This window comes from Stenotrophomonas sp. YJH_SMC_37, assembly GCF_059370035.1.
This window is the reverse complement of record NZ_JCAFTG010000001.1, coordinates 1-55,238: the sequence shown is the minus strand read 5'-3', so window position 1 is coordinate 55,238 and position 55,238 is coordinate 1. Positions and strand designations below refer to the sequence as shown.

Sequence of the window (55,238 nt, the reverse complement as noted above, 5' to 3'; positions counted from 1 at the left end):
TGCTCATCGCCGCTGCCACCGCGGCGGCCTTCACCGAACCAGCGGTAGCCGGGCAGGTGCCCTGACAGGTAGTCGGCCTGTTCCTTCACCAGTTCCTGGGTGCCGATCACTGCCGGGTGCGCGTCGAGGATCACCTTGACCATCGCATCACGGCGGTCGGGCCAGCGCTTGCCCGGCTCGGTGTCAGCCGGGGTACGGACGTTGAATGACATCACCTTCAACGGCGCCGGCGTGACGGCCCAGGCAACGGCAGGCAGAGCAAGCGCCAGCAGCGCACTCAGCGCCGGGCGACGGAAACGCGACAACATCGTGGAATCCCTCCATCCCATGAAAACGGTTTCATGGAGCATGCCATGGAAGGCGGGGGCAGTGGTATGCCGGGACGGGCGACTTGGAGACGCCGGGCGGGCGCTGGACGCTCCGCCCGGCAGATGCCCCTTGCCCGATCAGGGGTCGTAGATCATCCCGTTCTCGTCGCGGTTGTAGTGGTCGCTGGCCACGCGGGTGCCGTCGTCATGGACCACGTACAGCGTGCAACGCTGGTGGAACACGTTGCCGCTGATGCGGAAGGGCACGCACTCCTCCTGCAGGCCGACCTCTTCGGCTGCATTCGCCGGCGGCGAGGGCACCAGGGCCGCAAGTGCAACTACTGCAGCGAAAGAAAAAGCGGTCATTCGATTGTGCAGCGTCATTGATCACACTCCTTGTAGCCGTAGTCGGTGTCCGATGCAGATCAGTCTGCCGGGAGGTACCACTGACCGTTCTCGTCTATCCAGTACACCGACGTGAAAACGGTGCCGTCTGCCAGAGTGCGGGTGACGGTGCAGCGCTGATGCACGAGGTTGGGCCCAAGTCTTACGGGCACGCAATCGGTCGTCGATCCGGGGGACCCGGCCGCGTGGCCAGTCGCCGGTATCCCACTACCCAATGCCAACATCAATGCGGCCATCGCGGCCAGTTGCAGTTTCATAAGCATCATCCTTGCTTTCTGCAATCGCGCACATGCGCATGGCGTGTGTAACACGCGAACCAGAGCTCCGGAAGTGCCTCGCCGCGATCAGTCTTCGATCTCGCCGCGACGGCTGGCGGCACGCACTGCCTGCGCGGTGGTCGCCACACCCAGCCGTTGCCGCGCGTGGCGCAGGTGGTTCTCCACCGTGCGCGTGGAAAGCCCAAGCGTGGCCGCGATCTCAGCTTGCCGGCGCCCGGCGGCGACCCAGCGCAGCACTTCGCGCTCGCGGTTGCTCAGTGCGCTTCCCGAACGCTCGGCAGGTGATTCGGCCAGACGGCGCGCGGCCCGGAATGCTGCGGTTGCAGCAGCTTCCAGCCGCAGGCGCGCGTTGGCCGACGCGTCGATTGACGTACCGGCAACGCTGACCGCGCCTTCCAGGCCGGTGATGCCGAACACCGGCACCTGCAGCCCATGCAGGCCTTCGCCGCGAGGCTGCTTCACCACCTGGTAGCGCTCGCCGCGAACGCCCAGGCGCTTGCTCCAGAAGAACGGCGCGTTGCTGTCCAGCACGTGGCGATTGACGGGGCAGGCGTGGAGGTAGCGCGCAAGGTCGGTATCGCTGCCATCGCCGAACCAGCCGCCCTCGATCCAGTACACGCGTTGCGTACCCCGCTCCAGCCCGGTGCCGGTGGCAAACACCAGCACGCGGTCGAAGCCGAGCGGTGCCGCGATGCCTCGCAGGACTGCACCCACCGCGCTCAGCGAATTGGCGCGTTCCAGCTCCAGCAGCGCCTGCACCAGCTCGGTCATCCGGCTCAGCGCCCGGCCAAGGCGTCGAGCAGGGCGCGTGCAGCCAGTTTGCCCAGCGCATTGCCAGCCAACGGGCTGTCGCCGGTCAGCAGCAGGCGGTCCTGCAGCACGCTGCCATCGATGCCGTCATTGACGATCTGCACGCCCCGCTGTGCCAGGCGCTCACCGAAGAACCACGGCAACTGTCCAGGCATGTAGCCGATCTCCGGCGTCTGCCGGTCCATCGCATCGGGGAAGGCGCAGATGCGGTAGCCGCGGAACAGCGAACCGCCATCGGCCTCGTCCACGCCCGCAGCCAGCAGTGCGGCCGGACCGTGGCAAAGGGTGATGATGTGGCGTTGCTGGGACATCGCCCAATGCAGGACGGACTTCACCGCGCGGCTCTGCGGCAGTCCTATCAGGGCGCCATGGCCACCGGGGATGAACACTGCAGCATAGTCCGAATCCGCATCGAGCCCGGCAACCACCTCGTCCAGTGGCAGCGGCTGGCGGAAGCACGAGGCATAACGCTCGTACAGCCCGCCGATTTCCTTGTCCTCGTTCGGAAATGCCCACCATTCGAACTTGGCGGGGTTGCCCGACAGCGTGGCTACATCGATGCCGAAGCCGGCCTTGTCGAGGTGGTACATCGGCAGCAGGGTCTCCACCGGATGGTTGCCGGTGGAGAACAGGTGGCCATTGGCAGTTGGCAGATAGCGTTCGTCGGCAGCGATCATCAGCACTTTCCAGCGGCCATCGCGGCGCGCATCCGGGTAGTCGGCACCGGAAAGGTTGCTCTTGGGCGATGTGAACTGTGACAGCGAGTAGGGCGACGGGAAGAAGGCATCGCGCTCGGCCGGGTCGGGACTGGGCTGGCGGCTGGGCTCTTGCGTGTTCATGCAGATCTCCTGCGGGAAATGTGAGGCCAGCATAGGAGGGTGGGTGCGCACGCGCGATGAGGGATTTCCCTCAGCTGCCCACGGCTAATTGGCCTGGTTTCCGTGTTGCTGCATGTCCTCATGCAGGATCCGCCGCAGTTCGACGATGGCCGGCGTGGCTTCCTGCACGCTGTGCCCGGAGACGATCACCTTCTCCGAGTCCGCATGCGGCAGGTGCGAGCTCCAGTAGGGCACCAGCCCGTCGCTGGTCTTTCCTAGTGGACCATCGGCCTTTGCCCGCGCGATGATCGAGTGGTAGTGCACCTTCGGCGACATCGGCAGGTCTGCCACGGCGCGGACGAAGGGATCGTCCTTGTCCAGATTCTGGATGCTGTTCATCTGGTAGCCGTGCTTGCCGTCGGAGCGGTCGATCTGGCCGTCGTTGGCGATGGTGGCAACGTCTTCCAGCACGGTCAGCGGCAACCGCACCAGGCGACCGATCCAGCGGCCCAGGCGGGTGCCCGCCACATCGGTGCCGCGGTGTGGCGTGGCGATGAACACCACCCGCGACACTGCCGGTTCCGGCAGGAAGGTCAGCACCGGTGCGCCCTTGGTGCGCAGCAGTTCACGCTGTGCCGGCGTCATCTGCGCGGTTGCCAGCAGGGTATCGACCAGATGATCGCCGGAAGAGGAAACCATCAACCGCGCGATCACCCCACCCATGCTGTGCCCGACCAGGACCATGTCATGCGAAGCCTGCGCCTTGCCGCTGGGGTCGAAATGCTTGAACACCTCATCCAGCGTGTGGCGCATCGCATCGTGGCTCATCGCGATGGGCATGTTGGTGGGGTAGTAGAACTGCCAGACCTGGAAGTCCTGGCGGATCTCGTCGTCGCGCAGCAGTTCGTTGGCCACGTTGACCCAGGCTTCCGGACTGCTGGCCAGGCCATGGATCATCAGCAGTACGCGACGGTTGGGATCGTAGGGCTGCATCATGTACAGATGCGGCGTGTCGATGCCGCCCTTGCCCCCGAACAGCGAGCGCAGCGACTGCCGGCTGAAATTGGAACGGGCCAGCCACAACGCATAGCCGGCGGTGAAGTTGGCCGCCAATGGCACGTGCTGGCCGTGCAGGGTTACTTCCGAAACCTGGTAGGGATCGTGAATCTCCAGCTCCGGCTCGTCATCGTGCAGCACTTCCCACAGGTTCTTTCCCGAGAAGCGCAGCAGCACCGTCATCGATGGCGAAGGCATCTCGCTCCAGCTCTGCGTGGCGGAAGGGCTTGCCTGCACCGCTGCCGGCGTAGTGCTGGGCGTGGTTGCGGCCGGGTCATCCATCACGGCCACCAGTTCGGCACCGAAGCCATCGCGGCGGCGCACGCTGCGCAGCGTGCCGGTGAACGACAGCGAGGCGGCGGGTACCAGTTCGGTCGGTGTACGCTCGTCCAACGCCGATGCTTCCCCTGGAGGGGCCAGCACGAACGTCCAGCGGCCCAGCTGGAGATGGTTGGCATCGTTGTGCACGCGCCCGGTGGCGTAGGCGTCGTACAGCTGCACCGACGCCTCCTGCACGGCCAGGTTGTAATAGTCGCGCACCTGGGTCTGGCGGTCTTCGAAGCCGCGCTGGTTGGCGGTGCGCTCGGTGAAGAACAGGTAGGCGTAGGCCTGGCGCGCGACCTGCATCCATGCGTCCAGGCGCGGCTGGAAGTCGGCATCCAACTCGTTGATTGCGGTCTTGGCGCGACCCGAGGCGGAGTACTCGCGCTTCGGCGCCGGCAGGGTCATCGCATACTGCAGCCACAGCTCGGCCAGGCTGGAGCGCTTGTTCTCCTCGCGCACGACGATGCTGGCTTCCATCGCTTCGATGCAGGGCAGGCCGGTCTTGGCGCAGACACCTTCATCAAGGCCGGCCACGCGCAGCGTCTCCGTGGTCGCCGCACTGAGCTTGCCGGAGGTGAGGATGTCACCGCGCTTGAGCGCGATGTACTGGCCGGGCGTGACCGAGGCGACCTGCACCGAAGGCCCGAACTGCCGCAGCGTCGCGCAACCTCCCAGGCTGAGCAGCGCGGTGATGATGAGGGTCGTGCGGCCGATCAAGCCCAAGCCCGTGGTAGCCATGCGATCCTCCTGCGCGGAGGCGCCACTCTAGCGGTCGGTCTGTCAAAGTGGAATCCACTGGCCGGATTGGGCCTGGCCGATGCGTCCGCCGTGCGATCCGGGCATTCCCGTGTGACACTGTGGTGGAACGTGCTTGGTGATCGTGATGACCTGGCTGGAAACACGTGTTCCCCCGCCCGTGGTGATGCTGCTGTGTGCAGCTGTCGGCTATGCAGCGTGCAGGCTGTGGCCGGGTTCTGCCTTTCGGGCACCGGTGCCGGCGCTACTGGCGGGTCTGACGATGGCGCTCGGTGTGGTGCTCAACCTGCTGCCCAAGGTCTCCTTCCGGCGAGCAGGCACCACCGTCAATCCTCTGCGACCTTCGGCCTCGAGCGTGCTGGTTACCAGCGGGGTCTACCGCCGCACACGGAATCCGATGTATCTGGGCCAGGCGCTGGTTCTGCTGGGAGCCATGGTGTACCTGCAGCATCCGATCGCGCTGATCGTGGTCCCGCTGTTCCTGGCGTACATCATGCGGTTGCAGATCCTGCCGGAGGAGCGGGCACTGATGGCGCGCTTTCCCGCGGCGTACGCGCAGTACCGTCGTCGCGTGCCGCGCTGGCTGTAGCGTTGGCTACGCCATCAGCGGCTGATCTGGCATTTCACTGCGGCCGAATAGCCCTCGTAATCGTCGCCCCCGATCACGTGCAGGGTATGGCGCTTGTCGATGCGCTTCGCGTACGACGGTTCTTCGGTATTGGCGTGCTCGTTGACTTCGGTCACCGACCAGGCCTTGGCCAGGCGCTTGGCATCGACACCGTTCAAGTACACGAAGAGGCTCCTCTCGCCTTCGGCCACGTTCACATCGGCACTGGTGACCGTGCCGCCAAACAGCGCGACCGGCTTGTCCTCCGGTTCGAATGTACCGCCCGGCTTCTTGGCCAGGCCGGCTGCCTGCAGCGCATCGATGGCTTCGGCCTCGCTGAAGTTGGAGCCAGGTCTGCAGGACAGCAGGGCTTCCAACGTTGCGGTGCCTGGCGGCGCGATGGTGGGTGTGGAGGCGTGCGTGGCTGGGGCTGCGGCCAGGGCGGTGAGGAGCAGGGACATCGCGAGGGGGGCTTTCATGGCAGATCCTTCTGGCGATCGCGGGGTGAGGGGCTGTTGGAGGTGTCATCCCGATTATGCGCCACTCATCCTCCGCGACGTGCAGGCACAAAAAAGCCGGAACCCCGGTTGACGGGAGATCCGGCTTCTTGCGGCCTCGACAGGCCATACAGATGGTGGAGGTGGGCGGAATTGAACCGCCGTCCGAAGGCACTCCATCCCCAGCACTACATGCTTAGCTCACCGTTGGATCTCGTCCCCGAACAGCACGGTGCGCAAAGCGCATCCGGGAACCAGCCTGTTGTGTTCTAGTGCCGGGCTGACAGGCAGCCGCCCAGCGCGATTCCATGATAGTGACTCTACACCGCGAGCATGGACACAAGCGGTTTCGAGGCTTAGGCCTTAAGCGGCCAGAGCGTAGTTGTCGTCGTTGGCAACTAGAGTTTTGCAGCTGGATTTACGAGGAAAGCTACCCCCTCGGCATGCGCCAGGCGACTTCACAACCCCCGTCGAAACCAATGCACCCCCGGTTTCTACAGTGCTGCAATGTACAGGGCCAATGCCGTGTTGCCACGAGCGGGGCCTGCCCAACGCTGCCAATGCTACGCCAAAACAGCTGAACAGTCACCGTGGCAATCCACAACAAGTTGTAGAGCCTCCGTCATAGCGGATTGGTAACGTCATGGGCACGAATTTGCGACACACTGGCGACGACCATCCAAGCCAGGACAGACAGGGAGACTGTGGGTGACCGAGGCAAGCCAACAACGCAGCCTGCGACAGCTGGTTGGACCCGTCGGGGCCGACTACCAGCGGCGCGCGTTGCCGCCCGGCTGGGTCTGGGCGGTGCTGGCGGTGCTGCTGGCGGCCACCTGGCCGACCGAGCTGCCGGCGACGGCGGCAGCCGCGCTGGTCTCCAGTGCGGTGGTGGTGCACTGGCCGCAGCGTGGGCGCTTGCATTGGCTGGGCTGGCGGCTGCCGGCGCTGGCGGTGCTCGCCGCGCTGCTGTGGGGCCCGGATGTACTGTCACAGTGGTTCGAACATGGCCTGGCCCTGACCTTGATGTCGCTGGCCAGCCTCAGCATTGGCGTGCATGTGTGGGAGTCGCGGCAAGTTGCGCGACAGTTGCAGGCTTCCGCCGATGCGCTGGACGACGCCCAGTTGCTGGCCCTGCTGCCCGTCGACGCCGCGCGGCTGGCGCAGCAGTGGCGCGCCGGTGATGATCGCCACGCTCCGGAACTTTCGGTGGTGATGCACCTGGCGGTGATGCATGCGGCGCTGGCGCCGAGGATGCGCAGGCAGGGCGTTCTGGCCAGCTGAGCCGCATCGTGTTGTAGAGCCGAACCTATGCTCGGCTGCTTCACGGCAGTCGAGCACAGCTCGGCTCTACAGAAAGCCAAAGCAGCCGAGCGTGGCTCGGCTCTACAGAAAGCCAAAGCAGCCGAGCGTGGCTCGGCTCTACAGAAAGCCAAAGCAGCCGAGCGTGGCTCGGCTCTACAGAAAGCCAAAGCAGCCGAGCATGGCTCGGCTCTACAGGGTGCTGCGCAGCCGCCTTACGCGTCGCGGTTGCCGCGACGCATCACGCGTTGTTTCTCGATCGCCCAGTCGCGGTCCTTGGCGGCATCGCGCTTGTCGTGGTTCTGCTTGCCCTTGGCCAGTGCGATCTCAAGCTTGATCTTGTTCTTGCTCCAGTACATCGCGGTAGGCACGATCGTGTAGCCGTCGCGCTCGACCTTGCCGATCAGCTTGTCGATCTCGTTCCGGTGCAGCAGCAGCTTGCGCTCGCGCCGGTCATTGGCCACCACGTGGGTGGAGGCCTGGATCAACGGGGTGATCTGTGCGCCGATCAGGTAGATCTCGCCGCGCTTCACATAGGCGTAGGCGTCGATGATGTTGCCGCGGCCTGCGCGGATCGACTTGACCTCCCAGCCCTGCAGGGCGAGGCCGGCCTCGAAGCGCTCTTCGATGTGGTATTCGTGGCGGGCACGCTTGTTCAACGCGATGGTTTTGTTGGCCGTCGCGCTCTTTGCTTTATCCTTGCCGCTGTTCTTGCTCATTTCCGTATTGTCTCCGATTCGGGCCCGCCCGGTCGATTGCCGAAACGTCCTGCATTCATGCCTACTATCCGCCGCAGCGCCCTGGTCGAACATTCGGCTGCGCGCATGTTCGACCTGGTCAACGATGTCCAGGCCTATCCGCGCCGTTTCCGCTGGTGTTCGGCCGCCCAGATCCTGGAGCAGGGCGAGGACCGCCTGGTGGCACGCCTGGACCTGGGCCTGGGTTCGTTCAGCACCTGGTTCCAGACCGAAAACACCCTGCGGCGACCGCACAGCATCGATATGCAGCTGCGCGATGGCCCGTTCAAGCAGCTGCACGGCCGCTGGGAATTCCATGCGCTGGCCGAGGACGCCTGCAAGGTCACCCTCACCCTGGAGTTCGAGCCCAGCTCGCGCCTGCTCGGTCCGGCGCTGGCGATCGGCTTCCAGGGCCTGGCCGATCGGATGGTCAACGATTTCGTCCGCGTCGCCGACGAGGACTGAGCGGTGATCGAGGTCGAAGTGGTACTGGCTTGGCCGCAGCAGGTGCTGTCGCGCCGACTGAAACTGGAGGAGGGTGCCACCGTGGCCGATGCCATTGCCGCCGCCGCGCTGGAAGGCAGTGCCGATTGTCCGGCCGCTGCCGTGCACGGCGTCCTGGCGCGTCCGCAGCAGGTGCTGCTGGATGGCGACCGCGTCGAGCTGTTGCGCCCGCTGCTGGCCGATCCCAAGGACAACCGCCGGCGTCGCGCGCTCGGCGGTTGATCCCGGCAACCCGTCCCTGCGGACGGGGCTGGGCGCTTAACGGCCCTTCTTCTTCTTGTCCTTGGGCAGGTTGCGGCCGAACTGGCGCACGGTCTGCTGGGCCAGGGCCTTGTCGTTGCCCGGGAAGTAATCGCCCTCCCAGCGGGTCACGGTGTCATTCTCGAAGAACACCACGAAGTTCTTCACTTCGGTACGGCCCAGGCGGTTCACGCGCTGGCTGGACGTGTAGTCCCAGCGCTGGGCGTGGAACGGGTCGGGAATGGACGGGGTGCCCAGCAGCGCGGTGACCTGCTGCTTGCTCTGCCCGACCTGCAGCTTGGCCACGGCATCTTCCCGGATCAGGTTGCCCTGATAGATGGGTTGCTTGTAGATGATGCCGCACCCGGTGGTGGACAGGGCGACGGCGGCGACCAACAGGAGATTGCGCATCGGGACTGGCGGTTGGGGAAATCAAACCGATGATACACTCCCGGCGTGCCACCGCGACCCAATCCGAGGCAGCTGGCGCTAAATCGCCAATGAACGGAGACCTATGGAAACCCACGACCTGCGTAAAGTCGGCCTGAAGGTGACCCATCCGCGGATGCGGATCCTGGCGCTGCTCGAGCAGCGCAATGCCCAGCACCACCAGCATCACATGACCGCCGAGGACATCTACCGCCAGCTGCTCGAGCATGGCGACGAGATCGGCCTGGCGACCGTCTACCGGGTGCTGACCCAGTTCGAGGCTGCCGGCCTCGTGCTCAAGCACAATTTCGAGGGCGGCCAGGCCGTTTACGAACTGGACCGTGGTGGCCACCACGACCACATGGTCGACGTGGACAGCGGCAAGATCATCGAGTTCGAGAGCCATGAGATCGAGGAGCTGCAGCGCAAGATCGCGGCCGACCATGGCTACGAGCTGGAAGAGCACTCGCTGGTGCTGTACGTGCGCAAGAAGCGGAAGTAGGCCGTTCAGGCCCGCTGGATGCGACGAAACCCCGGGCCTGCCCGGGGTTTTTCGTTGCTTACGGTAGATTCCCGCCACGCCTGGATGATCCCATCAGGAGGTCCAGGTCCACCGCCTCGGCCATCGCCCGGTTCCCTGCATCACCCGGATGCAGGTGATCGCCGGAGTCGTAGGCGGCGGCCATCCGTAACGGCTCGGCCGGGTCGCGCAGCGCCGCGTCCAGGTCGATCACCGCGTCGAACGGGCTGTCCGTACGCAGCCAGGCATTGAGTTGCCGCCGCAGGGCGTCCTTGTCCGGGTGGTAGTAGTCGTCCAGCGGCGTGCCGGGCAGGGCACCAGCGAACGGTGGCAGGGTGGCGCCGATTATCCGCACACCACGCCTGCGGGCCTGTTCTGCCAGGGTGCGATAGCCCGCCTGCAGTTCGGCCAGCGTTGGCCTGGCCTGGCCCCGGGCGAACGCCGTGCCGGGCCAGCTGATGTCGTTGATGCCGATCAGCACGATGACGCTCGCCACGCCGGGTTGATCCAGTGCATCGCGCTGGAAACGGGCCAGGGCGGACTCACCCATGCCGTCGCTCAGCAGCCGATTGCCGGAAATGCCCGCATTGACCACCGCCACCCCGCGCGGGGCGAGGCGCGCGGCCAGATGGTCGGTCCAGCGCTGGTCCTGGTCGAGGCTGGCCGTGGCGCCATCGGTGATCGAGTCGCCGATCACCACCACGCTGCGCGCGCTGGCGTTGGCCTCGACCTCGATACCGGCCAGGAGCAGGCGCGCGGTGGTGCTGCTGGCAGCGCGCAGCGCCTGGGCCCGGCTCTGGTCGCCAGCGGCGATCCAGCTGGACTGGCGACCGTCCCAATGGAACGTCTGGACCGCCGCCGGCCCCGGCACGAAGACACTGACCTGCAGCGCCTGCCGGTCATCCGTGGCAAGCGCCAGCGGATCGCTCAGCCGTTCCTGGCCGGGGCCGATCACCACGCTGGGCTGGCCGTCGAAGCTGAGCGGGTGAGGCGCGCCGCCCATGCGTGCGGAGATGCTGGCCGCTCCGATCCGCAACGGCTGGGTACCGTAGGCATTGCTCAGCCGCACCCGCAGCCGCGCCCCGCCCAGGCTGATGCGCGCGGTCTGGCGGAAAGTCTTGTCATGCAGCGCGGCCGGAACCAGGGTTGGGAAGAGGAAATCCGCGCCCCAGACCGGTTGCGGGCTGGCCTGCCAGCTGGCGACCCAGTGCGGGGCCGTGGCCGCGCTGGCAGCGCCGGACAGGGCAATCAATGCGGCGGCGGTGAACTGGCTCAAGCGGTTCATCGGGCAATCCCGGGAAGGAGGAATTGCCATGGTGATTCTCCGGCCATCTGTGAACTAGACTGCGCATGGATAATCATCTGTGAACTGGATTCATCGTCATGGCGCGACCCGACATCAACCGATCCGGCGAGCTGGAAGTGTTCGTGCGGGTCATCGAGACCGGCGGCTTCTCCGCCGCCGCGCGCACGCTCGACATGACGCCGTCTGCGGTGAGCAAGCTCGTGGCACGATTGGAGCAGCGGCTGGGCACGCGACTGCTGCAGCGATCCACCCGCCAGCTGCAGCTGACCCCGGAAGGCTGCGCGTTCTACGAGCGGGGCCTGCGGGTGCTGGCCGATCTGGAAGAAGCAGAGCGCTGCGCCAGTGCCCATGCCGAACCGCGTGGACGCCTGCGGGTCAACTCCAACGTGCCGTTCGGCCAGCATTTCCTGTTGCCGCTGCTGCCGGCGTTCCTGGCGCGCAACCCGCAGGTGGGGGTGGACCTGACCCTCAATGATGAAGTGATCGACCTTCTGGAGCAGCGCACCGACGTTGCGGTAAGGGCTGGTCCGCTGAAGAGCTCCAGCCTGGTGGCGCGACGGCTGGGCGCGACGCGGATGATGATCGTGGCCGCGCCGGCGTACCTGCAGCGGCACGGGATGCCGCGCAACGCCGACGAACTGCAGTCGCACAACCGGCTGGACATCGGCCACGCGCGTGCGATGCAGGGCTGGCCGCTGCTGCAGGAGGGGCGAGAGCGGATGGTGCTGCCCAGCGGCAACGCCCGTGCCAGCAACGGCGATGCACTGCGCCAGCTGGTGCTGGGTGGTCTGGGCATGGCCCGCCTGGCCGCGTTCCAGGTGCAGGACGACGTCGCCGCCGGGCGCCTGCTGCCGGTGCTGGAAGAGGCCAATCCGGGTGACCTGGAAGAAGTACACGCCGTGTTCCTGGGGCAGGGCGGTTACCTGCCGCTGCGGGTACGCGCGTTCCTCGATTTCCTGGTGGAGAACGTGGATCTGGAGCGGCCGTTGGGGTGATATGCGCCGCGCCGGTGCGCGTAGCCGAGCGTGGGCTCGGCTCTACATGTCGGTTTCGTTTTTTTTTTGGGGGGGGGGGCGGCTGTAGAGCCGAGCCTATGCTCGGCTCAATGTGCCAGCAGCTTGCGCGCAGCGGCGCGCGCTTCCTTGCTCACTTCCACGCCACCCAGCATGCGCGCCAGCTCTTCTTCGCGCGCCTTGCTGTCCAGCTTTTCCACGGCGCTCTGGGTCATGCCTTCCACCGGCGCCTTGCTGACCCGGTAATGGGCATGGCCCTTGGAGGCGACCTGCGGCAGATGGGTCACGCACAGCACCTGGCGCTTCTCGCCCAGAGCGCGCAGCTTCTGGCCGACGATGTCGGCCACCGCGCCGCCGATGCCTGAATCCACTTCGTCGAACACCATCGTCGGCACCGCGTCCAGATCCAGCGCGGCCACTTCAATGGCCAGCGAGATGCGTGACAGTTCACCGCCCGAGGCCACCTTGCGCAGGGCGCGCGGCGGCTGGCCGGCGTTGGCGGCGACCAGGAACTCCACGCGTTCGGCGCCCTGCGGGTCGGGCTTGCCGGCGTCCTGGGGTTCCAGCTCGATCAGGAACTGGCCGCCGCCCATGCCCAGCTCGGCGATGATGCCGGTGGTGGTGGCCGACAGTTCGGCGGCGGCGCTGCGGCGGCTGGCGGTCAGCACTTCAGCCTGCACGCGCCAGGCGGCGGCGGCCTTGTCGATCTCGCCGGCCAGGCGCTGCAGGCGCTCGTCGGCGCCGCGCAGTTGCTCCACTTCGGCATGCATGCGCTCGCGTTGCGCGCCCAGCTCGTCCATCGGCACGCGGTGCTTGCGGGCCAGGTCGTGCAGGCGGCCGAGGCGGCGCTCGTTCTCCTCGAACTGTTCCGGGTCGGCATCCAGATCGTCGTGCACGCGGTCAAGCAGCGACAGGGCTTCGTGCAGCTGGATCGAGGCATTCTCGATCAGGCCGTCCACCTCGCCCAGCCGTGGGTCGTGTTCGATCAGGCGCGACAGCTCGTGGCGCACCTGCTGCAACAGGTCCAGCGCGGAGCTGCCGTCGTCACCGTTGAGCTGGTTGCTGGCCGCCTGGCAGGCACTCAGCAGGGCGCTGGCGTGGGCCTGGCGACGGTGGCTGGCGCCGAGTGCCGCGATCGATTCCGGCTCAAGGTCTTCCCGGTCCAGTTCGCGCAGCTGGTGCTCGAGGAAGCCGATCCGGTCACTGACGTCGCCCTGTTGCGACAGCGCCAGCGATTCATCGACCAGTGCCTGCCAGGCCGCGGCGGCGCGCCGTACCTGGCGGCGTTCGTTCTCGTTGCCGGCATAGGCATCCAGCAGCGCCAGCTGCGACGGGCGCGTCAGCAGGGCCTGCTGTTCGTGCTGGCCGTGGATCTCCACCAGCAACGAGGCCAGGTCGCCCAGCTGGGCCAGGGTCACCGGGCGGCCGTTGATCCAGGCCCGGGAACCGCCGTCGGCGCGGATCACGCGGCGCAGCTGGCATTGGTCCTCGTCGTCCAGCTCGTTGTCGGCCAGCCACTGGCGGGCGGCCTGCAGCTGCTCCAGCGCGAATTCGGCGGAAAGCTCGGCGCGGGCGGCGCCATGGCGGACCACGCCGCTGTCGGCGCGCAGGCCGGACAGGAAGCCCAGCGCGTCGACCATCAGCGACTTGCCGGCGCCGGTCTCGCCTGAAACCACGGTCATGCCTGGCCCGAACTCCAGTTCGGTAGCGCGGACGACGGCGAAATCCTTGATCGAAAGATGTCTGAGCATGGGTAAGGGGGTATCAGCAGCCGCGCAACGCTAGCACGCGGGCGCGGGAGGTCCAATGACTTGCCAAGGTGATGCGCCGCCATTATCTAGTGTCCGTGTCTCACAGGTTGATTCCATGCACGGTTCTCCCGACCAGCTTGCCCCGCGTGCGCGCCATCTGCTGCGCACGCTGATCGCGCGTTATATCCAGGACGGTGAGCCGGTGGGCTCGCAGACGCTGGCACGCGTGGCCGGGCTGGAGGTCAGCCCGGCCACCATCCGCAACATCCTCGGCGACCTGGAGGACCTGGGCCTGCTGGCCTCGCCGCATACCTCGGCCGGGCGGGTACCGACCGCGCACGGCTACCGGGTATTCGTCGACAGCCTGCTGCAGATGCAGCCGCCGGGCGAGGGCGAGCTGGCCCGGCTGCGCCAGGAGCTGGCCGGCGGTGGCAGCACCCAGGCCCTGCTCGGCAGCGCTTCGGAACTGTTGTCGGCGATGAGCCACTTCGTCGGCGTGGTCAGCGCCCCGCGGCGGGAGCAGTTCGCCTTCCGCCAGATCGATTTCGTGGCGCTGGACGGACGGCGGGTGCTGGCGATCCTGGTGTTCGCCGACAACGAGGTACAGAACCGGGTCATTGAGACCCGCCAGGAGTTTGCGCCGGGGCAGCTGGAGCAGGTCGCCAACTACCTCAATGCGCATTTCGCCGGCCTGCCGCTGGCCGAGATCCGCACCCGCCTGCTGCTGGAACTGCGCGATGCCCGGTCCGAACTGGAACAGCTGCTGGCGCACAGCATCGAACTGGCCGAACAGGCCCTGCAGCCGCCGGCCGACGACATGCTGGTGGCCGGCCAGACCCGGCTGATGGGGGTGCAGGACCTGTCTGACCTGGAGCGCCTGCGCGAACTGTTCGAGCTGTTCTCCAGCAAGCGCGAGATCCTGCAGCTGCTGGAGCGGACCATCCAGGCGCCGGGCGTGCGCATCTTCATCGGCGAGGAGACCGGGATGATGCCGCTGCAGGGCGTCTCGCTGGTCACCGCCCCGTACACCGCCAACGGCCAGGTGCTGGGCGTGCTGGGCGTGATCGGTCCCAAGCGGATGGCCTACGACCGCGTGATCCCGCTGGTCCAGGCCACGGCCGATGTGCTCGGCGCGGCCTTTTCACCGGCCTCGCGCACGCCGGGAACATCCGACGCTTGAAACGCAGCATCCCGCCCACACTAGGGTGGTTGGAGGCGGAGTTTGACCGCCAGGGACCCAGACATGAACCACGAACAGCCAGATATCGAATCCCAGCAGAGTGCCGCCGATGCGGCCGCCACCGCCGGCGTCAACGACGAAGTCGAGCGCCTGCGCGCCGAAATCGAACAGGTCAAGGCCGATGCCCTGCGTGAGCGCGCCGACCTGGAGAACCAGCGCAAGCGCGTTGCCCGTGACATCGAACAGGCCCGCAAGTTCGCCAACGAGAAGCTGCTGGGCGATCTGCTCCCCGTGTTCGACAGCCTGGACGCCGGCCTGAAGGCCGCCGGCGACGACCCGCACCCGCTGCGCGAAGGCCTGGAGCTGACCTACAAGCAGCTGCTCAAGGTCGCTGCCGACAACGGCTTGGTCCTGCTGGACCCGATCGGCCAGCCGTTCAACCCGGAACACCACCAGGCGATCAGCCAGGCCCCGACCCCGGGCGCCGCCCCGGGCAGCGTGGTGACCGTGTTCCAGAAGGGCTACCTGCTCAACGAGCGCCTGCTGCGGCCGGCGCTGGTGGTGGTGGCCGCCGAGTGATCCCGCGGGGCCGGGCGGCGGACAGCCACCGCCACCCGACCCGACGCTGAACGCGCCGGATGACCGGAAACACAGCGTTCGGAGGATGGCTTGAATGTTCCACGAGCCTCCCCCACATCGTATTCATCCACCGGCCGAACGGCCGGACTGACCCCAACAAGCATCCTCAGGAGTCTCCCCCATGGGCAAGATCATTGGTATCGACCTCGGCACCACCAACTCGTGCGTGGCGATCATGGACGGCGGCAAGGCCCGCGTCATCGAGAATTCGGAAGGCGATCGCACCACCCCGTCGATCGTCGCCTACACCAAGGACGGCGAAGTCCTGGTCGGTGCCTCGGCCAAGCGCCAGGCCGTGACCAACCCGAAGAACACCTTCTACGCGGTGAAGCGCCTGATCGGCCGCAAGTTCACCGATGGCGAGGTGCAGAAGGACATCGCCCACGTCCCGTACAGCATCCTGGCCCATGACAATGGCGACGCCTGGGTGGCCACCAGCGACGGCAAGAAGATGGCGCCGCAGGAAATCTCGGCCAAGGTGCTGGAAAAGATGAAGAAGACCGCCGAGGACTTCCTCGGTGAGAAGGTCACCGAAGCGGTCATCACCGTGCCGGCCTACTTCAACGACAGCCAGCGCCAGGCGACCAAGGACGCCGGCCGCATCGCCGGCCTGGACGTCAAGCGCATCATCAACGAGCCGACCGCGGCCGCGCTGGCCTATGGCCTGGACAAGGGCGACAACAAGGATCGCAAGATCGTGGTGTACGACCTGGGCGGCGGCACCTTCGACGTCTCGGTGATCGAGATCGCCAACGTCGACGGTGAAAAGCAGTTCGAAGTGCTGGCCACCAACGGCGACACCTTCCTGGGCGGCGAAGACTTCGACAACCGCGTCATCGAGTACCTGGTTGAAGAGTTCAACAAGGACCAGGGCATCGACCTGCGCAAGGATCCGCTGGCCCTGCAGCGCCTGAAGGACGCTGCCGAGCGCGCCAAGATCGAGCTGTCCAGCGCCCAGCAGACTGAAGTGAATCTGCCGTACGTCACTGCCGACGCGTCGGGTCCGAAGCACCTGAACATCAAGCTGACCCGCGCCAAGCTGGAAGCGCTGGTGGATGACCTGATCAGGAAGTCGATCGAGCCGTGCCGCGTCGCCCTGAACGATGCCGGCCTGCGTTCGAGCGACATCAGCGAAGTGATCCTGGTCGGCGGCCAGACCCGCATGCCGAAGGTGCAGCAGGCCGTGACCGAGTTCTTCGGCAAGGAACCGCGCAAGGACGTCAACCCGGACGAAGCCGTGGCACTGGGTGCGGCGATCCAGGGCGGCGTGCTGGGCGGCGACGTCAAGGACGTGCTGCTGCTGGACGTGACCCCGCTGTCGCTGGGCATCGAGACCATGGGTGGCGTGTTCACCAAGATCATCGAGAAGAACACCACCATCCCGACCAAGGCCTCGCAGGTGTTCTCCACCGCCGAGGACAACCAGTCGGCCGTGACCGTGCACGTGCTGCAGGGTGAGCGCGAACAGGCCCGCTTCAACAAGTCGCTGGCCAAGTTCGACCTGTCCGGCATCGAGCCGGCCCCGCGCGGTCTGCCGCAGGTGGAAGTGTCCTTCGACATCGACGCCAACGGCATCCTGCATGTGTCGGCCAAGGACAAGAAGACCAACAAGGAACAGAAGGTCGAGATCAAGGCCGGTTCGGGCCTGTCCGAGGAGGAGATCGCGCGCATGGTCGCCGACGCGGAAGCCAACCGCGAAGAAGACAAGAAGTTCCAGGAACTGGTGCAGGCCCGCAACCAGGCCGACGCCCTGATCCACGGCACCCGCAGCGCGATCACCGAGCACGGCAGCAAGGTCGGCGGCGATGTCATCGGCAAGGTCGAGGCAGCGCTGGCTGACCTGGAAACCGCGATGAAGGGCGACGACAAGGCACAGATCGAAGCCAAGTCGAAGGCACTGGAAGAAGCTGGCCAGTCGCTGTTCGCCGCTGCTTCGGCCGACCAGGGCGGTGCCCCGGGTGCCGACGCCGGCAATGCCGGCAAGGCGCAGGACGACGTGGTCGACGCTGAGTTCACCGAAGTCAAGGACGACAAGAAGTCCTGATCCGGACCGACGCGGGACGCTGGCCACCAGCGTCCCGTTGTCGCATCAGGGTCCTGACCGCCCACCGGCGTGTCGGGGCGCCCGACGCAAGAGCGGACCTGGTTCCGCTCTTCCGCTTTGACGAATCCCGACGTTCCGGAACCCGATTCACGATATGAGCAAGCGCGATTACTACGAAGTGCTGGGCGTTGCCCGCACCGCCACCGACGAAGAGCTGAAGAAGGCCTACCGTCGCTGCGCGATGAAGTTCCACCCGGACCGCAACCCGGGCGATACGGCGGCCGAAGCCTCCTTCAAGGAGTGCAAGGAAGCCTACGAAGTACTGTCCGACGGCAACAAGCGCCGCATGTACGACAGCCACGGCCACGCCGCGTTCGAGCACGGCATGGGCGGCGGTGGTCCGGGCGGCCCGGACATGAACGATATCTTCGGCGATATCTTCGGCAACATCTTTGGTGGCGGCGGTGGTCCGCGCCAGGCCCGTCGCGGCGCCGACATCGGCTACGTGATGGAGCTGGACCTGGAAGAAGCCGTGCGCGGCGTCGAGCGCCGCATCGAGATTCCGACCCTGGCCGAGTGCAGCGACTGCGATGGCAGTGGCTCCGAGGACGGCAAGGTCGAGACCTGCAACGTCTGCCATGGCCGTGGCCAGGTGCGCATCCAGCGCGGCATCTTCGCCATGCAGCAGGCCTGCCACAACTGCGGCGGCCGTGGCCAGATCATCGCCAAGCCCTGCAAGACCTGCCATGGCAACGGCCGTGTCGAGGAAGACAAGGTGCTGTCAGTGAAGGTGCCGGCGGGCGTCGATACCGGTGACCGCATCCGCCTGCAGGGCGAGGGTGAAGCCGGGCCGGCCGGTACGCCGCCGGGCGACCTGTACGTGGAAGTGCGCGTGCGCGAGCATGCGATCTTCCAGCGCGATGGCGACGACCTGCACTGCGAAGTGCCGATCCGCATCTCGCAGGCGGCACTGGGTGACACCGTGCGCGTGGCCACGCTCGGCGGCGAGGCGGAGATCCGCATCCCGGCCGAGACCCAGACCGGCAAGCTGTTCCGCCTGCGTGGCAAGGGCGTACGTTCGGTGCGCAGCCGCAGCGAGGGTGACCTGTACTGCCGTGTGGTGGTGGAGACCCCGGTCAACCTCACCAACGAGCAGCGCAAGCTGCTGGAGCAGTTCGAAGCCACCTTCGTTGGTGAGGAAGCGCGCAAGCATTCGCCGAAGTCGGCCACCTTCATCGATGGCGTGAAGGGCTTCTGGGACCGCATGACGTCCTGAGTTCTCAACGCAAGCATTGAACGGTAGCGCCGGGCCATGCCCGGCGTTTTCGTATGCGGTCAGCGGAAAAACGCCGCAGGTGTCTGCCCCAGCTGCCGCTTGAACATGCTGGTGAACGCGCTTGGGCTGTCGTAACCCATCGCCAGCGCGACATCGATGACCTTGTCGCCGACGGCCAGCCGTTCCAGTGCGGCCAGCAGCCGCGCCTGTTGTCGCCACTGCCCGAAGGTCATGCCCAGTTCGCTGGCGAAATGGCGCTGGATGGTTTTCACGTCCACCTGCAGGGCCTGCGCCCAATCCTGCAGCGTGGCGTCGTCGCCGGGATGCTTCTGGATGTGCTGGCAGATCCGCTGCAGGCGCGGGTCGGTGGGCGAGGGCAGGTGCAGCGGCAGCACGTCCATGCGGTGCAGCTCGTCCAGCAGCAGGCGCACCACGCGGCCGTCGCGGCTGTCGTCCACATGCGCGGTCTCGATCAGGCTGGCGGCCAGCAGCAGCTCGCGCAGCAGCGGCGCCACCTGTACCGCGAACGCTTCGTCCGGCAGCTGCGGCGCGAAGTCCGGCTCCACGTACAGGCTGCGCATGTGTACTTCGGCGACGCAGTCCACCGCATGGGCCGTGCCGGCCGGGACCCAGATCGCGCGGGTTGAAGGCACTACCCAGCGGCCGCCGTCTGCACGCACCACCATCAGTCCGGACATGGCGAACACCAGCTGGTGACGCCGGTGCCGGTGGGGCGCGATGTGGGTCCCGGGCTTGTAATGGCGGGCGCGGCAGGTCACTGGGCGGTGCACCGGAACCTCGTTCCACGGCGCGGTCTCGCGGACCTGGCAGGGGATGTCCTTTTTGCGATATGCCATGACCCGAACGCGGCAGAAGGGAGGGGGAGGTCACCGTAGCATGCGTGGCTCGCCCCCAACCTGACTGTATCCATGTCGACCCTGGCTTCTCCCGCAACCACCTCACGCCCGGTGGCCCCCGGCGTGCTGGCCGCCATCTCCACCTCGCATGTCGTCAACGACATGATGCAGTCGCTGATCCTGGCCATCTATCCAGTGATCAAGGGCGGCTTCAACCTCAGCTTCACCCAGATCGGCCTGATCACGCTGACCTACCAGCTCACCGCCTCGATCTTCCAGCCGTTGATCGGCATGGCTACCGACCGCCGCCCGGCGCCGTACTCGCTGCCGATCGGCATGGCCTCGACCCTGTGCGGCATGCTGCTGCTGGGCTTCGCACCGAACTACGCGGTGGTGCTGATGGCGGCGGCGATGGTCGGCATTGGTTCGGCCATCTTCCATCCGGAAGCCTCGCGCATCGCGCGGCTGGCCTCGGGCGGTCGCCATGGTTTCGCGCAGTCGGTGTTCCAGGTCGGTGGCAACTTCGGTACCGCGCTGGGCCCGCTGATTGCAGCGGCGGTGATCGTGCCGTATGGCCAGCATGCCGCATCGTGGTTTGCCGGCGCCGCCCTGATCGGCATCGCGCTGCTGACCTATGTCGGCCGCTGGTACGCGCTGCACCTGGGCATCCCGCGCCCGGCCAGCACCGCCTCGACGGCGCCGCGCCATCCGCCGCGCACCGTGGCCAAGGTGCTGGCGATCCTGCTGGTGCTGATCTTCAGCAAGTACTTCTACATGGCCAGCATCGGCAGCTACTTCACCTTTTACCTGATCCACCATTTCGGCATTCCGGTGGCACAGGCGCAGCTGCACCTGTTCGCATTCCTGGTGGCGTCCGCGGCCGGCGGCTTCCTCGGCGGCCCGCTGGGTGACCGCATCGGCCGCAAGCCGATCATCTGGACCTCGATCCTGGGCGTTGCGCCGTTCGCACTGATGCTGCCGCATGCCGATCTGTTCTGGACCACGGTGCTGGCGGTGCTGATCGGTTTCGTGCTGTCCTCAGCGTTCTCGGCCATCGTGGTCTATGCGCAGGAAATGATGCCGCACCGGATCGGCATGGTGTCCGGCCTGTTCTTCGGTTTCGCGTTCGGTATGGGCGGGCTGGGTGCCGCCGTGCTGGGCCTGCTGGCGGACAAGACCAGCATCGAGTACGTCTATCAGCTGACTGCGTTCCTGCCGCTGCTGGGCATCGTGGCGGCGTGGCTGCCGCCGTCGCGGCCTGCTGCTCACTGAGGGGTTTTGGTTGGCAGGGCTTGCAGCCCTGCACCCGCAGAGGCAACGGCAACAGCCGAAGCGCGCTATCCGTGGGGTGGCGGGGTGGGGCCGGTTGAGGGGGACGCTGCAAGTCCCCCTCCGGGGCCCGGCCCAGCCGCTGGCGGCTGTGCGTTCGGGCGCTTGCGAAGCGGTGCTTCGCAAGCAAAGCGCCCTCACCCATGTAAGCTCAGTTGCCGCTTGCTCGTGTGCGCTGTCCTGCCCACACGGCAAGACCGGGGTTGGGCGTCCTGCCCAACCCGCCCGAGGCATACCTCGGGCCCATGCGGCTCTCGCCCCCTCAACCGGGCCCACCCCGCCTTCGACAGTTTTCCGCGATCTGTCGGAACAGCTCGTGGGGTCAGATCCGTTTTCCGAAGGAAAACGGATCTGACCCCGATTTATTTCGGTATCCCACAGATGTGCCGACCAACGGTCGGCACCCACCAACAGTCGCGGGAATCTGTCAGAGGCGGGGCGGTGTGGGTGGGCAGGACCGTTGGCGCCATGGATGGCGCCATCGAGCCCCCATGGATGGGTTTACGGCGTGTCCTGACCACCCACACCGCCCCGCCATCCCACGGAATGCGGCTCTTGATCTTGCTTCGGCTTCGCCTTCGGCAGGTGCAGGGCTGCAAGCCCTGCCGAAAACCCCCTTGGGCGTAGAATGCGGCCATGAGCGAATCCCTTGATAACCACCTGGTCCACGGCCGCCGCCAGCGGCCCGACGGTCCGTCGCCGATCGATGTCATCTCGGTCCAGTCGCAACTCGTCTACGGTCATGCCGGCAACAGCGCGGCAATCCCGCCGATGCGCGCGCTGGGCGTGCGTGTGGCAAGCATTCCGACGGTGCTGCTCAGCAACGCGCCGTTCTACGACACCACGCGTGGCCGCGTGCTGCCGGCCGACTGGTTCGCCGACCTGCTGCTCGGCAGCCACGAGCGCGGCCTGCCGCAACGCGCGAAGATGCTGGTGTCCGGCTACTTCGGCAGCACCGCCAACGGTGCCGCCTTCGCCGACTGGCTGGACGCGATCCTGCCGGGCTGCCCGCAACTGCGTTATTGCCTGGACCCGGTGATCGGTGACACCCACACCGGCCCGTACGTGGAACCGGGCCTGGAAGCGATCTTCGCCGAGCGCCTGCTGCCCCATGCCTGGCTGGTGACCCCGAACGCCTTTGAACTCAATCGCCTGACCGGCATGCCAGCGCTGGCCGAGGCCGATGCCATCGCCGCCGCGCGCACGCTGCTGGATCGCGGCCCGCATTGGGTGATCGCGCACAGCGTGGGCGGCACCCCGGGTGAACTGGTAACCCTGGCCGTTGGCCGCGAGGAAACCTGGCGCTGGACCTCGCCGTTGCTGCCAGTGGACGTGGCAGGCACCGGTGATGTGCTGATGTCGCTGGTGGTGTCGTTCCTGCTGCGCGGCGAATCGATGCAGCAAGCGATCTCGCGCGCGATTGCCGGCACCCATGCGGCGCTGGAGGCGACCCTCGACAACGGCTTCGAAGAGTTCGACGTGATTGCTGCAGCGCCGGCGGCGCTGGCCGAAGGAACGCGCTTCCGCGCCGAACGCGTGGCATGAGCGGCCTGGACCCACGCACGCCGCGCACGGTCGGCATCATCGGCAGTGCCGGCGCCTACGGGCGCTGGCTGACCCGCTTCTTCCAGCAGCACATGCAGCTGCAGGTGATCGGCCACGATCCGGCCGATCCGGACTCCCATACGCCGGAACAGCTGCTGGCGCAGGCTGACGTGTTGGTGTTCTCGGCACCGATCCGGCATACGCCGGCGCTGATTGCCGCGTACGTGCAGCAGTCGGCCGGCCGCGAGCAGGACCGGCTGTGGCTGGACGTGACCTCGGTAAAAGAAGCGCCGGTGCAGGCGATGTTGGCCTCTCAAGCCGAAGTGGTCGGCCTGCACCCGATGACCGCGCCGCCCAAGGCGCCGACCCTGAAGGGCCGGGTGATGGTGGTCTGCGAAGCGCGGCTGCGGCACTGGCAACCGTGGGTTGATACGCTGTGCACGGCGTTGCAGGCTGAGTGCGTGCGCGCCACGCCGCAGCATCACGACCAGATGATGGCGCTGGTGCAGGCGATGGTGCATGCCACCCACCTGGCCCAGGCCGGCGTGCTGCGCCAGTACCAGCCGCAGCTGGGCGACCTGGCCGCGATGATGCCGTACCGGTCGGCATCGTTCGAACTGGATACGGCGATCATCTCGCGCATCCTGTCGCTGAACCCCGCGATCTACGAGGACATCCAGTTCGGCAACCCGTACGTGGCGCCGATGCTGGAGCGCTTGGTCGGCCAGCTGCAGGCCCTGCAGGCCCAGGTCGGGCAGGGCGACGACACTGCACGCAGTGCATTCCGTGAGCAGCTGTTGTTGGCCAATCGCACTGCCTTCGGCGAGCAGGAACTGGCTGACGGCAACTACACGTTCGAACGCGTGGGTTACCTGTTGGCGGACCTGACCGAGCGCAACGCGCTGTCGGTGCATTTGCCGGAGGACCGGCCGGGCTCGCTGCGTGAACTGTTGAACGTGTTCGAGCAGCACCGCATCAGCCTGGCCTCGATCCATTCCTCACGCACGCCCGGGGGCGAGGTGCATTTCCGTATCGGATTCGTGGCCGGCAGTGATCCGACGGCCATCCGTCGGGCAGCGGCCGAGGTGGACGCCAGCGGCATCGGACGGGTGCTGGGCTGAGCACATTCATCCACAGGTGGTGTGGATGGTTTCTGAGCAAAAGTGTGGATAACCGCGCGCAGCCCTTGGCAGCCAAGGCTGTCAAGATGCCTGGTGAAAAATTGACCATGCTTCTTGTAGCGTCGAGCCATGCTCGACCGCCTTTGGCAAAAAGCATGTCGACCAAGGTCGACACCCACCAGAGCGGGGCGGAATGAAATCCGGTAGCGCCGGGCCATGCCCGGCGAACCTCAGATCGTCAGCCTCAGCTCACCGCCGCTTGTCGTGAATTCGCGGCCATTGCGCACCAGCTGGCGCCCGTCATCCAGCTCATAGCGTGGCGTAGCTTCGGAGTGGTGCCCGCTGCCACTCGCTTCGGGCTTGAACTCGATGATGATGTGGCTTTCGCCGTTGCTGTCGACGGCGGGGAACTGACGGAACGACATCGTGCACCTCCTTCAGCGGATGCTGCTGTTGCGCGGCCAGCTTGGCCGCGCCGATGTTAGCCGGACGTCATCAATCGATGAACTGCAGGCGTGCCAGTTCAGCGTACAGTCCGTCTTCGGCCAGCAGCTGTGCATGCGTGCCCTCGGCGACGATGCGGCCCTGGTCCATCACCACGATGCGGTCGGCCTTGAGCACGGTGGCCAGGCGGTGGGCGATGACCAGCGTGGTGCGACCCGCCATCAACCGTTCCAATGCCTGCTGCACGCTGTGTTCGCTCTGTGCATCCAGCGCGCTGGTGGCCTCATCCAGCAGCAGGATCGGCGCATCCTTCAGCAGCGCGCGGGCAATCGCCACACGCTGCTGCTGGCCACCGGAAAGACGGGCACCGCGCTCACCCAGCTCGCTGTCATAGCCCTGCGGCAACGCGCGCAGGAAAGCATCGGCCTCGGCTGCACGCGCGGCATCCTCGACTTCCGCGTCGCTGGCCTGCAGGCGGCCATAGCGGATGTTGTCGCGTGCACTGGCCGCGAACAGCGTCGGCTGCTGCGGCACCAGCGCCAGCTGCGCGCGCAGCTCGGCCGGGTCGACCTGGCGCACGTCGATGCCGTCCACGTCAATGCGGCCGCTGGCTGGGTCATGGAAGCGCAGCAGCATCGAAAGCACCGTGCTCTTGCCCGCCCCTGACGGACCCACCAGCGCTACGGTCTCGCCGGGGCGCACATGCAGGTTGAAGTGGTCCAGTGCGGCCTGGTCTGGTCGCTGCGGGTAGTGGAACACCACGTCGTCGAATCGTATCTCGCCACGCAGCGGTTGCGGCAACGCGTGCGGCTGGGCCGGCGCGCGGATCTCGATGTCTTCCTGCAGCAGCTCGCCGATGCGGCCCATGCCGCCGGCGGCGCGCTGCAGCTCATTCCATACTTCGGCCAGCGCGCCCACCGAACCGCCGCCGATCAATGCATACAGCACGAACTGACCCAGCGTGCCGGCGCTGAGGCGGCCGTCGATGACGTCGTGCGCGCCCAGCCACAACACGCCGACGATGGCGCCGAACACGAGCAGGATGGCGCTGGCGGTGACCAGCGACTGCGCGCCGATGCGGCGCCGAGCGGCACCGATGGCGTCACCGAGCGCCTTGTCGAAGCGACCGCGTTCATAGGCTTCGCGCGCATGTGCCTGTACCGTGCGCACCGCTCCCAGTGTCTCACTGGCCAGGCTGTTGGCGTCGGCGATGCGGTCCTGGCTGTTGCGTGCGACGGTGCGCAGCTTGCGTGCGCCGATGATGATCGGCAGCACCGCCAGTGGGATGCCAAGCAGCGACCACGCCGCCAGCCGGGGACTGGTCACAAACAGCATCGCCAGGCTGCCGATGACCGTGACCGTGCTGCGCAGAGCCACCGACATGGTCGAGCCGACCACGCTGCGCAGCAGTTCGGTGTCTGCGGTCAGGCGCGAGACCAGCTCTCCGCTGCGGCTGCGGTCGTGGAAGCCGGCGCCCAGCTGGATCAGGTGGGCATACAGCTGGCTGCGCAGGTCGGCCACGACTTTCTCGCCAAGCAGCGACACGAAGTAGAAGCGCGCGGCCGTGCCCAACGCCATCACTACCGCTACCAGCATCAGCAGGGCGAACGCACGGTTGATCTGGCCGCCGCTGCTGAAACCATGATCGATCATCTGCTTCACCGCCGGCGGCAGGCTCAGCGTGGCGGCCGAAGACACCGCCAGGGCCAGCAGCCAGGCGGTGAACAGCCCGCTATGGCGGCGCACGAATGGCCACAGCGTGCGCAGGCTGCCGAGGCGCCGCAGCGGCGGGGTCGAAGCGGGGGCGTCGTCCTTGTCAGTCATCCTGGTCGTCGTCTTCTATGCGGATACGGTCACGGGTGGCGTCGCGCAGGCGGATTTTCAATGCGTCGACCTGATCGGCAGGCAATTCGATCCGCAGGCACACGCCATGGGCATCGAACTGTTCATCGCGCTTTTCGGCACCGAAGGCGGGCAGGGTGGCGTGCAGGGTACCCAGATCCTCGAAGCCGGCCAGCAGCTGCAGCCGGGCCATCGCTAGCAGCGGCAGGCGCGGCGCGGTACGCAGGCACTCGGCGGCGGCGCCACCGTAGGCGCGTACAAGGCCACCGGCGCCGAGCTTGATACCGCCGAACCAGCGGGTCACCACCACCATCACCCGGTCGAAACCCTGGCCGTCGATCGCCGCCAGGATCGGACGTCCAGCCGTGCCGGCCGGCTCGCCATCGTCGCTGGAGCGATAGTCCTGCCCGTGCCGGTAGGCCCAGCAGTTGTGGGTGGCATCGGCCACCGCGACCTGCTGCAGGAACGCCATGGCCGCTGCGGCGCCGTCGATGGGCGCGGCATGGGCGATGAAACGGCTGTGTTTGACTTCCAGCGTGTGGCTGACCGGCTGGGCGAGAGTATCGAGCATTCCCGCCATTCTACGGGGTTGCCAGGTATTCCCGTTCGCTTCAATCGTCCAGCAGTGGGCGCAGGTCGCGTGGCAGGCGCGCTTCCGGGTACTGCTGCATGTAACGTTCCAGGCTGGCACGGGCCAGATCGCGCTGGCCGTCGTCGCGTCGTGTACGGATTTTCTGCAGCCACTGCCGACGCGGCAGTCGTGCGTCGGCGTCCACCTCGTCCTGCACGGCGTCCGCGCTCAGGCCCGCATCGGTGCTGCGGCGCATGATGCCTGGTGCGGAACGGCTGGGAGCCTCACGCTTCATCGAGGTGATTTCTACCCGGTCCAGCGCCTGCGCCCGCTCGACTTCGGCGGCATTCGCTGCCGGTGCTGCGGCCGTGCGTGCTTTCAGCGCCCCGGACGCTACCGGCGCGAATGCCGGTGCCGGTGCCGAGTAGGCGGCGGGTGCCGGTGGCGCAGGAGGCGCCGCTGCCGGCGCTGCGGCCGGAGCGGGCGGAAGGGCCGCAAAGGAGGTATCGGCGGCGGCATCTGCAGCCATCGATCGTGCAGCCTGGGCCGGCGCGTCAGCGGACTCGGCCGGCGCAGGCTTGCGCGTGCGCGCGATGACCGGTGCCGGTGCCGGGCCAGCGGCAACAGGGCCTGCCTCGGGCGCTGCGGGCGCAGCGGCCGGTTCCGCTGCCACCACCGCGCTGTCGGCTGCGCGGTTGCCAGCGGCCTGATCGGCAGCCGCGCTGTCTTCTGCCGCAGCCGGTGCCGCAGCCACGGCCGCCTCACCGGCCGGAATCGGCGGCGGTTCCGGACGCAGCTGCCAGGCGATGCCGATGGCGAACACCATCGAGGCGGCGATGCCGAACACGGCCGGCCAACGCGGGCGTGTGCGCTGCGTGCGCGGCGCCTCCGGAGAGGCCACTGCATCGGCAGGCGGAGCATCCACGGCGGCACGGGCCGCGGCCAGAATGGCGGTGTCCAGTGCAGCCGGCGGTGCCTGTTCGGCGCGACGGCCGAGCAGCCGGGACAGCTCGCGTTCTTCCGGCGTCAGTGGTTCGTCTCGGTTCATGCGTTCAACCCCGCACGCAGCTTGTCCATCGCATAGCGCAGCCGCGATTTCACGGTTTCCCGGCCTACGCCGGTGATCTGGCCGATCTCCTCCAGGCTCAGTTCCTGATCCAGCCGCAGTTGCAGCACTTCGCGCTGCTCCGGCGGCAGTTGTTCCATCGCCAGCTGGATGCGGCGACGTTGCTCGAATTCGGATAGCTCGCCTTCCGGGGTCTGCCCATCCTCGATCGCGGCCAGGCGCAGATCGGCGTCGGCCGGCGCGGCGGGGCGATGACGGGCGGCACGCCAATGGTCATTCAGGCGGTTGTGGGCGATGCGGAACAGCCAGGTGCTGAACGCGGCCTCGGGCTGCCAGCCGGCGCGGGCGCTGATCACCCGCTGCCAGACGTCCTGGAAGATCTCCTCGGCCAGCGCGTTGTCGCGCAGTTGCCGAAGCAGGAAGCCGAACAGGCGCTTGCGGTGGCGCGCATACAGGCTTTCGAAGGCGCGCAGGTCGCCACCGGCCCAGGCCAGCATCAAGGCTTCATCGGTTGGCAGTGCGCTGGCTTCCACGGCGTACAGGGTAAGGCCTGCGGGCGATGGCGCATAGCCGGTGGCGGGGGCGGGCAGGGCGAGGGTCATGGCTCGGATGGGGCTACGGACAGCAGGAAAAACGTACGGGTGCACGATTCGGGGTTTACGGGCTTCCATTGCCCCCCGGGTGGCGCGCTATGCTCGGCGGCTCAGGGGAGGCGACGCACAGACGGCGCCAAGAGATTGTCATTTGTCCACGCATGCTGAACCGGCGGAAGAGTCACCACACGAGGCCGTGCTGAGCACGGCGCTGGTGCGCGCGTTGCATGCGCTTTTGCCGGAAACGGCCGTGGTTCGCGTTGGCTGGGACGACCCGCAGCTCGGTCGTGGCCAGGGCGGCTGGCCGTCGCCAGCAGTTGCCGGCCAGGTGGCCGCGGAGCCGGGAATCGGCGAGGGTCAGCATGGCTGGGAATACGACGGTGCGCGGTTGCTGTTGTCGGTAGCCGGGGCGGCGCCTTCGCCTGCATGGTGGGGGGTTGCCAGGCAGGCGATGGAACTGGCGCTGCAGCGCGGCCGCCAAGCCGGCCAGATCAAGGCACTGGAAGAGGCCGAGCGGCTGCAGCAGGCCCTGTTCCAGATTGCCGATCTGGCCGGTGCCGATCTGGAAATGCCCGAGATGCTGCGCCACGTGCATGGCGTGCTCGGCACGCTGATGTATGCCGAGAACTGCTACATCGTGGAATACGACGATGTGCGCGACCAGATCCGGTTCCTGTACTTTGCCGATCAGGTCGATGACTTCGTCGCCGATCCCACGCAGAGCCATGACGCCAGCGAGATGCCGCGCAGCCTGACCGTGGCGCTGCTGCGCCATGGCAAGCCGCTCAGTGGCCCTTCGCGCAAACTGCTGGCGCAGGTGATGGAACAGGAGCATGACCCGCAGCGCGGTCCCGAAAGCCTGGACTGGCTGGGCGTGCCGATGCTGCGCGACGGCCGCGTCTGCGGGGCCATCGTGGTTCAGAGCTATGAACAGGCCGCCCGCTACGGCGAGGCCGAGCGCGCACTGCTGGGCTTCGTCGCCCAGCACGTGCAGACCGCGATGGATCGGCGCCAGGCGCAGGTCCGGTTGGAACAGCAGGTGGCGCGGCGCACCCAGGAACTGCAGCGGGCCAACCACAGCCTGCAGGACGAGGTAGCCGAGCGTCGTCGTGCCGAACAGCTGCAGACCGCCCTGTACAACATCGCCGAAATGGCGATGTCGGCCGACAGCCTGGCTCAGTTCTACGGGCAGGTGCACGGCGTGGTCGGGCGCCTGCTCGACGCGCGCAATTTCTACATCGCCCTGGTCAACCCGGCCGGCAACGGCCTGGATTTCGTGTATTCGGTGGACGAGCACAATGCCAGCCGCGCGCCACGGCCCTTCAGCCGGGGCCTGACCGAATACGTGGTGCGCAACCGGCGCCCGCTGCTGGCCTCGCGCGCGCAGATCGATGCGCTGCTGGCCAGTGGCGAGGTGCGTGAATCCGGTGCACGTTCGCACTGCTGGCTGGGCGTGCCGCTGCTGCGCGACGACGAAGTGGTCGGCGCGATCGTGGTGCAGAGCTACAGCGAAAACAGCACGTTCAGCGTTCACGACCAGCGCCTGCTGACCTTCGTCGCCCAGAACATCGGTACCGGCCTGGCCCGTCAACGCGACCAGCAGCGGCTGCGTTCGGCGCATGCCGAACTGGAAAAGCGCGTGGAAGAACGTACCCGCGAGCTGGCCGAGGTCAACGAAAAGCTGCTCGGGCAGATCGGCGAGCGGCTGCGGGCCGAGCAGCGGCTCACCCATCAGGCCATGCACGATGCGCTGACCGGCCTGCCCAATCGCCTGCACCTGCTGGATCGACTGCAGGATGCGCTGGTGCTGGCCAGGCGTGAGGGTGGCCCGGTGTTCGCCGTACTGTTCCTCGATCTGGATCGCTTCAAGCTGGTCAACGACAGCATCGGGCATGCCGCCGGCGACCGCATGCTGGAGGAAGTGGCCAAGCGCATCGTATCGATGGCCGGCGCCGACGACGTGGTGGCACGGCTGGGCGGTGATGAATTCGCGGTGCTGCTGCAATGCCCGCAAGGTCTGGCCCAGGCACTGGATTTCGGCCAGCGGCTGCTGCTGGCGTTGCAGGAATCGATGTGGATCGCCGGGCGCGAACTGTTTCCGTCCGGCAGCCTGGGCATTGCCCTCTGGAATCCGCGCTACCGCACCGGAGAAGAGCTGCTGCGCGATGCGGATGCGGCCATGTACCGGGCCAAGGCGCAGGGCCATGACCGCTGTGCGATTTTCGACGAGGACATGCGCGAAGAAGCCATGCGCAGCCTGGACCTGGAAGCCGACCTGCGCCGTGCGATCAACAACCGCGATTTCGTACCGTTCTACCAGCCGATCGTGCGCTTGTCCGACGGTGAAGTGGTCGGCCACGAGGCGCTGCTGCGCTGGCAGCATGAGCGCCGTGGCCTGCTGCTGCCCGGCGCGTTCCTGGAGCTGGGCGAGGAAAGCGGCCTGATCGAGCAGGTCGACTGGCTGATCTACGAACAGGTGATCATTGGCCTCGCCGAAGGCGGGCACAGCTATGTATCGGTCAACGTATCACCGCGGCATTTCCGCTCTGCAGAGTTCAGCGGCCGCCTGTTCGGCCTGCTGGACGCATACGGGGCCGATCCGCAGCGGCTGCGGCTGGAAATAACCGAGGTGTCGCTGCTGGATGATGCCCCGCACACCCTGCGCATCCTGCAGGGGCTGCGCGAGCGCGGCATCCAGGTGCAGCTGGACGATTTCGGTACGGGCTTCTCCGCGCTGTCCTACCTGCACCGTTTCCCGATCAGCACGTTGAAGATCGACCAGAGTTTCATCGCTGGCCTGCATGGGCCGGAAGTGCAGAGCACGCGCGCGCTGGTCGAGGGCGTGCTGTCGCTGGCGCGCACGCTGGGCATCGAAACCATCGGCGAAGGAATCGAGACCGAGGCGCAGCGGCAGACCCTGCGCGAACTGGGTTGCGACTACGGCCAGGGCTACCTGTTGGGGCGGCCCGCCCCGTGGTCGCACGCGGCGGCCTGAGCCCACCGCGTGCGGCTGCATCAACGCAGGGCAGCGCGACGCTTCTCGTCGATCCACTTCGAGGCCTGGGCCGGCTGGTAGTTCTGCATCCACTCCAGCATCGCTTCGATGTCCGAGCCGTACCACAGGTCCTGGCGCTGGTCCGGGTGCAGGAAGCGCTCTTCCACCATGCGATCGATCATGCCGATCAGCGGGGCGTAGAAACCTTCCACATCGAGGAAGGCGCACGGCTTGTTGCCGATGCCCAGCTGGCGCCAGGTCAGCATTTCAAAGATCTCTTCCATGGTGCCGAAGCCGCCGGGCAGGGCGACGAAGCCGTCAGCAAGATCGAACATGCGCGACTTGCGCTCATGCATCGAACCGACGATCTCCAGTTCGGTCAGGCCGCGGTGGGCCACTTCCCAGTCGGCCAGCTGGCGCGGGATCACGCCGGTCACCTCGCCGCCAGCGGCGAGCACGGCATTGGCCACGGTTCCCATCAGGCCGACGTTGCCGCCGCCATACACCAGGCGCAGGCCGTCGCGGGCAATGCGGTCGCCCAGGGCAATGGCGCGTTCGGTGTAGGCCGGCTTGCTGCCAGCGTTGGAACCACAGTACACACAGATCGATTTCATGGATCTTCCTGTCTCTTGGCCGGAAACGAAAACGCCCCGTCGCCAACCGCAGGGCGGTCGGGGACGGGGTGTCCTTGGATTATGAGCCCTTCTGTAGAGCCGAGCCATGCTCGGCTGCTCTTCGTTCAGATCGCGGCAAAGGCCGAGTCGAGCATGGCTCGACTCTACAAACGCCAAGCAGGCTTACGCGGCAGCGGCCTGTTCGCGGCGCGGGCCTTCACGCAGGGCACGGCCGACCATCCCCACCAGCAGGTCCAGCTCCTCGCTGTCCATGCCGAAGTGCGGGGTGAAGCGCAGCGAGTTCTCGCCACCGTGGATCACGTTGATGCCGTGCTGGCGCAGCCATTCTTCGGTGGAATTGGCGCCGTAGCACTTGAACTGCGGCGCCAGCTCGCAGGAGAACAGCAGGCCGGTACCCTGCACCTTGGTGATCAGGCCGCCCAGCTCGTTCTTCAGCTGCTCCAGCTTGCGTACGGCTTCGGCGCCACGTTCGGCGATGTTGGCGCGCACCTGGGGGGTCAGCTGGGCCAGCGTGGCGCAGGCCACGTCCAGCGCACGCGGGTTGCTGGTCATGGTGTTGCCGTAGATGCCCTTGCGGTACAGCTGCGCGGCATGCTCGGTCACCGCCAGCACCGACAGCGGGTACTGCGCGGCGTTCAGCGCCTTCGAATAGGTTTCCATGTCCGGCGGGTCCAGGCCTTCGAAGCCCGGGTAATCGACCACCGAGAGCACGCCATGCGCGCGCAGGCCGGCCTGGATCGAGTCGAGCAGCAGCAGGCTGCCATGCGCACGGGTCAGTTCGCGGGCCACGGCGTAGAACGACGGCGGCACCGAGCGGCCCGGGTCGCCTTCGCCCATCACTGGCTCCAGGAACACCGCCTCAATGAACCACTGGTTGCGTGCGGCGTCCTCGAACACCTTGCGCAGGCCGGCCTCATCGTACGGCGCCACGGTGATCACCGAATCCTCGCCACGGTAGCTGGCCAAGTGCTGCATGTAGCTCTTGCGGCTGGAATCGGAATACAGGGCAGGGCGGTCGGTACGGCCATGGAAGCTGCCCTTGACCACCACGCGCTTGATCGCAGCGCCAGCGTGGCGCGCACCCGGGTCGGTCTGCAGCTTGGCGTTCACGTCGGCGATGCGCGCGGCCAGGCCGACCGCTTCGGAGCCGGAATTCAGGCACATGAAACGGGCGAATGGGCAGCCGCCACGGCGATGGCCGATCTCGGCGCGCAGGGCGGTGATGAAGCGCTGCTGCGACAGGTTGGGGGTCATGATGTTGGCCATCACCTGCGGGCGGGCCATTGCCTCCAACACGGCGTCCGGGGTGTGCCCGAAGCCGAGCATGCCGTAGCCGCCAGCGTCGTACAGCACGGCGCCCTTCAGGGTGACCACCCACGGGCCGCGCGCAGCCAGTGCCACGTACGGGGTCACCGCGTCATCGGCGTAGAAGTTGACGAAACCATCCTGCATCGCGTCGATCTGCGCCTGTTCGTCCTGCGCCAGCAGCGGCCCCAGGTCGGCCTGCACGCGCGCGAATTCCTCGGCGGCGGCGTCCACCGCGGCGATCAGCTGCGGGTGGTTGGCGGACAGGGCGGTCAGCGTGGCGTCGTCCAGGCCGGAGGTGAGGCGGGTGCCGGGCTGGGCGCGCAGGGGGGCGAGGCGTTCGATGAAGCTCATTGCAGATCTCCTGAAACGATGGGTCGCACGGGCCTTCAAATGCAAAACGCGCGTCATCACGCGCGCTTGGGGGCAGGCTCGTGCAGCGGACTTCCAACTCGATGCTAGCACTTGTTTTTTTGCGCGATAACCCCGCAGAAACCTGCTGCATAGCAGCATTTTGCGCGACGTTCGCCGCGAAGCGAGCCGGCTCGCAGACGCTGGACGTACAATGCGCGCCATTGTCGACCTGTTGCCGCCCACTGCCTTGAAGAAGTCCGATTTCCACTACGACCTGCCGGCTGAACTGATCGCGCAGGCTCCCTTGGCCGAACGTTCCGCCAGCCGCCTGATGCTGGTGCCGGCCGCACCTGCGGCCTTCACCGATCTGCAGGTGCGCGACCTGCCGTCCCTGCTGCAGCCGGGCGACCTGCTGGTGTTCAACGACACCCGCGTGATCCCGGCGCGCCTGTTCGGGCAGAAGGCCAGCGGCGGCCGCGTGGAGATCCTGATCGAGCGCCTGCTCGGTGGCCAGCAGGCCCGTGCCCAGGTCGGCGCCAGCAAGTCGCCGAAGGCCAGTAGCCGCATTGCGCTGGATGCCGGTGGGGAGGCCGAGGTGCTGGGTCGCGACGGCGAGTTCTACGTGCTGCAGTTCCACGTGCCTGAGTCGCTGGAGCAGTGGCTGCTGCACGCCGGCCGCCTGCCGCTGCCGCCGTACATCCAGCGTGAGCCGGGCGTGGACGATCGCGAGCGCTACCAGACCGTGTTCGCGCGCGAAGTGGGCGCGGTGGCGGCACCGACCGCTGGCCTGCATTTCGACGAACCGCTGCTGGCCGCGCTGAAGGAGAAGGGCGTGGACTTCGGCCACGTCACCCTGCACGTGGGGGCGGGCACCTTCCAGCCGGTGCGCGCCGATGACCTGAAGGACCACGTGATGCACCGCGAGTGGCTGAACGTCGGCGCCGAACTGGTGCAGCAGGTGCGGCGCACGCGCGCCGCCGGCGGCCGGGTGATCGGCGTCGGCACCACCGTGGTGCGCGCGCTGGAAAGCGCGATGCGCGATGGCGAGCTGCTGCCGTTCGCCGGTGAAACGCAGATCTTCATCACCCCGGGCTACCGCATCCGCAGCGTCGACGCGATGGTGACCAACTTCCACCTGCCGGAAAGCACGCTGCTGATGATGATCTCCGCGTTTGCCGGCAAGGAGCGGGTGTTCGAGGCCTACCGGCACGCGATCGAGCAGCGCTACCGCTTCTTCAGCTACGGCGACGCGATGCTGCTGTTCCCGCAGGCGGGGGTAGGGCGCTGACCTCTGCCTGCTTGTGGTGGGTGCGCACCGTTGGTGCGCACTTGCAGGTGCCTGGAGACCAGGAAAGCCACGCATGGCGTGGCTCTACTGCCCAGGTAGATCCACACCATGCGTGATGAATCCGGTAGCCCCGGCCATCCCGGGCAAACCGCTCCGCCGGGCGTGGCCCGGCGCTACCGGAGCAGGGAGGGCGGTTTTGGGAGACAATGGGCAACTATTTGCCCGAATGACCGCTCCATGTCCCGATTGCAGTTCCAGCTCCAGACCCGCGACGGCCGTGCCCGCCGTGGCCGCCTGACCTTCCCGCGTGGCACGGTGGAAACGCCGGCCTTCATGCCGGTGGGGACCTATGGCTCGGTCAAGGGCATCCTGCCGGACCAGGTGCGGGCGCTGGGCGCCGAGATCATCCTCGGCAACACCTTCCACCTGTACCTGCGCCCGGGCCTGGACATCATCGCCGACCACGGCGGCCTGCATGGCTTCTGCCGCTGGGATGGCCCGATCCTGACCGATTCGGGTGGTTTCCAGGTGTTCTCGCTGGCCCACCGCCGCAAGATCACCGAGCAGGGCGTGACCTTCGCCTCGCCCACCGATGGTGCCCGCGTGTTCCTGGGCCCGGAAGAGAGCATGAAGATCCAGAAGGTGCTCGATTCGGACGTGGTGATGATCTTCGACGAGTGCACCCCTTATCCGGCCACCGAGGATGTGGCGCGCCGCTCGATGGAGCTGAGCCTGCGCTGGGCCCAGCGCAGCCGCAACGCGCATGACGAGCTGGGCAACGATGCGGCCCTGTTCGGCATCGTCCAAGGGGGCGTGCACACCGACCTGCGCAGCCGCTCGGCCGAGGCCCTGCAGGCGATCGGCTTCGACGGCTATGCCATCGGCGGCCTGGCCGTGGGCGAGCCGGAGCACGAGCGCAACGCCATGCTGGACCACCTGGACCCGGAGCTGCCGGGTGACCGCCCGCGCTACCTGATGGGCGTGGGACGGCCGGAGGACCTGGTCGAGGGTGTCGCACGTGGCGTGGACATGTTCGACTGCGTGATGCCGACCCGCAATGCGCGCAACGGCCATTATTTCACCTCGTTCGGCACCGTCCGCATCCGTAATTCCCAGTACGCGCGCGACATGGACCCGATCGAGCCGGGCTGCGGCTGCGTGGCCTGCACCGGTGGCTATACCCGTTCCTACCTGCGCCACCTGGACCGCTGCAACGAGATGCTGGCGCCGATGCTGGGCACCCTGCACAACCTGTTCTATTACGAAAAGCTCATGGCCGACATCCGTGCGGCCATCGAGGCGGGAACCTTCCTGGCCTTCCGTGAGTCTTTCTACGCGGCACGCGGGGCGGTGGCCCCGCCCCTCTAACCCGGACGCCCCCTGCCAAACGGTCCAAGGACGAACGCCCGGGGCCGTGGCATACTTCAAGGCTGACCCAGATCCGCGGTCGACACCCCCGCCCCTCAAGGGACGGGAGCGCCGCCCAACCAAAGGACCAACGATGAACCTGCTTGCTTTCCTGATTCCCGCCGCCCACGCCCAGGCCGCCGGCGGCCAACCGCAGGGCATGGGCCTGACCACGCTGCTGTTCCCGATCATCCTGATCGCCATCATGTACTTCCTGATGATCCGCCCGCAGATGAAGCGGCAGAAGGAGCACAAGGCCATGCTGGAGAAGATCAAGCGTGGCGATGAAGTGCTGACCAACGGCGGCATCGCCGGCATCGTCACCGACATCGGCGACAACTTCATCACCATTGAAGTGGCTGACAACGTGCGCATCCGCGTGCAGAAGGGCGCTGTCGGCAACGTGCTGCCGGCCGGTACCCTGAAGTCGGCCCAGTAAGCCACTCCCTTTCCGAAGCACAACCGCGGCGCCGGGGATGGCGCCGCGCGGGACCCAAGCAATGCTCGAATTTCCACGCTGGAAGTACGTCGTCATCCTGATCGTACTGGCGCTCAGCGCGCTGTACGCGCTGCCCAACATCTACCAGAAGGACCCGGCCATCCAGATCACCGCCAACCGTGGCGGGCAGATCGACGATGCGCTGCGCGACCGTGTGCTGGCCGACCTGAAAAAGGCCGGCATCGCCACCATCGGTGCCGAAAAGGAAGGGGAAAGCCTGATCGTCCGCCTGTCGGACCTGAAGGCGCAGTCCGCTGCCAGCGACGTCCTGCGTGACACCGTCGGCGAGAAGTACACCGTGGCCCTGAACCTGGCTTCGACCGTGCCGGACTGGCTGGCCAACCTCGGCGGTCGCCCGATGGTGCTGGGCCTGGACCTGCAGGGCGGCGTGCATTTCGTGCTGCAGGTCGACCAGAAGGCTGCCCTCGACAAGCGTCTGGACGCCTATACCGAAGACGTGCGCAGCACGCTGCGCGACGCCCGCATTCCGTACCAGTCGGTGGAACGCCGTGCCGACAACAGCATCGTGGCCAACCTGAGCCCGTCCGCCGGCGACGACGCCGCGCAGCGTGCGCGCGCCGCCCTGGTGAAGGCGCAGCCGACGCTGGGCTATGACGTCAGTGGCAACCGCATCACGGTCACCGTGCCGGAGACCGAGATCACCCAGATCGCCAATGGCGCCATCGAGCAGAACATCAACACCCTGCGCAACCGTGTGAACCAGTTGGGCGTGGCCGAACCGATCATCCAGCGGCAGGGTGCGGACCGCGTGGTCGTGCAGCTGCCGGGTGTGCAGGACACCGCCGAAGCCAAGCGCATGATCGGCGCCACCGCCACCCTGGAGTACCGCGCGGTGGTCGAGGGCAATGCGCAGGACGCCATCAATTCCGGCCGCATCCCGCCGGAGGCGAAGGTGTACCAGCGTCGTGACGGCCTGGGCCCGGTGCTGCTGAACAAGCGCGTGATCGTCACCGGTGACCAGATGGTCGGCGCGCAGGCGGTGACCGATCCGAACAGTGGCTCTCCGGCCGTCAGCGTGACGCTGAACAATGTCGGCGGCCAGCGCATGTTCGACTTCACCAGCGCCAACGTGAACAAGCCGATGGCGGTGGTCTACACCGAGCGCGTGCCGACCGTGACCGTCGTCGACGGCCAGGAAGTGCGTGGCTTCAAGGTCAACGAGGAAGTGATCTCGGTGGCCAACATCAATGGTGTGTTCGGCAAGAACTTCCAGACCACCGGCCTGCAGAAGAAGGAAGCCGAGGACCTGGCCAAGCTGCTGAAGTCGGGTTCGCTGGCTGCGCCGATGGACTTCGTCGAAGAGCGCGTGGTCGGCCCGAGCCTGGGCGCCGAGAACGTCAAGAACGGCATGCGCGCGGTCGTGTTCGCATTCCTGTTCACCCTGGTGTTCTTCAGCATCTACTACCGCATGTTCGGTGTGATCACGTCGGCGGCGATGCTGTTCAACCTGCTGATCGTGGTGGCGGTGATGTCGCTGTTCGGCGCGACCATGACCCTGCCGGGCTTCGCCGGCCTGGCGTTGTCGGTCGGCCTGTCGGTGGACGCCAACGTGCTGATCAACGAGCGTATCCGAGAAGAGCTGCGTGCCGGCGTGCCGGGCAAGACCGCGATCGTGACCGGTTACGAGCGTGCTTCGGGCACCATCCTCGACGCCAACCTGACCGGCCTGATCGTCGGTGTGGCGCTGTTTGCATTCGGTACCGGTCCGCTGAAGGGCTTCGCGCTGACCATGATCATCGGTATTTTCGCCTCCATGTTCACCGCGATCACCGTGTCGCGTGCGCTGGCGACGCTGATCTACGGCCGCCGCAAGAAGCTCCAGAACGTGGCCATCTGACGGGACGACACGCACATGAAACTGTTTCCGCTGCACATCCTCCCGAACGACACCAAGATCGACTTCATGCGCTGGCGCCATGTCGCCATGGCAGTCACCATCGTGGTGTTCCTGGCCTCGGTCGCCATCATCGGCATCAAGGGCTTCAACTACGCACTGGACTTCACCGGCGGCACCCTGATCGAAGCCCGCTTCGACAAGGCGGTGGACGTCGAGCAGGTCCGCACCAAGCTCGAGCAGAACGGCTTCGAAGGCGCGCAGGTGCAGAGCGTCGGTGGCAACACCGATCTGCTCATCCGCCTGGCGCCGCACGGCGAGCATGCGCCGGGCACCGGTGATGCCGCTGCCGAGGACAAGGCCACTGCCGCTGCCGTGGTGAAGGCACTGTCCACGGCTGACAACCAGGCCACCGTGCTGCGCAACGAGTTCGTCGGCCCGCAGATCGGCAAGGACCTGGCGATGAATGGCCTGTACGCCACCATCTTCATGCTGGCCGGCTTCCTGATCTACATCGCGGTGCGCTTCGAATGGAAGTTCGCGGTCACCGCCAGCATCGTGGCGATGTTCGACCTGATCGTGACGGTGGCTTACGTGTCCCTGCTGGGCCGTGAGTTCGACCTGACCGTGCTGGCCGGCTTGCTCTCGGTGATGGGCTTTGCGATCAACGACATCATCGTGGTCTTCGACCGCGTCCGCGAGAACTTCCGCAGCCTGCGCGTGGACTCGATGGAAGTGCTGAACCGCTCGATCAACCAGACGCTGTCGCGTACGGTGATCACCGCGGTGATGTTCTTCCTGTCCGCGCTGGCCCTGTACCTGTACGGTGGCAGCTCGATGGAAGGCCTGGCCGAGACGCACATGATCGGTGCAGTGATCGTGGTGCTGTCCTCGATCCTGGTGGCGGTGCCGATGCTGACGATCGGTTTCCTGCGCGTCAGCAAGCAGGACCTGCTGCCGAAGGCGAAGGACGTCGAGGCCCTGGCTCGTCGCCCGTAAGCGTCCCGCTGCGCGCAACACGCAGAGAACCCCGCGCAAGCGGGGTTTTTTGTTGGCAGGGCTTGCAGCCCTGCACCTGCAGAGGCAACAGCAACAGCAACAGCAACAGCGGGCATTCCGTGAATTGGTGGGGCGGTGTCGGAGTGCGGGGGCGCCGCAAGTACGTCCCTGTAGGCTTGGCAGCCGCTTGCTCGTGCGCGCAGTCCTGCGCGCACGGCAAGACCGGGGTTGGGCGTCCTGCCCAACCCGCCCGAGGCATGCCTCGGGCCCATGCGGCTGACACCCCGCACTCCGACACCGCCCCACCTCTGACAGATTCCCACGGCTGTGGGTAGGTGCCGACCTTGGTCGACACATTTGTCAGATATCGAAACAATTCTGGGGTCAGATCCGTTTTCCTTCGAAAAACGGATCTGACCCCAAGAGCTGTTCCGACAGATCGCGGAAGACTGTCAAAGGCGGGGTGGGTCCGGTTGCGGGGGTGTCCGCGGCATGGATGCCGCGGCCAAGCCCCCATGGACGGGTTAACGGCGTCCCCCGCAACCGGACCCACCCCGGCATCCCTCAGTAGCCCGGCTTTTGACATTGCTGTTGAGGTTGCCGGCCAGCGGCCGGCACTACCGCAGGTGCAGGGTGCAACCCTGCAGAACAAACCCCACCCTACGCCAGCGTCGGTTGTGCATTCGGCCCCCGCACACTACGATCCTGCGGTTCGCGCGCACAGGCGCGCGCCCATATTCCTGCTGAGCGCCCTGTGCGCCGCATCTGCCAACCCGAGGTATCCATGGTCATCAAACCGCGCGTCCGCGGCTTCATCTGCGTCACCACCCACCCGACCGGCTGCGAGGCCGCGGTCAAGCAGCAGATCGACTACATCCGCGCGCGCCCGCCGATCCAGAACGGCCCCAAGCGCGTGCTGGTGATCGGCGCCTCCACCGGCTACGGCCTGGCCGCACGCATTACCGCCGCGTTCGGCAGTGGCGCGGCAACGCTGGGCATCTTCTTCGAACGCCCGGGCAGTGAATCCAAGCCGGGTACCGCCGGCTGGTACAACTCGGCCGCGTTCCACAAGTACGCCGACGAAGCCGGCCTGTATGCCAAGAGCATCAACGGCGATGCCTTCTCCGATGAGGTGAAGGCGAAAACCATCGAGATGATCAAGGCCGATCTCGGCCAGGTCGACCAGGTCGTGTACAGCCTGGCTGCACCGCGCCGCAAGCACCCCAAGACCGGCGAGATCATCAGTTCCACGCTGAAGCCGATCGGCGAGCCGATCACCCTGCGTGGCCTGGATACCGACAAGGAAGTGATCACCGAGACCACTCTGCAGCCTGCCACGCCGGAAGAGATCGCCGGCACCGTTGCGGTGATGGGTGGCGAGGACTGGCAGATGTGGATCGACGCGCTGGCCGATGCCGGCGTGCTGGCCAACGGCTGCACCACCACGGCCTTCACCTACGTGGGCGAAGAGATCACCCAGGCGATTTACTGGAACGGCTCGATCGGCGCCGCCAAGAAGGACCTGGACACCAAGGTGCTGGGCCTGCGCGAGAAGCTGGCGAAAATCGGCGGCGACGCGCGCGTGTCGGTGCTGAAGGCCGTGGTGACCCAGGCAAGCTCGGCCATTCCGACCATGCCGCTGTACCTGTCGCTGCTGTTCAAGGTGATGAAGGAAAAGGGTACTCACGAAGGCTGCATCGAGCAGCTCGACGTGCTGTACGACATCCTTTACGGCGGCAGGGCCGATGGCACGGCGGTCGAGCGCCTGCGCCACGATCTGGTCGATGGCGATGGCCACACCGTTGCGCTGGTTGACGAGGAAGGCCGCCTGCGTGCCGACTACAAGGAAATGGCGGCGGACGTGCAGGGCAAGGTGGTCGCGCTGTGGCCGCAGGTGACCAACGAGAACCTGTACGAAATCAGCGACCTGGCCGGTTACAAGGCCGACTTCCTGCGCCTGTTCGGTTTTGGCGTGGAGGGCGTCGACTACGAGGCCGACGTCAATCCGGACGTGAAGATCGACAACCTGGTCGACATGACCTGATCAACGAAAAGGCCGGCGAAAGCCGGCCTTCTCTTTGTGTAGAGCCGAGCCATGCTCGGCTGCTCTTCGCTTGAGTCCCGCAGCCGAGCATGGCTCGGCTCTACAGAGAGGCATCACCCAAACTCGAACCCCATCTCCGGCAACGCCGGGCCGACGAAATCGCCCTGCACGTAATCCACGCCGGCACTGAACAGCAGGGTCATCGAATTGGCGTCGCTGACGAACTCGGCGATGGTGCGGATACCGGCCTCCTGCGCGCGTGCGGTGATCTGGCTGATGCGATCGATGTTCTCGCGGGTGGCCGCCAGATCGCTGGTGAAACCGCGGTCCAGCTTGAGGAACTGCGGCTGGAAGTGGGCGAGCAGCTGGAACGAATCCAGTCCGGAACCGAACTGTTCCAGGCCGATGCGGCAGCCCAGGGGCGCCACTTCAGCAAGGAACTGCTGCGCACTGCGCAGGTGGGTGAACACCTTGGCTTCCGGCGCATGCAGCCACAGCCGTTCGCCGGGTAAACCCTGCGCCTGCAGCTCGCGGCGCAGGGTGGCGATCATCTGCGGGTCATCGAACGATTCCGGCGTGACCTTCACCAGCACCTGGGTGGCATGACCCGCACGCGCGCGTTCACCCAGCACCGCGATCGCCTGCGAGACCACCCAGCGGTTGATGTCGGCCAGCAGCCCGTGCTCTTCGGCGATGCCCAGGAACGCGGTCGGGCTCAGCAGTTCGCCATTGTGTTCCAGGCGCAGGTAGGCCTCGTAAAGCTCCAGTGGCTCGCCCTGCAGGTTCAGCACCGGCTGGTAGTGCAGCTGGAAGCCGTCGCCAGCCAGCGCCTCGCGGATGCGGGCGACCCAGCGCAGCACGCGCTCTTCCTCGACCCGGTCGGCGGCGGCCGGGTCGAAGATGCGGCAGGTGTTGCCCAGTTCGGCGGCGGCCTGCGTGCATTCGCTCGCGCGTGCCAGCACCTGGCCGATGCTGGCGATCTTCTCGCCCACCTGCACGCCACCGATGCTGACCGTTACCGTGGCCGAACGCGCGCCGATGCTGAAGACGTGTGCGGCGTAGGCTTCGCGGATGCGCTCGGCCAGCGCCACGGTCTGCGCGTAGGGCCCGGCCTGCAACACGGCGAAATTGTGTTCGCCGAAGCGGGCCAGTTGCGCGTCCGCGCCAACTACTTCGGCCAGCAGGCCGGCGAGGGCGCCGATCAGCGTATCGGCCGAGGCCAGGCCGATGTCCGGCAGCAGGCGCGCATAGTGGTCCGGCTCGATCAGCAGCAGTCCGAACTGGCCCTCGCTGCGCCCGGCCTGGGCCACTGCGCTTTCCAACTGCAGCATGAAGGTCGGTCGGTTGAGCAGGCCGGTCACCTGGTCACGCTGGCGCAGGTCCTCGACCTCGCGTGCCAACTCGGGATCGAACTCCATGCGGCGGCGGAGCACCACCTGCAGGCAGGATTCGCCCTCGTAGGTGGCGGCGGTGAATTCCATCGTCGCCGGGAACGCACTGCCATCCTGGTGGCGCGCGTCGAGCTGGTACTGCGGCGGCGGCGCTTCGCCGCGGCTGAGGCCCTTCAGCAGCTGCTTGAAGCCTTCCACGTGCTGCGCGGCAACCATGTCCAGCAGCGAGATGCCTTCGATATCGTCGAAATGCTCGTAACCGAACATCTCCAGGTAAGCGTCGTTGGCACGGATGTGCATGCCTTCATGCACGTAGGCGATGGGATCGCGCGAGGAGGCAATCAGCGCATCGCAGCGGCGCTCGGTCTCACGCATCTGCGCCTCGATGCGGCGCAGGCCACGCCGTGCCTGCAGGTCCACCCACTGGTCACGGACCACGGCCAGCAGGTGCTCGGAACGCTGGCGCAGGGCGAGGGCACGGATGCCATGGCTGCTGGCCTGTACCAGTTCGTCTTCGTCGATGCGCTCGGCCAGCAGTACCAGCGGGATGTCCTTGCCGCTGGCGGCAATATGCTGGGCCACCAGCGGCAGCGGAATGCCCTGCGAAGGCGAGGCCAGCACCAGGTCGATGGCCTGGCTGGCCAGCACCTGGGCCAGCTCGGCAGCATCCTGCGGGCGCCACGGACGCACCGCGATGCCGCTGTTGCGCAGGGTGCTGACGATGGCTTCGGCATTCTCGCCGCTGTCATCGACGATCAGCAGGCGGATGGTGATGTCGTTCGCGTTCTGCATGCACTGCTCCCCAATCTGCAAATCTAGATACACGATGCGCGCCGAACCGTCCATGCGCGCACCCCTTGCGCGCAACGAACGGCGATGTGGTTCACACCACGCCACCGGCCGCGTGGCCGCTGGCCCAGGCCCACTGGAAGTTGTAGCCGCCCAGCCAGCCGGTCACATCCAGCACCTCGCCGACGAAATGCAGGCCGGGTACGCGCTTGGATTCCATTGTCGAGGACGACACCTCGGCGGTATCCACGCCGCCCAGGGTGACTTCGGCGGTGCGATAGCCCTCGGTGCCGCTGGCCACCAGCGGGAACGCGCCCAGCAGCTGCGCGGCCTGGCGCAGCACCGGCTCGTCCAGCTGACGCACCGGGCGGTCCGGCAGCCAGTGCTCGCACAGGCGCTGCGCCAGCCGCTTGGGCATCACGTCGCCCAGCACGGTGCGCAGCTCGGCGGCGGGCCGCTCGCGCTTCATCTGGCGCAGCCACTCGCCCGCATCCTGGCCGGGCAACAAGTCCAGCTCCAGCGCATCGCCGGGCTGCCAGAACGAGGAGATCTGCAGGATGGCCGGGCCGCTCACGCCGCGGTGGGTCAGCAGCATGAAGTTCTGGAAACTCTTTCCGTTGCAGCGCGCCTCGACCGGCAGTGCGACGCCGCTGAGGTCGGCCAGCCGCTCCTGGTGCTTGCCGCTCAGCGTCAGCGGGACCAGCCCGGCGCGGGTCGGCAGCACCTGGTGGCCGAACTGGCGGGCAATTTCGTAGCCGAAGCCGGTGGCGCCCATGCTCGGAATCGACAGGCCGCCGGTGGCAACCACCAGCGAGGCGCAATGGAACAGGCCCTGCGTGGTGTGCACGCGGAAACCATCGCTGCCGTGCTCGATGCGCTGCACGCTGCATTCGGTGCGGATCTGGGCACCGGCCGCCTGGCATTCGTCCACCAGCATCTTCACGATCTGCTTGGACGAGATGTCGCAGAACAGCTGGCCCAGTTCCTTTTCGTGATAGGCGATGCCGTGCTTGCTGACCAGCTCGATGAAGTGCCAGGGCGTGTAGCGCGCCAGCGCGGACTTGCAGAAGTGCGGGTTGGCCGACAGGAAGTTGGCCGGGGTGGTGCCGGTGTTGGTGAAATTGCAGCGGCCGCCGCCGGACATCAGGATCTTCTTGCCGACCTTGTTGGCATGGTCGATCACCTGCACCTGGCGACCGCGCTGGCCAGCCGTGATCGCGGTCATCAGCCCGGCCGCGCCGGCGCCGATGACCACCACGTCGCAGCGGATCGTGCTCATGCCTTGGCGCGCTTGCGCCAGTCCGGGATCACGTCAAGCTGCATCTGATCGTTGAGCAGCTGCACTTCACCGTCCTGGATCAGCACGCTCCAGCGCATCGCGCGCTGGATCTGCTGGCCCCACAGTTCTACGAAGGCACCGTCGAGGTCGACCACCGACAGGTTGTCGAAGCGCGCCAGACCCTTGCCCTGCTTGCCCCACCAGATCTCCGAGGCGTTGCCGCCGTAATTGATCACCTGCACTTGGCGGCTGCGGTTGCTGGCCTTGCGGATGCGCGATTCGTCCGGATGGCCCAGGTCGATCCACTGCAGGATGTCGCCGGTGTAGTCGTGTTCCCACAGGTCCGGCTCATCGTCGGTGCTCAGGCCGCGGCCGAACTCCAGGCGATCGCTGGCATTGAGAGCGAAGGCGAGCAGGCGCACCATCAATCGTTCGTCGGTCTCGGACGGGTGCTGGGCCAGGGTCAGGTTGTGGGTCGCGTAGTAGCCGCGATCCATGTCGCTGATCTGCAGTTCGGCCTTGCGGATGGTGGCGGTAAGAGCCATGGGGGATCCGTAGACTAAAGACGTCAATGATAGAGGTTTGCTCGAAGGGTGTCCGTTGCCGGGCTGTCTGCGCAGCGTCAACGGTGGCACTCTTGGCGCTCTTTCCCGTGGCCGGAATGGACGCCATGACCCTGCCCAGCCACCTGCAGCTGCCCCCCGGCCACTGGCCCAGCCTGCTCGATGGCCTGTGCGCGCGTTTCCCGCGCATCGGTCGCGCGCAATGGCAGGACCGCTTCGCCCGAGGCCGTGTGCAGGATGCGCAGGGCAGGGCACTGGCGCCGGACATGCCCTGGCAGGTGGGGCTGGAAATCCAGTACTTCCGCGAGGTTGCCGACGAGCCGGTGATTCCCTTCGCCGAGACCCTCCTGCATCTGGATGAGCACCTGCTGGTGGCCGACAAGCCGCACTTCCTGTCGGTAACGCCGGCCGGTGGGTATGTGCGCGAAACCCTGCTGTCGCGCCTGGTCGCCCGCACCGGCAACACGGATCTGGTACCACTGCACCGCCTGGACCGGCTCACGGCGGGGCTGGTGTTGTTTTCGACCCAGCCGGCGACACGCGATGCCTATCAGCGCTTGTTCCGCGAGCGCCGCATTGAAAAGACCTACGAGGCGCTGGCACCGGCGCTGCCTGGGCTGGCGTTCCCGCTGCTGCGGCACAGCCGGCTGGCGCCAGACGAGCCGTTCTTCCGCATGGCTGAAGTGCCGGGCGAGCCCAATGCGCGCAGCCGGGTCGAACTGGTCGAAGCCGAGGGGGCGATCTGGCGCTACCGGCTGCTGCCGGAAACCGGCCGCAAGCACCAGCTGCGGGTGCACATGGCGATGCTGGGTGCGCCCATCGTGGGCGACGACCTGTATCCGCAGCTCAGAGTGCGCCCGGAGGGGGCGGACGAGCCGCCCCTGCAGCTGCTGGCGCAGGGCTTGGCCTTCAATGATCCGTTGAGCGGGGAGCGACGGCGCTTCCGCAGCCAGCACCGCTTGGTGCTGCCGGGTCAGGGCGACTAGGCCCGGTCAGCGGGCCGGGCGCCGCGCCAGCCAGCGGTCCAGCTCGGCGGCGAACAGCTGCCGGTCGCGCTGGCCCAGTGGTGGCGGGCCGCCGGTCTGGACCCCGGCGCCGCGCAGTTCTTCCATGAAATTGCGCATCGACAGCCGCTCGGCCATGTTGTTCGGGGTGTACAGCTGACCGCGCGGGTTCAGCGCCACGGCCTTCTTCTCCAGCACCAGCGCGGCCAGCGGAATGTCCTGGGTGACGACCAGGTCTCCAGCGGCGACCCGTTCGACGATGGCGCTGTCGGCCACGTCCAGGCCTTGGGGGACTTGGATCGAGCGCAACCAGCGCGACGGCGGGGTGCGGATCCACTGGTTGGCAACCAGGGTCAGTTCGATCCCGACCCGTTCAGCGGCCCGGAACAGGATGTCGCGAATGACGGCGGGGCAGGCGTCCGCGTCCACCCAGATACGGGGGAGGGCCAGTTCAGCTTGGGTTTCAGCTTCAGTCATTTACCCAGTGTAGGGTAGGAAAATCCTGAATGGGGGCTCAGGGTTAGCCTCGACCGGCTGCCAACCCTTGCCACGTCTAGCGGGCGGGGCCAGCCCATGAACGCCCCGGCTATCGCTTTTTGCAGAAAACACGCGTATCGTTGGCCCCACTGTGTTTGCTAGGGTCACCGTGAATCGTGGCCTGGTGCAGTTGATCTCACGATCCGCTCATCGATCCGCTTTACCAACGCCTGCAACTCAGTCTCGGCCCCGATACCCGGTGGCTGCGATTTTTTCAACATGTGTTTCAGGAGTTAGTCAAATGTCTGATCGTCAGACCGGCACCGTCAAGTGGTTCAACGACGCCAAGGGCTTCGGCTTCATCACCCCGGAAAGCGGCCCGGACCTGTTCGTGCACTTCCGTGCCATCCAGGGCACCGGCTTCAAGACCCTGCAGGAAGGCCAGAAGGTTACCTTCATCGCCGTCCAGGGTCAGAAGGGTATGCAGGCTGACCAGGTGCAGGCGGTCTAATCCGTCTGCTGCCGTTTGGTAGCCAGAACGCCGGAAGCGAGAGCTTCCGGCGTTTTTTATTGCCCGTTGTTTTTTTGTAGAGTCGAGCCACGCTCGACTGCTCTCAAAGCCACTCGAGCATGGCTCGACTCTACAAAGGGCATGCACTGCGCGCGGTACGATGTGGGCCTCCCCAAGGATCATCCCCATGCGCATTGTCCATCACCTGGAAAACTCCCGTTCCCTGCGCGTGCTGTGGATGCTGGAGGAGCTGGGGCTGGACTACGAACTGCGCCGTTATCCCCGTGATCCGAAGACGCTGCTGGCACCGCCCGAGCTGCGCAGGGTGCATCCGCTCGGCAAGTCCCCCGTGCTGCAGGACGGTGAGCTGGTACTGGCCGAGTCCGGCGCGATCCTCGACTACCTCGCGGATCGCTATGACACCCAACGCCAGCTGTCGCCGTCCCCGACACCGGCCGATGGCGCCGAGCGCATCGCCTACCGTTACTGGCTGCACTACGCCGAAGGCTCAGCGATGCCGCCGCTGCTGTTGACCCTGGTGATGGGCCGCATCCGCAACGCGCCGATGCCGTTCTTCGCCCGCCCGATCGCGCGCAGCATCGCCGACAAGGCCGAACGCGGCTTCATTGGTCCGCAGCGGCGCCTACACCTGGACTGGATGGAGCGCCGCCTGGCCGAAAGCCCCTGGTTCGCGGGTGAGCGGTTCAGCGCAGCCGACATCCAGATGAGCTTTCCGATCCAGGCTGCGGCCGCGCGCGGCGGTGGCCTCGACGACAAGCCGGCGCTGCGCGGCTTCCTCAAGCGCATTGGCGAGCGCCCGGCCTACCAGCGCGCCGAGGCCCACGGTGGACATCTGCAGGCGCTGAGCGGCAATTGAGGCCGTCGGCCGTCGCCCCCATCTTCTACACCATGGATAACGACAGCCCCCGTTTCGACAATCGCCTGCTGAATGCCCTGCCGGGTGACCCAGAGTCCGGCCCGCGCAGGCGTGAAGTGCTGGGCGCCGCCTGGTCGCCGGTGATGCCGACGCCCGTGGCGGCGCCCACGCTGTTGGCCTGGTCGCCGGAGGTGGCGGCGATGCTCGGCTTCGATGCCGATGAAGTGGAGAGCGATGGCTTCGCCGATGTGTTCGGTGGCAATGCGCTGTACCCCGGCATGCAGCCGTGGGCGGCCAATTATGGCGGGCATCAGTTCGGCCACTGGGCGGGGCAGCTGGGTGATGGCCGCGCGATCTCGCTGGGCGAACTGGTCGCGCCGGATGGCGGTCATTGGGAGCTGCAGCTGAAGGGTGCCGGCCCCACCCCGTATTCGCGGGGCGCCGATGGCCGCGCGGTGCTGCGCTCGTCCATCCGCGAATTCCTGTGCAGCGAGGCGATGCATCACCTGGGCGTGCCGACCACGCGCGCGTTGTCGCTGGTCGGCACCGGCGAAGACGTGGTGCGTGACATGTTCTACGACGGTCATCCCCGCGCCGAACCCGGCGCCATCGTGTGCCGTGTATCGCCGTCGTTCCTGCGCTTCGGCTCATTCGAACTGCCGGCCTCGCGTGGTGAAACTGGCTTGTTGCGGCAGCTGGTCCACGCGTGCATCGCCCGCGACTTTCCGGAGCTCGAAGGGCAGGGCGAGGCGCTGTACGGTGACTGGTTCGCGCAGATCGCGGTGCGCACTGCCGAGATGATCGCGCACTGGATGCGCGTCGGCTTCGTGCATGGCGTGATGAACACCGACAACCTGTCCGTGCTAGGCCTGACGCTGGATTACGGTCCGTATGGATGGGTCGAGGACTTCGATCCGGACTGGACGCCGAATACCACCGATGCCCAAGGCCGGCGCTATCGTTTCGGCACCCAACCGCAGGTGGCGTACTGGAACCTGAGCCGACTGACGCAGGCGTTGTCGCCATTGTTTGCCGATGTCGAACCGTTGCAAGCGGGACTGGCGGCGTACCAGTCCACGTTCGTTGCCTGCACCCGTCGCGATGCAGCGGCCAAGCTCGGCCTGGCAGCGGCGGATGATGAGGACCTGCAGCTCTACCTGCGCTGGCAGCAGCTGATGCAGGACGGCAGCATGGACATGACGCTGGCCTGGCGCGCGCTGATGCGCGTTGATCCAACGTCGCCCGATGTGGGCGTGCTTGACGCGGTGTACTACGACGAGGCGCGCCAGCAGTCGGTGCAGGCACCGCTGCAGCAGTGGTTGCAGGACTACGCGGCGCGACTGCGCGTGGATCCGCTGTCGGCCAGCGAGCGCACGGCGAAAATGGCCGCGGCCAATCCGCTGTACGTGCTGCGCAACTGGCTGGCCCAGGAGGCCATCGATCGCGCCGAGCAGGGCGACCTGGGCGGTGTTCACGCATTGCAGGACGTACTGCGTGACCCGTATACCGAACGCGCCGGGCTGGAGCACTTTGCCGGCAAGCGCCCGGCGTGGGCCGACAACCGCGCCGGCTGCTCGATGCTGTCCTGCAGTTCCTGAGGGTGGGTTTCGGCAGGGCTGCGCCCTGCACCTGCAGAGGCAAGGGCCGAATCCAAAGCCAAAGCCAGAGCCAAAGCCAGAGCCAAAGCCAGAGCCAAAGCCAGAGCCAAAGCGGCTCTGGATTGTCGATGGTCTGGCGGGGCGGTGTGGGGCTGCAGGACACGCCGTAAACCCATCCTTGGGGGCTCGATGGCGCCATCCATGGCGCCAACGGTCCTGCAGCCCCACACCGCCCCACCTCCGACAGATTCCCGCTGCTGTGGGTAGGTGTCGACCTTGGTCGACACGGTCGATCCACGCCATGCGTGGATGCTTTTCGTTCAATTCTCGAAATATTCGATTTCGATGAAAGTTCATCCACGCATGGCGTGGATCTACGACAGATCGCAGGAATCTGTCGAAGGCGGGGTGGGTCCGGTTGCGGGGGCGTGAGCCGCATGGGCCCGAGGCATGCCTCGGGCGGGTTGGGCAGGACGCCCAACCCCGGTCTTGCCGTGTGCGCAGGAAAGCGCACACGAGCAAGCGGCTGCCAAGCCTAGACGGACGTACTTGCAGCGCCCCCCGCAACCGGACCCACCCCGCCATCCCTCGGAATGCGGCTTTTGTTTTCGCTTTTGCTTGCGCGGTGGCCTCTGCAGGTGCCGGGCGCAGCCCGGCCGAACACCCCAACAGGCAGCCGGCGCCCGGAACAGGTACCCTATGCCGCCATCAGATAGCCAACGTGACATGACCGACGCCCTCGTCGCTCCGCAGTGGGCCTCCCGCCTGCGCGACATCGCCGACTTCCCCAAGCCCGGCATCCTCTTCAAGGACATCATGCCGCTGCTCGCCCATGGCGAGGACTTCCGCGGTGCCATCACCGCGATGGCCGACCGTTGGCGCGACCAGAAGCTGGATGCCGTGGTGGGCATCGAATCGCGCGGCTTCATCCTCGGCGCCGCGATGGCGCTGGAACTGGGGGTGGGCTTCGTGCCGGTGCGCAAGCCGGGCAAGCTGCCGGGCCAGGTGCTGCGCGAGGAATACACGCTCGAATACCGCAGCGACTGCATCGAGGTGCATGCCGATGCACTGCCGGCCGGTGCCCGCGTAGCAATCATCGATGACGTGCTGGCCACCGGCGGTACGCTGGTCGCTGCCTTGTCGCTGGTGCGCCGCCTGGGTGTCGAGGTGGTGGGTGCCGGCGTGTTGGTCGAACTGGACGGACTCGGCGGCCGCGCGCGCTGGGAAGCGGACCTGCCGCTGCACACCGAACTGGTGTTCTGAGCGTGTCGCCGGGCGTGGCCCGGCGCTACACACGGCATGCCGGTAGCGCCGCGCCACGCCCGGCGACCACCCTGTTCCTTACATCATCCGCACGCGGAAACGACGGCCCTTGATCTTGCCGGCTTCCAGCCTGGCCACGGCCTTGTTGGCCTGCTCTCGGGCGATCGCCACGTAGGAGCGGGTCGGGAAGATCGCGATCTTCCCGATGAACTTGGCTGACAGGCCGGCATCACCGGTCAGCGCGCCAAGGATGTCGCCCGGGCGCAGCTTGTCGGTCTTGCCACCATCAATGCGCAGCGTGCGCATCGCGGCCTGCGGCAGCTCGGCCGGGCGCGAGGTCGCCAGCGGCGTCTTCTGCCAGTCCAACGGCTGCCCCATCTGCGCTTCGATGGCTTCGGCGCGGGTCTTCTCACGGCCGGCCACCAGGCTGATCGCCAGGCCGCTGGCACCGGCACGGCCGGTACGGCCCACGCGGTGCTGATAGCTTTCCACGTCGGTCGGCAGCTCGTAGTTGATCACCGCCGCCAGCTCTTCCACGTCCAGGCCACGTGCGGCCACGTCGCTGGCCACCAGCACGTTGCAGCTGCGGTTGGCCAGCAGCAACAGCACTTCCTCGCGGTCGCGCTGCTCCATGTCGCCATGCAGGGCGAGCGCGGAGAAGCCGAACTGCTGCAGGGAATTCGCAACCTCGTCCACGTCCTTGCGGGTGTTGCAGAACACTACCGCCGATTCCGGCGTGTACTTCAGCAGCAGGCCCGCCAGCGCCTTCTGGCGGTGCGCCGGTTCCACCTCGCAGAACAGGTGGCGGATGGCCGGCGCCTGATCGGCGCCTTCCACGGTCACTTCCACCGCGTCGCGCAGCAGGTCACGCGCCATGGCGCGGATGCTGTCGGGGAAGGTGGCGGAGAACAGCAGGCTCTGGCGGTCCTTGTGGGTGCGGCCGGCGATCTCGCGGATCGGCTCCTCGAAGCCCATGTCGAGCATGCGGTCGGCTTCGTCCAGCACCAGCGTGCGCACCGCGCCCAGATTCAGCGCGCGCTTGCGTGCCAGCTCCTGCACGCGGCCGGGCGTACCGACCACCACGTGCGGGTCATGGCCTTCCAGCGACGCCAGCTGCGGGCCCAGCGGCACGCCGCCCACCAGCAGCAACAGCTTCAGGTTGGGGATGCCGGTGGCCAGCTTGCGGATCTGCTTGCCGACCTGGTCGGCCAGTTCGCGGGTCGGGCACAGCACCAGTGCCTGCACGCGGATCAGGCTGGGGTCGATGGCCTGCAGCAGGCCCAGGCCGAAGGCGGCGGTCTTGCCGCTGCCGGTCGGCGCCTGTGCGATCACATCGCGGCCATCCAGAATGGCCGGCAGGCTCTGCGCCTGCACGGGGGTGAGGGTGGTGTAGCCGAGGGCATCCAGGCCGGGCTGCAGGGCCGGGCTCAGCGGCAGGGTCGAGAAGTCAGTCATGGCGCATTGTACCCGTCTGCGCGGCCGCTCCCTGCCACAGGGCCTTCATCCACGTGGGCGCCGACCTTGGTCGGCACGCTCTTGATCAGCCCAGCACCGCCAACACGCCCTGATGAATCGCCAGGCCACCGAACAGCAGCCAGGCGAACAGGATCAGCGCCAGCAGCAGCGGCTTCAGGCCTGCCTGGCGCAGCGCCGAGACGTGGGTGGTCAGGCCCAGCGCGGCCATCGCCATCGCCAGCAGCACGGTATCCAGCTGCACCAGCCCGGCCTGCAGGCCAGCCGGCAGCAGATGCAGCGAGTTGAAGCCGGCCACCGCCACGAAACCGAAGGCGAACCACGGCACCACGATGCGCGCCTTGCTGCCGTCGGCGCTGGCCTTGCCGCCACGCGCCAGCCACAGCGACAGCGCAACCAGGAACGGCGCCAGCAGCATCACCCGCACCATCTTGGTGATCACCGCCGTATCAGCCGCCGCTTCATTGACCGCACGGCCTGCCGCCACCACCTGTGCCACTTCATGCACCGTCGCACCGGTGAAAAGGCCGTACTGCCGCGCATCCATCGCCAGCCAGCCGTGCGACTGCACCAGGGCATACAGCGCCGGGTACAGGAACATCGCCAGCGTGCCGAACACCACCACCGTCGACACGGCCACCGTGACCTGTGCCGCGCGGCCACGCACCACGGGTTCGGCGGCCATCACCGCTGCCGCGCCGCAGATCGCGCTGCCAGCACCGATCAGCATCGCTGCCTCGCGCTCCATCTTGAACACGCGCACACCCAGCCAGCAGGCCAGGCCGAAGGTGCTGGCGACCACCAGTACGTCCATCAGCACGCCGCTGACGCCGACGTGGCCGATGTCCTGGAAGGTCAGGCGCAGGCCGTACAGCACGATGCCGGCGCGCAGCAGCCAGTGCTTGGAAAAGCCGACACCGGCCGCGCTGCTCGGCGCCAGCCGCGGGTAGAGGGTGTTGCCGATCACGATGCCGGCGACGATGGCCACGGTCAACGCACTCAGGCCGTGTGCCTGCAGCCACGGCAGCTCGGCCAGGTACAGCGACGCCGCTGCGATCAGGCCGACCAGCAGCAGGCCGGGCAGGCGTGGCTGCCAGCGTTGGCGCAGGGCGGGCAGGGACCAGGGGGAGAGGGCGGGGGCGTTCATGGCACGGGCAGCGCTGGAGAGATGGGGCAAGCGTGCGCCTGAGACGATTACCTGTAAAACAAATAATATAGGTGAAACCTACCCATCAAGAAGGTAAGTGCCATGCGCCTGACCTTGCGCCAGCTGCAGGTCTTCGTCGCCATCGCCGATCACGGCAGCACTACCGCCGCCGGCCAGGCCATCGCGCTCTCGCAATCCGCCAGCAGTGCCGCCCTGCAGGAGTTGGAAGCCCACTTCGGCACCCCGCTGTTCGACCGCATCGGCCGCCGCCTGGCGCTGAACGGGCACGGCCGCGCACTGCTGGAGCCGGCGCGTACTTTGCTGGTCAACGCCGCCGATCTGGAGCGGCAGCTGGCCGCCGGCGGCGACCCGTCGCAGGGCGCGCCGCTGCGGCTGGTGCTGGCGGCCAGTACCACCATCGGCAATTACCTGCTGCCGCCACGCATCGCCGAACTGCTGCGCCAGGCGCCACAGGCCGAGGTTGATCTGCGCATCGACAACAGTGCCGGCGTTGTCGCCGCCGTGCAGCGCCTGGACGTCGACGCCGGCCTGATCGAAGGCCCGTGTCACGAACGCGGCCTGCAGGTGACCGCCTGGCAGCAGGATCCGCTGGTGATCGTCGCCGCCGACGACGCTCCGCCGCGCTGGACGCTGGACGAACTGCGCCGCGCCCGCTGGCTGCTGCGCGAGCCCGGCTCGGGCACCCGCGAGGCGGTGGAGCAGGCGTTGTTGCCGCATCTGCGTGGCTTCGCCCAGACCCTGCAGCTGGGCAATACCGAAGCGATCAAGCAGGCCGCCATCGCCGGCCTCGGCCTGGCCTGCCTCTCGCGCCACGCGCTGGAAGAGCCGCTGGCGCTGGGCCACCTGCGCGTGCTGGACACCCCGCTGCCTCCCCTGCAGCGCACGCTGTGGCTGGTGCGCCACCCGGGCAAGCAGTGGCTGCCGGGGTTGCAGGCGTTGCTGGGGCAGGTGGAGTAATCCATCAGACCCCCAGTCGAGTCCATCCATCGACACTTCTTGTAGCGCTCATCCACGCATGGCGTGGATCGACCGTGTCCACCAAGGTCGCCACCTACCAGAGCAGAATGCCGTTCCGACAGATCGCAGAAATCTGTCGAAGGCGGGATGGGTCCGGTTGCGGGGGTGTCCGCGGCATGGATGCCGCGGCCAAGCCCCCAGGGTGAAGTGACCCCCGAGACTTGGACAGGGGTCAGGCGGCCGATTGGGCCTGTTGGGCCTGCTCCCGGTACTGTACCGGGCTCAGGCCCTTCAATTTCAATTTGATTCGCTCTTGGTTGTAGTACTGGATGTATTCCACCA

The 55,238-nt window shown here is 66.9% G+C and carries 52 protein-coding genes and 1 other RNA gene (1 of these 53 running past the window's edge); 26 read left to right on the top strand and 27 right to left on the bottom strand.

Annotated features, from left to right (window positions below; translation table 11 throughout):
• From AC5P8J_RS00265 to AC5P8J_RS00240, 6 genes are all read right to left on the bottom strand, one after another.
• On the bottom strand, nucleotides 1-308 hold the 5' end (the start) of the coding sequence (locus AC5P8J_RS00265) for an endonuclease/exonuclease/phosphatase family protein (protein ID WP_043399271.1). 547 nt of this gene lie to the left of the window's left edge; the window shows 308 of its 855 coding nt (coding positions 1-308); the start codon lies at nucleotides 306-308; its stop codon lies off the left edge, out of view.
• Between the two features lie 138 nt (nucleotides 309-446).
• On the bottom strand, nucleotides 447-674 hold the full coding sequence (locus AC5P8J_RS00260; RefSeq protein ID WP_227200225.1) for a hypothetical protein: 228 nt from the start codon (nucleotides 672-674) through the stop codon (nucleotides 447-449).
• Nucleotides 675-733: 59 nt separating this feature from the next.
• Complete coding sequence (locus tag AC5P8J_RS00255; protein WP_021203968.1) at nucleotides 734-970, bottom strand: hypothetical protein; 237 nt, start codon at nucleotides 968-970, stop codon at nucleotides 734-736.
• Between the two features lie 87 nt (nucleotides 971-1,057).
• Nucleotides 1,058-1,762, bottom strand: coding sequence for a PA1136 family autoinducer-binding transcriptional regulator (locus AC5P8J_RS00250; protein WP_483017204.1), 705 nt, complete (start codon nucleotides 1,760-1,762; stop codon nucleotides 1,058-1,060).
• A 5-nt stretch (nucleotides 1,763-1,767) separates the two neighbouring features.
• A complete protein-coding gene (hchA, locus tag AC5P8J_RS00245) occupies nucleotides 1,768-2,640 on the bottom strand; it encodes a glyoxalase III HchA (RefSeq protein ID WP_111099302.1) in 873 nt (290 codons plus the stop codon).
• A gap of 84 nt (nucleotides 2,641-2,724) precedes the next feature.
• Nucleotides 2,725-4,737 carry an esterase/lipase family protein gene (locus tag AC5P8J_RS00240; RefSeq protein ID WP_495216574.1) on the bottom strand — a complete coding sequence of 671 codons (2,013 nt, stop codon included), beginning with the start codon at nucleotides 4,735-4,737 and terminating at the stop codon, nucleotides 2,725-2,727.
• Nucleotides 4,738-4,882: 145 nt separating this feature from the next.
• On the opposite strand from AC5P8J_RS00240, the gene AC5P8J_RS00235 reads away from it, so the two are divergent.
• A complete protein-coding gene (locus tag AC5P8J_RS00235; RefSeq protein ID WP_495216591.1) occupies nucleotides 4,883-5,344 on the top strand; it encodes a methyltransferase family protein in 462 nt (153 codons plus the stop codon).
• Nucleotides 5,345-5,358: 14 nt separating this feature from the next.
• Here AC5P8J_RS00235 and AC5P8J_RS00230 read toward each other — a convergent pair whose 3' ends face one another.
• Both AC5P8J_RS00230 and ssrA read right to left on the bottom strand, forming a co-directional pair.
• The gene (locus AC5P8J_RS00230) at nucleotides 5,359-5,841 is read right to left on the bottom strand and encodes a hypothetical protein (protein ID WP_134730627.1); all 483 of its coding nucleotides are present in this window, start codon (nucleotides 5,839-5,841) and stop codon (nucleotides 5,359-5,361) included.
• A 153-nt stretch (nucleotides 5,842-5,994) separates the two neighbouring features.
• Nucleotides 5,995-6,348, bottom strand: a transfer-messenger RNA (tmRNA) gene (ssrA, locus tag AC5P8J_RS00225).
• A gap of 219 nt (nucleotides 6,349-6,567) precedes the next feature.
• On the opposite strand from ssrA, the gene AC5P8J_RS00220 reads away from it, so the two are divergent.
• On the top strand, nucleotides 6,568-7,140 hold the full coding sequence (locus tag AC5P8J_RS00220) for a hypothetical protein (protein WP_495216573.1): 573 nt from the start codon (nucleotides 6,568-6,570) through the stop codon (nucleotides 7,138-7,140).
• 233 nt (nucleotides 7,141-7,373) lie between these two features.
• Here AC5P8J_RS00220 and smpB read toward each other — a convergent pair whose 3' ends face one another.
• On the bottom strand, nucleotides 7,374-7,877 hold the full coding sequence (gene smpB, locus AC5P8J_RS00215; protein ID WP_111099305.1) for an SsrA-binding protein SmpB: 504 nt from the start codon (nucleotides 7,875-7,877) through the stop codon (nucleotides 7,374-7,376).
• 57 nt (nucleotides 7,878-7,934) lie between these two features.
• Between smpB and AC5P8J_RS00210 the strand changes: the two genes are divergently transcribed.
• Both AC5P8J_RS00210 and AC5P8J_RS00205 read left to right on the top strand, forming a co-directional pair.
• Nucleotides 7,935-8,360: a type II toxin-antitoxin system RatA family toxin gene (locus AC5P8J_RS00210; RefSeq protein ID WP_171952124.1), complete on the top strand. Its 426-nt coding sequence runs from the start codon at nucleotides 7,935-7,937 to the stop codon at nucleotides 8,358-8,360.
• Nucleotides 8,361-8,363: 3 nt separating this feature from the next.
• Entirely contained in the window at nucleotides 8,364-8,621 is a 258-nt protein-coding gene (locus tag AC5P8J_RS00205; RefSeq protein ID WP_019661240.1) for an RnfH family protein, read from the top strand.
• A gap of 36 nt (nucleotides 8,622-8,657) precedes the next feature.
• Here the strand turns inward: AC5P8J_RS00205 and AC5P8J_RS00200 are convergent, their stop codons facing one another.
• Entirely contained in the window at nucleotides 8,658-9,050 is a 393-nt protein-coding gene (locus tag AC5P8J_RS00200; RefSeq protein WP_005409234.1) for an outer membrane protein assembly factor BamE, read from the bottom strand.
• 103 nt (nucleotides 9,051-9,153) lie between these two features.
• Here AC5P8J_RS00200 and fur point away from each other — a divergent pair, with 103 nt between their 5' ends.
• Nucleotides 9,154-9,570 carry a ferric iron uptake transcriptional regulator gene (gene fur, locus AC5P8J_RS00195; protein WP_014646807.1) on the top strand — a complete coding sequence of 139 codons (417 nt, stop codon included), beginning with the start codon at nucleotides 9,154-9,156 and terminating at the stop codon, nucleotides 9,568-9,570.
• A gap of 58 nt (nucleotides 9,571-9,628) precedes the next feature.
• On the opposite strand, the gene AC5P8J_RS00190 is transcribed toward fur, so the two are convergent.
• On the bottom strand, nucleotides 9,629-10,873 hold the full coding sequence (locus AC5P8J_RS00190; protein WP_495216572.1) for an SGNH/GDSL hydrolase family protein: 1,245 nt from the start codon (nucleotides 10,871-10,873) through the stop codon (nucleotides 9,629-9,631).
• Between the two features lie 98 nt (nucleotides 10,874-10,971).
• Between AC5P8J_RS00190 and AC5P8J_RS00185 the strand changes: the two genes are divergently transcribed.
• Nucleotides 10,972-11,889: a LysR family transcriptional regulator gene (locus AC5P8J_RS00185; RefSeq protein ID WP_021202444.1), complete on the top strand. Its 918-nt coding sequence runs from the start codon at nucleotides 10,972-10,974 to the stop codon at nucleotides 11,887-11,889.
• A gap of 107 nt (nucleotides 11,890-11,996) precedes the next feature.
• Here AC5P8J_RS00185 and recN read toward each other — a convergent pair whose 3' ends face one another.
• Complete coding sequence (gene recN / locus AC5P8J_RS00180) at nucleotides 11,997-13,658, bottom strand: DNA repair protein RecN (RefSeq protein WP_495216571.1); 1,662 nt, start codon at nucleotides 13,656-13,658, stop codon at nucleotides 11,997-11,999.
• Between the two features lie 115 nt (nucleotides 13,659-13,773).
• Between recN and hrcA the strand changes: the two genes are divergently transcribed.
• From hrcA to dnaJ, 4 genes are all read left to right on the top strand, one after another.
• A complete protein-coding gene (gene hrcA, locus AC5P8J_RS00175; protein WP_019661243.1) occupies nucleotides 13,774-14,838 on the top strand; it encodes a heat-inducible transcriptional repressor HrcA in 1,065 nt (354 codons plus the stop codon).
• A 63-nt stretch (nucleotides 14,839-14,901) separates the two neighbouring features.
• On the top strand, nucleotides 14,902-15,417 hold the full coding sequence (gene grpE / locus AC5P8J_RS00170; RefSeq protein WP_019661244.1) for a nucleotide exchange factor GrpE: 516 nt from the start codon (nucleotides 14,902-14,904) through the stop codon (nucleotides 15,415-15,417).
• Between the two features lie 181 nt (nucleotides 15,418-15,598).
• The gene (gene dnaK / locus AC5P8J_RS00165; RefSeq protein WP_021202053.1) at nucleotides 15,599-17,521 is read left to right on the top strand and encodes a molecular chaperone DnaK; all 1,923 of its coding nucleotides are present in this window, start codon (nucleotides 15,599-15,601) and stop codon (nucleotides 17,519-17,521) included.
• A 154-nt stretch (nucleotides 17,522-17,675) separates the two neighbouring features.
• Complete coding sequence (gene dnaJ, locus AC5P8J_RS00160) at nucleotides 17,676-18,797, top strand: molecular chaperone DnaJ (protein ID WP_021202054.1); 1,122 nt, start codon at nucleotides 17,676-17,678, stop codon at nucleotides 18,795-18,797.
• A 59-nt stretch (nucleotides 18,798-18,856) separates the two neighbouring features.
• Here the strand turns inward: dnaJ and AC5P8J_RS00155 are convergent, their stop codons facing one another.
• On the bottom strand, nucleotides 18,857-19,654 hold the full coding sequence (locus AC5P8J_RS00155; RefSeq protein WP_111099309.1) for an AraC family transcriptional regulator: 798 nt from the start codon (nucleotides 19,652-19,654) through the stop codon (nucleotides 18,857-18,859).
• A gap of 72 nt (nucleotides 19,655-19,726) precedes the next feature.
• On the opposite strand from AC5P8J_RS00155, the gene AC5P8J_RS00150 reads away from it, so the two are divergent.
• The 3 genes from AC5P8J_RS00150 (at nucleotide 19,727) to AC5P8J_RS00140 (ending at nucleotide 23,649) form a co-directional block, all read left to right on the top strand.
• A complete protein-coding gene (locus AC5P8J_RS00150; RefSeq protein WP_058981748.1) occupies nucleotides 19,727-20,926 on the top strand; it encodes an MFS transporter in 1,200 nt (399 codons plus the stop codon).
• Between the two features lie 693 nt (nucleotides 20,927-21,619).
• Nucleotides 21,620-22,528, top strand: a complete 909-nt coding sequence (gene pdxY, locus AC5P8J_RS00145; protein ID WP_019661249.1) for a pyridoxal kinase — start codon at nucleotides 21,620-21,622, stop codon at nucleotides 22,526-22,528.
• Nucleotides 22,525-23,649, top strand: a complete 1,125-nt coding sequence (locus AC5P8J_RS00140; RefSeq protein ID WP_021202640.1) for a prephenate dehydrogenase — start codon at nucleotides 22,525-22,527, stop codon at nucleotides 23,647-23,649. The genes pdxY and AC5P8J_RS00140 overlap by 4 nt, the downstream gene beginning before the upstream one ends.
• Before the next feature lie 230 nt (nucleotides 23,650-23,879).
• Here the strand turns inward: AC5P8J_RS00140 and AC5P8J_RS00135 are convergent, their stop codons facing one another.
• The 5 genes from AC5P8J_RS00135 to AC5P8J_RS00115 all read right to left on the bottom strand — a co-directional run bounded on the left by AC5P8J_RS00135 (nucleotide 23,880) and on the right by AC5P8J_RS00115 (nucleotide 28,069).
• A complete protein-coding gene (locus tag AC5P8J_RS00135) occupies nucleotides 23,880-24,074 on the bottom strand; it encodes a hypothetical protein (protein ID WP_019661251.1) in 195 nt (64 codons plus the stop codon).
• A gap of 70 nt (nucleotides 24,075-24,144) precedes the next feature.
• Nucleotides 24,145-25,917 (bottom strand): ABC transporter transmembrane domain-containing protein, encoded by a 1,773-nt coding sequence (locus tag AC5P8J_RS00130; protein WP_053442854.1) that lies wholly within the window; start codon nucleotides 25,915-25,917, stop codon nucleotides 24,145-24,147.
• Nucleotides 25,910-26,506 carry an IMPACT family protein gene (locus AC5P8J_RS00125; protein ID WP_227854457.1) on the bottom strand — a complete coding sequence of 199 codons (597 nt, stop codon included), beginning with the start codon at nucleotides 26,504-26,506 and terminating at the stop codon, nucleotides 25,910-25,912. Before AC5P8J_RS00125 ends, AC5P8J_RS00130 begins: the two co-directional genes overlap by 8 nt.
• Before the next feature lie 40 nt (nucleotides 26,507-26,546).
• Entirely contained in the window at nucleotides 26,547-27,554 is a 1,008-nt protein-coding gene (locus AC5P8J_RS00120; RefSeq protein ID WP_227854458.1) for a hypothetical protein, read from the bottom strand.
• Entirely contained in the window at nucleotides 27,551-28,069 is a 519-nt protein-coding gene (locus AC5P8J_RS00115; RefSeq protein ID WP_229301621.1) for an RNA polymerase sigma factor, read from the bottom strand. The genes AC5P8J_RS00120 and AC5P8J_RS00115 overlap by 4 nt, the downstream gene beginning before the upstream one ends.
• 247 nt (nucleotides 28,070-28,316) lie before the next feature.
• On the opposite strand from AC5P8J_RS00115, the gene AC5P8J_RS00110 reads away from it, so the two are divergent.
• Nucleotides 28,317-31,160, top strand: a complete 2,844-nt coding sequence (locus tag AC5P8J_RS00110) for a bifunctional diguanylate cyclase/phosphodiesterase (protein WP_227854459.1) — start codon at nucleotides 28,317-28,319, stop codon at nucleotides 31,158-31,160.
• 20 nt (nucleotides 31,161-31,180) lie between these two features.
• Here AC5P8J_RS00110 and AC5P8J_RS00105 read toward each other — a convergent pair whose 3' ends face one another.
• Together AC5P8J_RS00105 and AC5P8J_RS00100 are read right to left on the bottom strand one after the other, a co-directional pair.
• Complete coding sequence (locus AC5P8J_RS00105; RefSeq protein WP_019661256.1) at nucleotides 31,181-31,774, bottom strand: LOG family protein; 594 nt, start codon at nucleotides 31,772-31,774, stop codon at nucleotides 31,181-31,183.
• 183 nt (nucleotides 31,775-31,957) lie between these two features.
• The gene (locus AC5P8J_RS00100) at nucleotides 31,958-33,454 is read right to left on the bottom strand and encodes an aminotransferase class III-fold pyridoxal phosphate-dependent enzyme (protein ID WP_494540203.1); all 1,497 of its coding nucleotides are present in this window, start codon (nucleotides 33,452-33,454) and stop codon (nucleotides 31,958-31,960) included.
• A gap of 211 nt (nucleotides 33,455-33,665) precedes the next feature.
• Between AC5P8J_RS00100 and queA the strand changes: the two genes are divergently transcribed.
• The 6 genes from queA (at nucleotide 33,666) to fabV (ending at nucleotide 41,546) form a co-directional block, all read left to right on the top strand.
• Complete coding sequence (gene queA, locus AC5P8J_RS00095; RefSeq protein ID WP_495216570.1) at nucleotides 33,666-34,742, top strand: tRNA preQ1(34) S-adenosylmethionine ribosyltransferase-isomerase QueA; 1,077 nt, start codon at nucleotides 33,666-33,668, stop codon at nucleotides 34,740-34,742.
• Nucleotides 34,743-34,979: 237 nt separating this feature from the next.
• The gene (gene tgt / locus AC5P8J_RS00090) at nucleotides 34,980-36,110 is read left to right on the top strand and encodes a tRNA guanosine(34) transglycosylase Tgt (RefSeq protein ID WP_029379947.1); all 1,131 of its coding nucleotides are present in this window, start codon (nucleotides 34,980-34,982) and stop codon (nucleotides 36,108-36,110) included.
• Between the two features lie 133 nt (nucleotides 36,111-36,243).
• A complete protein-coding gene (gene yajC / locus AC5P8J_RS00085) occupies nucleotides 36,244-36,588 on the top strand; it encodes a preprotein translocase subunit YajC (RefSeq protein ID WP_006434333.1) in 345 nt (114 codons plus the stop codon).
• A gap of 61 nt (nucleotides 36,589-36,649) precedes the next feature.
• Entirely contained in the window at nucleotides 36,650-38,506 is a 1,857-nt protein-coding gene (gene secD, locus AC5P8J_RS00080) for a protein translocase subunit SecD (protein ID WP_227854461.1), read from the top strand.
• Between the two features lie 15 nt (nucleotides 38,507-38,521).
• Complete coding sequence (secF, locus tag AC5P8J_RS00075) at nucleotides 38,522-39,502, top strand: protein translocase subunit SecF (protein ID WP_021202635.1); 981 nt, start codon at nucleotides 38,522-38,524, stop codon at nucleotides 39,500-39,502.
• Between the two features lie 784 nt (nucleotides 39,503-40,286).
• Entirely contained in the window at nucleotides 40,287-41,546 is a 1,260-nt protein-coding gene (fabV, locus tag AC5P8J_RS00070) for an enoyl-ACP reductase FabV (RefSeq protein WP_111173023.1), read from the top strand.
• A gap of 113 nt (nucleotides 41,547-41,659) precedes the next feature.
• Here fabV and AC5P8J_RS00065 read toward each other — a convergent pair whose 3' ends face one another.
• The 3 genes from AC5P8J_RS00065 to AC5P8J_RS00055 all read right to left on the bottom strand — a co-directional run bounded on the left by AC5P8J_RS00065 (nucleotide 41,660) and on the right by AC5P8J_RS00055 (nucleotide 45,550).
• Nucleotides 41,660-43,729 carry an EAL domain-containing response regulator gene (locus AC5P8J_RS00065; RefSeq protein WP_111104613.1) on the bottom strand — a complete coding sequence of 690 codons (2,070 nt, stop codon included), beginning with the start codon at nucleotides 43,727-43,729 and terminating at the stop codon, nucleotides 41,660-41,662.
• A 91-nt stretch (nucleotides 43,730-43,820) separates the two neighbouring features.
• Nucleotides 43,821-45,005: a BaiN/RdsA family NAD(P)/FAD-dependent oxidoreductase gene (locus AC5P8J_RS00060; RefSeq protein WP_019661264.1), complete on the bottom strand. Its 1,185-nt coding sequence runs from the start codon at nucleotides 45,003-45,005 to the stop codon at nucleotides 43,821-43,823.
• Complete coding sequence (locus AC5P8J_RS00055) at nucleotides 45,002-45,550, bottom strand: YaeQ family protein (protein ID WP_111099176.1); 549 nt, start codon at nucleotides 45,548-45,550, stop codon at nucleotides 45,002-45,004. The genes AC5P8J_RS00060 and AC5P8J_RS00055 overlap by 4 nt, the downstream gene beginning before the upstream one ends.
• A gap of 125 nt (nucleotides 45,551-45,675) precedes the next feature.
• Between AC5P8J_RS00055 and AC5P8J_RS00050 the strand changes: the two genes are divergently transcribed.
• Entirely contained in the window at nucleotides 45,676-46,554 is an 879-nt protein-coding gene (locus AC5P8J_RS00050) for a pseudouridine synthase (protein ID WP_227854292.1), read from the top strand.
• A gap of 6 nt (nucleotides 46,555-46,560) precedes the next feature.
• Here AC5P8J_RS00050 and AC5P8J_RS00045 read toward each other — a convergent pair whose 3' ends face one another.
• Entirely contained in the window at nucleotides 46,561-47,049 is a 489-nt protein-coding gene (locus AC5P8J_RS00045) for a YaiI/YqxD family protein (protein ID WP_021204710.1), read from the bottom strand.
• A gap of 301 nt (nucleotides 47,050-47,350) precedes the next feature.
• Between AC5P8J_RS00045 and AC5P8J_RS00040 the strand changes: the two genes are divergently transcribed.
• The 4 genes from AC5P8J_RS00040 (at nucleotide 47,351) to AC5P8J_RS00025 (ending at nucleotide 51,298) form a co-directional block, all read left to right on the top strand.
• Nucleotides 47,351-47,560, top strand: a complete 210-nt coding sequence (locus AC5P8J_RS00040) for a cold-shock protein (RefSeq protein ID WP_004153307.1) — start codon at nucleotides 47,351-47,353, stop codon at nucleotides 47,558-47,560.
• A gap of 187 nt (nucleotides 47,561-47,747) precedes the next feature.
• On the top strand, nucleotides 47,748-48,437 hold the full coding sequence (locus AC5P8J_RS00035) for a glutathione S-transferase family protein (protein ID WP_021204709.1): 690 nt from the start codon (nucleotides 47,748-47,750) through the stop codon (nucleotides 48,435-48,437).
• Between the two features lie 32 nt (nucleotides 48,438-48,469).
• The gene (locus tag AC5P8J_RS00030) at nucleotides 48,470-50,035 is read left to right on the top strand and encodes a protein adenylyltransferase SelO (RefSeq protein ID WP_111099178.1); all 1,566 of its coding nucleotides are present in this window, start codon (nucleotides 48,470-48,472) and stop codon (nucleotides 50,033-50,035) included.
• 726 nt (nucleotides 50,036-50,761) lie between these two features.
• On the top strand, nucleotides 50,762-51,298 hold the full coding sequence (locus tag AC5P8J_RS00025; RefSeq protein ID WP_111202596.1) for an adenine phosphoribosyltransferase: 537 nt from the start codon (nucleotides 50,762-50,764) through the stop codon (nucleotides 51,296-51,298).
• A 78-nt stretch (nucleotides 51,299-51,376) separates the two neighbouring features.
• Here AC5P8J_RS00025 and dbpA read toward each other — a convergent pair whose 3' ends face one another.
• Both dbpA and AC5P8J_RS00015 read right to left on the bottom strand, forming a co-directional pair.
• Nucleotides 51,377-52,753 carry an ATP-dependent RNA helicase DbpA gene (gene dbpA, locus AC5P8J_RS00020; protein ID WP_010484543.1) on the bottom strand — a complete coding sequence of 459 codons (1,377 nt, stop codon included), beginning with the start codon at nucleotides 52,751-52,753 and terminating at the stop codon, nucleotides 51,377-51,379.
• An 85-nt stretch (nucleotides 52,754-52,838) separates the two neighbouring features.
• The gene (locus AC5P8J_RS00015) at nucleotides 52,839-53,918 is read right to left on the bottom strand and encodes a YeiH family protein (protein WP_010484545.1); all 1,080 of its coding nucleotides are present in this window, start codon (nucleotides 53,916-53,918) and stop codon (nucleotides 52,839-52,841) included.
• Between the two features lie 102 nt (nucleotides 53,919-54,020).
• Between AC5P8J_RS00015 and AC5P8J_RS00010 the strand changes: the two genes are divergently transcribed.
• On the top strand, nucleotides 54,021-54,896 hold the full coding sequence (locus AC5P8J_RS00010; RefSeq protein WP_049454745.1) for a LysR family transcriptional regulator: 876 nt from the start codon (nucleotides 54,021-54,023) through the stop codon (nucleotides 54,894-54,896).
• Nucleotides 54,897-55,128: 232 nt separating this feature from the next.
• Here the strand turns inward: AC5P8J_RS00010 and AC5P8J_RS00005 are convergent.
• Nucleotides 55,129-55,238: IS3 family transposase (locus tag AC5P8J_RS00005; RefSeq protein ID WP_288037892.1), on the bottom strand; the 110-nt coding region annotated here is incomplete at its 5' end.

Coding starts and splice junctions, on each gene's coding strand:
- AC5P8J_RS00260 (WP_227200225.1), bottom strand. CDS start 674: ATGACCGCTTTTTCTTTCGCTGCAGTAGTTGCACTTGCGGCCCTGGTG.
- AC5P8J_RS00255 (WP_021203968.1), bottom strand. CDS start 970: ATGAAACTGCAACTGGCCGCGATGGCCGCATTGATGTTGGCATTGGGT.
- AC5P8J_RS00250 (WP_483017204.1), bottom strand. CDS start 1,762: ATGACCGAGCTGGTGCAGGCGCTGCTGGAGCTGGAACGCGCCAATTCG.
- hchA (WP_111099302.1), bottom strand. CDS start 2,640: ATGAACACGCAAGAGCCCAGCCGCCAGCCCAGTCCCGACCCGGCCGAG.
- AC5P8J_RS00240 (WP_495216574.1), bottom strand. CDS start 4,737: ATGGCTACCACGGGCTTGGGCTTGATCGGCCGCACGACCCTCATCATC.
- AC5P8J_RS00235 (WP_495216591.1), top strand. CDS start 4,883: ATGACCTGGCTGGAAACACGTGTTCCCCCGCCCGTGGTGATGCTGCTG.
- AC5P8J_RS00230 (WP_134730627.1), bottom strand. CDS start 5,841: ATGAAAGCCCCCCTCGCGATGTCCCTGCTCCTCACCGCCCTGGCCGCA.
- smpB (WP_111099305.1), bottom strand. CDS start 7,877: ATGAGCAAGAACAGCGGCAAGGATAAAGCAAAGAGCGCGACGGCCAAC.
- AC5P8J_RS00210 (WP_171952124.1), top strand. CDS start 7,935: ATGCCTACTATCCGCCGCAGCGCCCTGGTCGAACATTCGGCTGCGCGC.
- AC5P8J_RS00200 (WP_005409234.1), bottom strand. CDS start 9,050: ATGCGCAATCTCCTGTTGGTCGCCGCCGTCGCCCTGTCCACCACCGGG.
- fur (WP_014646807.1), top strand. CDS start 9,154: ATGGAAACCCACGACCTGCGTAAAGTCGGCCTGAAGGTGACCCATCCG.
- AC5P8J_RS00190 (WP_495216572.1), bottom strand. CDS start 10,873: ATGAACCGCTTGAGCCAGTTCACCGCCGCCGCATTGATTGCCCTGTCC.
- AC5P8J_RS00185 (WP_021202444.1), top strand. CDS start 10,972: ATGGCGCGACCCGACATCAACCGATCCGGCGAGCTGGAAGTGTTCGTG.
- recN (WP_495216571.1), bottom strand. CDS start 13,658: ATGCTCAGACATCTTTCGATCAAGGATTTCGCCGTCGTCCGCGCTACC.
- hrcA (WP_019661243.1), top strand. CDS start 13,774: ATGCACGGTTCTCCCGACCAGCTTGCCCCGCGTGCGCGCCATCTGCTG.
- grpE (WP_019661244.1), top strand. CDS start 14,902: ATGAACCACGAACAGCCAGATATCGAATCCCAGCAGAGTGCCGCCGAT.
- dnaK (WP_021202053.1), top strand. CDS start 15,599: ATGGGCAAGATCATTGGTATCGACCTCGGCACCACCAACTCGTGCGTG.
- dnaJ (WP_021202054.1), top strand. CDS start 17,676: ATGAGCAAGCGCGATTACTACGAAGTGCTGGGCGTTGCCCGCACCGCC.
- AC5P8J_RS00155 (WP_111099309.1), bottom strand. CDS start 19,654: ATGGCATATCGCAAAAAGGACATCCCCTGCCAGGTCCGCGAGACCGCG.
- AC5P8J_RS00150 (WP_058981748.1), top strand. CDS start 19,727: ATGTCGACCCTGGCTTCTCCCGCAACCACCTCACGCCCGGTGGCCCCC.
- pdxY (WP_019661249.1), top strand. CDS start 21,620: ATGAGCGAATCCCTTGATAACCACCTGGTCCACGGCCGCCGCCAGCGG.
- AC5P8J_RS00140 (WP_021202640.1), top strand. CDS start 22,525: ATGAGCGGCCTGGACCCACGCACGCCGCGCACGGTCGGCATCATCGGC.
- AC5P8J_RS00135 (WP_019661251.1), bottom strand. CDS start 24,074: ATGTCGTTCCGTCAGTTCCCCGCCGTCGACAGCAACGGCGAAAGCCAC.
- AC5P8J_RS00130 (WP_053442854.1), bottom strand. CDS start 25,917: ATGACTGACAAGGACGACGCCCCCGCTTCGACCCCGCCGCTGCGGCGC.
- AC5P8J_RS00125 (WP_227854457.1), bottom strand. CDS start 26,506: ATGCTCGATACTCTCGCCCAGCCGGTCAGCCACACGCTGGAAGTCAAA.
- AC5P8J_RS00120 (WP_227854458.1), bottom strand. CDS start 27,554: ATGAACCGAGACGAACCACTGACGCCGGAAGAACGCGAGCTGTCCCGG.
- AC5P8J_RS00115 (WP_229301621.1), bottom strand. CDS start 28,069: ATGCTGGCCTGGGCCGGTGGCGACCTGCGCGCCTTCGAAAGCCTGTAT.
- AC5P8J_RS00105 (WP_019661256.1), bottom strand. CDS start 31,774: ATGAAATCGATCTGTGTGTACTGTGGTTCCAACGCTGGCAGCAAGCCG.
- AC5P8J_RS00100 (WP_494540203.1), bottom strand. CDS start 33,454: ATGAGCTTCATCGAACGCCTCGCCCCCCTGCGCGCCCAGCCCGGCACC.
- queA (WP_495216570.1), top strand. CDS start 33,666: ATGCGCGCCATTGTCGACCTGTTGCCGCCCACTGCCTTGAAGAAGTCC.
- tgt (WP_029379947.1), top strand. CDS start 34,980: ATGTCCCGATTGCAGTTCCAGCTCCAGACCCGCGACGGCCGTGCCCGC.
- yajC (WP_006434333.1), top strand. CDS start 36,244: ATGAACCTGCTTGCTTTCCTGATTCCCGCCGCCCACGCCCAGGCCGCC.
- secD (WP_227854461.1), top strand. CDS start 36,650: ATGCTCGAATTTCCACGCTGGAAGTACGTCGTCATCCTGATCGTACTG.
- secF (WP_021202635.1), top strand. CDS start 38,522: ATGAAACTGTTTCCGCTGCACATCCTCCCGAACGACACCAAGATCGAC.
- fabV (WP_111173023.1), top strand. CDS start 40,287: ATGGTCATCAAACCGCGCGTCCGCGGCTTCATCTGCGTCACCACCCAC.
- AC5P8J_RS00065 (WP_111104613.1), bottom strand. CDS start 43,729: ATGCAGAACGCGAACGACATCACCATCCGCCTGCTGATCGTCGATGAC.
- AC5P8J_RS00060 (WP_019661264.1), bottom strand. CDS start 45,005: ATGAGCACGATCCGCTGCGACGTGGTGGTCATCGGCGCCGGCGCGGCC.
- AC5P8J_RS00055 (WP_111099176.1), bottom strand. CDS start 45,550: ATGGCTCTTACCGCCACCATCCGCAAGGCCGAACTGCAGATCAGCGAC.
- AC5P8J_RS00050 (WP_227854292.1), top strand. CDS start 45,676: ATGACCCTGCCCAGCCACCTGCAGCTGCCCCCCGGCCACTGGCCCAGC.
- AC5P8J_RS00045 (WP_021204710.1), bottom strand. CDS start 47,049: ATGACTGAAGCTGAAACCCAAGCTGAACTGGCCCTCCCCCGTATCTGG.
- AC5P8J_RS00040 (WP_004153307.1), top strand. CDS start 47,351: ATGTCTGATCGTCAGACCGGCACCGTCAAGTGGTTCAACGACGCCAAG.
- AC5P8J_RS00035 (WP_021204709.1), top strand. CDS start 47,748: ATGCGCATTGTCCATCACCTGGAAAACTCCCGTTCCCTGCGCGTGCTG.
- AC5P8J_RS00030 (WP_111099178.1), top strand. CDS start 48,470: ATGGATAACGACAGCCCCCGTTTCGACAATCGCCTGCTGAATGCCCTG.
- AC5P8J_RS00025 (WP_111202596.1), top strand. CDS start 50,762: ATGACCGACGCCCTCGTCGCTCCGCAGTGGGCCTCCCGCCTGCGCGAC.
- dbpA (WP_010484543.1), bottom strand. CDS start 52,753: ATGACTGACTTCTCGACCCTGCCGCTGAGCCCGGCCCTGCAGCCCGGC.
- AC5P8J_RS00015 (WP_010484545.1), bottom strand. CDS start 53,918: ATGAACGCCCCCGCCCTCTCCCCCTGGTCCCTGCCCGCCCTGCGCCAA.
- AC5P8J_RS00010 (WP_049454745.1), top strand. CDS start 54,021: ATGCGCCTGACCTTGCGCCAGCTGCAGGTCTTCGTCGCCATCGCCGAT.